At 67.9% G+C, this 55463-nt stretch carries 54 protein-coding genes, 1 tRNA gene and 2 other RNA genes (2 of these 57 only partly in view); 40 read left to right on the top strand and 17 right to left on the bottom strand.

Annotated features, from left to right (window positions below; translation table 11 throughout):
* From C8J24_RS11375 to C8J24_RS11390, 4 genes are all read left to right on the top strand, one after another.
* Nucleotides 1-340, top strand: the 3' portion of a protein-coding gene (locus tag C8J24_RS11375) for an Lrp/AsnC family transcriptional regulator (protein ID WP_107932395.1). It extends 101 nt beyond the left edge of the window; 340 of the gene's 441 nt are visible here — the last part of the coding sequence; the start codon falls outside the window, past its left edge; its stop codon occupies nucleotides 338-340.
* 302 nt (nucleotides 341-642) lie between these two features.
* Nucleotides 643-2490, top strand: a complete 1848-nt coding sequence (locus tag C8J24_RS11380) for a potassium transporter Kup (protein ID WP_107932838.1) — start codon at nucleotides 643-645, stop codon at nucleotides 2488-2490.
* A gap of 156 nt (nucleotides 2491-2646) precedes the next feature.
* Nucleotides 2647-3174, top strand: coding sequence for a 2'-5' RNA ligase family protein (locus tag C8J24_RS11385; RefSeq protein ID WP_167396746.1), 528 nt, complete (start codon nucleotides 2647-2649; stop codon nucleotides 3172-3174).
* A 65-nt stretch (nucleotides 3175-3239) separates the two neighbouring features.
* Nucleotides 3240-3316 (top strand) — tRNA-Met (locus C8J24_RS11390).
* Here C8J24_RS11390 and fdhD read toward each other — a convergent pair.
* From fdhD to C8J24_RS11405, 3 genes are read right to left on the bottom strand one after another with little or no spacing between them, the layout of a single operon-like run.
* Nucleotides 3295-4107 (bottom strand): formate dehydrogenase accessory sulfurtransferase FdhD, encoded by an 813-nt coding sequence (gene fdhD, locus C8J24_RS11395; RefSeq protein ID WP_107932397.1) that lies wholly within the window; start codon nucleotides 4105-4107, stop codon nucleotides 3295-3297. The genes C8J24_RS11390 and fdhD overlap by 22 nt on opposite strands.
* Nucleotides 4104-4709 (bottom strand): molybdenum cofactor guanylyltransferase, encoded by a 606-nt coding sequence (gene mobA / locus C8J24_RS11400; protein ID WP_244180634.1) that lies wholly within the window; start codon nucleotides 4707-4709, stop codon nucleotides 4104-4106. The genes fdhD and mobA overlap by 4 nt, the downstream gene beginning before the upstream one ends.
* Nucleotides 4616-6904, bottom strand: a complete 2289-nt coding sequence (locus C8J24_RS11405; RefSeq protein ID WP_107932399.1) for an FdhF/YdeP family oxidoreductase — start codon at nucleotides 6902-6904, stop codon at nucleotides 4616-4618. Before C8J24_RS11405 ends, mobA begins: the two co-directional genes overlap by 94 nt.
* 125 nt (nucleotides 6905-7029) lie before the next feature.
* Here C8J24_RS11405 and trxB point away from each other — a divergent pair, with 125 nt between their 5' ends.
* A complete protein-coding gene (trxB, locus tag C8J24_RS11410; RefSeq protein WP_107932402.1) occupies nucleotides 7030-7998 on the top strand; it encodes a thioredoxin-disulfide reductase in 969 nt (322 codons plus the stop codon).
* A 279-nt stretch (nucleotides 7999-8277) separates the two neighbouring features.
* Here trxB and C8J24_RS11415 read toward each other — a convergent pair whose 3' ends face one another.
* The 3 genes from C8J24_RS11415 to C8J24_RS11425 are packed head-to-tail and all read right to left on the bottom strand — an operon-like array spanning nucleotide 8278 to nucleotide 10033.
* Entirely contained in the window at nucleotides 8278-9093 is an 816-nt protein-coding gene (locus C8J24_RS11415) for a hydrolase 1, exosortase A system-associated (RefSeq protein WP_107932404.1), read from the bottom strand.
* Entirely contained in the window at nucleotides 9081-9743 is a 663-nt protein-coding gene (locus C8J24_RS11420; RefSeq protein WP_107932405.1) for an alpha/beta hydrolase family protein, read from the bottom strand. Before C8J24_RS11420 ends, C8J24_RS11415 begins: the two co-directional genes overlap by 13 nt.
* Nucleotides 9744-9754: 11 nt before the next feature.
* Nucleotides 9755-10033, bottom strand: coding sequence for an acyl carrier protein (locus tag C8J24_RS11425; protein WP_167396747.1), 279 nt, complete (start codon nucleotides 10031-10033; stop codon nucleotides 9755-9757).
* Nucleotides 10034-10110: 77 nt separating this feature from the next.
* On the opposite strand from C8J24_RS11425, the gene C8J24_RS11430 reads away from it, so the two are divergent.
* From C8J24_RS11430 to C8J24_RS11490, 12 genes are all read left to right on the top strand, one after another.
* Entirely contained in the window at nucleotides 10111-11637 is a 1527-nt protein-coding gene (locus C8J24_RS11430; protein WP_107932407.1) for an acyl-CoA ligase (AMP-forming), exosortase A system-associated, read from the top strand.
* Nucleotides 11637-12878 carry a pyridoxal-dependent decarboxylase, exosortase A system-associated gene (locus C8J24_RS11435; RefSeq protein WP_107932844.1) on the top strand — a complete coding sequence of 414 codons (1242 nt, stop codon included), beginning with the start codon at nucleotides 11637-11639 and terminating at the stop codon, nucleotides 12876-12878. The genes C8J24_RS11430 and C8J24_RS11435 overlap by 1 nt, the downstream gene beginning before the upstream one ends.
* A 127-nt stretch (nucleotides 12879-13005) precedes the next feature.
* Nucleotides 13006-13650, top strand: a complete 645-nt coding sequence (locus C8J24_RS11440; protein ID WP_107932409.1) for an XrtA/PEP-CTERM system exopolysaccharide export protein — start codon at nucleotides 13006-13008, stop codon at nucleotides 13648-13650.
* Between the two features lie 11 nt (nucleotides 13651-13661).
* Nucleotides 13662-15185 (top strand): XrtA system polysaccharide chain length determinant, encoded by a 1524-nt coding sequence (locus tag C8J24_RS11445; protein ID WP_107932411.1) that lies wholly within the window; start codon nucleotides 13662-13664, stop codon nucleotides 15183-15185.
* A gap of 10 nt (nucleotides 15186-15195) precedes the next feature.
* Nucleotides 15196-16227, top strand: a complete 1032-nt coding sequence (locus C8J24_RS11450) for an AAA family ATPase (protein ID WP_107932847.1) — start codon at nucleotides 15196-15198, stop codon at nucleotides 16225-16227.
* Nucleotides 16224-17876, top strand: a complete 1653-nt coding sequence (locus tag C8J24_RS11455) for a hypothetical protein (RefSeq protein WP_107932413.1) — start codon at nucleotides 16224-16226, stop codon at nucleotides 17874-17876. Before C8J24_RS11450 ends, C8J24_RS11455 begins: the two co-directional genes overlap by 4 nt.
* 12 nt (nucleotides 17877-17888) lie before the next feature.
* Nucleotides 17889-18962: an ExeA family protein gene (locus C8J24_RS11460; RefSeq protein ID WP_107932415.1), complete on the top strand. Its 1074-nt coding sequence runs from the start codon at nucleotides 17889-17891 to the stop codon at nucleotides 18960-18962.
* A 43-nt stretch (nucleotides 18963-19005) separates the two neighbouring features.
* The gene (locus tag C8J24_RS11465) at nucleotides 19006-19833 is read left to right on the top strand and encodes an XrtA system polysaccharide deacetylase (RefSeq protein WP_107932849.1); all 828 of its coding nucleotides are present in this window, start codon (nucleotides 19006-19008) and stop codon (nucleotides 19831-19833) included.
* Complete coding sequence (locus C8J24_RS11470; RefSeq protein ID WP_107932418.1) at nucleotides 19830-20861, top strand: FemAB family XrtA/PEP-CTERM system-associated protein; 1032 nt, start codon at nucleotides 19830-19832, stop codon at nucleotides 20859-20861. Before C8J24_RS11465 ends, C8J24_RS11470 begins: the two co-directional genes overlap by 4 nt.
* Nucleotides 20858-22435, top strand: coding sequence for a glycosyltransferase (locus tag C8J24_RS17880; protein ID WP_244180636.1), 1578 nt, complete (start codon nucleotides 20858-20860; stop codon nucleotides 22433-22435). The genes C8J24_RS11470 and C8J24_RS17880 overlap by 4 nt, the downstream gene beginning before the upstream one ends.
* The gene (gene xrtA / locus C8J24_RS11485) at nucleotides 22432-23937 is read left to right on the top strand and encodes an exosortase A (RefSeq protein WP_107932420.1); all 1506 of its coding nucleotides are present in this window, start codon (nucleotides 22432-22434) and stop codon (nucleotides 23935-23937) included. Before C8J24_RS17880 ends, xrtA begins: the two co-directional genes overlap by 4 nt.
* The gene (locus C8J24_RS11490) at nucleotides 23938-25824 is read left to right on the top strand and encodes an XrtA/PEP-CTERM system amidotransferase (protein ID WP_107932422.1); all 1887 of its coding nucleotides are present in this window, start codon (nucleotides 23938-23940) and stop codon (nucleotides 25822-25824) included.
* A gap of 22 nt (nucleotides 25825-25846) precedes the next feature.
* On the opposite strand, the gene C8J24_RS11495 is transcribed toward C8J24_RS11490, so the two are convergent.
* The 4 genes from C8J24_RS11495 to C8J24_RS11510 all read right to left on the bottom strand — a co-directional run bounded on the left by C8J24_RS11495 (nucleotide 25847) and on the right by C8J24_RS11510 (nucleotide 29926).
* Complete coding sequence (locus C8J24_RS11495; RefSeq protein ID WP_107932424.1) at nucleotides 25847-26881, bottom strand: alpha/beta hydrolase; 1035 nt, start codon at nucleotides 26879-26881, stop codon at nucleotides 25847-25849.
* Between the two features lie 72 nt (nucleotides 26882-26953).
* On the bottom strand, nucleotides 26954-27379 hold the full coding sequence (locus tag C8J24_RS11500; protein ID WP_031396468.1) for an MAPEG family protein: 426 nt from the start codon (nucleotides 27377-27379) through the stop codon (nucleotides 26954-26956).
* A 116-nt stretch (nucleotides 27380-27495) separates the two neighbouring features.
* Complete coding sequence (locus C8J24_RS11505) at nucleotides 27496-28557, bottom strand: 1,9-bis(guanidino)-5-aza-nonane synthase (protein WP_031396469.1); 1062 nt, start codon at nucleotides 28555-28557, stop codon at nucleotides 27496-27498.
* 133 nt (nucleotides 28558-28690) lie between these two features.
* On the bottom strand, nucleotides 28691-29926 hold the full coding sequence (locus C8J24_RS11510) for a type III PLP-dependent enzyme (RefSeq protein ID WP_031440749.1): 1236 nt from the start codon (nucleotides 29924-29926) through the stop codon (nucleotides 28691-28693).
* A 137-nt stretch (nucleotides 29927-30063) separates the two neighbouring features.
* Between C8J24_RS11510 and C8J24_RS11515 the strand changes: the two genes are divergently transcribed.
* A complete protein-coding gene (locus C8J24_RS11515; RefSeq protein ID WP_107932426.1) occupies nucleotides 30064-31026 on the top strand; it encodes a threonine ammonia-lyase in 963 nt (320 codons plus the stop codon).
* Nucleotides 31023-31202, top strand: a complete 180-nt coding sequence (locus C8J24_RS11520; RefSeq protein WP_056405521.1) for a hypothetical protein — start codon at nucleotides 31023-31025, stop codon at nucleotides 31200-31202. The genes C8J24_RS11515 and C8J24_RS11520 overlap by 4 nt, the downstream gene beginning before the upstream one ends.
* 102 nt (nucleotides 31203-31304) lie before the next feature.
* Here C8J24_RS11520 and C8J24_RS11525 read toward each other — a convergent pair whose 3' ends face one another.
* Complete coding sequence (locus C8J24_RS11525; RefSeq protein WP_031395613.1) at nucleotides 31305-31961, bottom strand: alpha/beta hydrolase; 657 nt, start codon at nucleotides 31959-31961, stop codon at nucleotides 31305-31307.
* A gap of 144 nt (nucleotides 31962-32105) precedes the next feature.
* On the opposite strand from C8J24_RS11525, the gene C8J24_RS11530 reads away from it, so the two are divergent.
* The 8 genes from C8J24_RS11530 (at nucleotide 32106) to C8J24_RS11565 (ending at nucleotide 37832) form a co-directional block, all read left to right on the top strand.
* Complete coding sequence (locus C8J24_RS11530) at nucleotides 32106-33071, top strand: cysteine desulfurase family protein (RefSeq protein WP_244180640.1); 966 nt, start codon at nucleotides 32106-32108, stop codon at nucleotides 33069-33071.
* Nucleotides 33068-34135, top strand: a complete 1068-nt coding sequence (locus tag C8J24_RS11535; RefSeq protein WP_107932430.1) for a cysteine desulfurase family protein — start codon at nucleotides 33068-33070, stop codon at nucleotides 34133-34135. Before C8J24_RS11530 ends, C8J24_RS11535 begins: the two co-directional genes overlap by 4 nt.
* A gap of 13 nt (nucleotides 34136-34148) precedes the next feature.
* Complete coding sequence (locus C8J24_RS11540) at nucleotides 34149-34454, top strand: 2Fe-2S iron-sulfur cluster-binding protein (protein ID WP_031441521.1); 306 nt, start codon at nucleotides 34149-34151, stop codon at nucleotides 34452-34454.
* Between the two features lie 139 nt (nucleotides 34455-34593).
* The gene (locus C8J24_RS17715; RefSeq protein ID WP_052380984.1) at nucleotides 34594-34944 is read left to right on the top strand and encodes a hypothetical protein; all 351 of its coding nucleotides are present in this window, start codon (nucleotides 34594-34596) and stop codon (nucleotides 34942-34944) included.
* An 83-nt stretch (nucleotides 34945-35027) separates the two neighbouring features.
* Nucleotides 35028-35264 carry a hypothetical protein gene (locus tag C8J24_RS11550; RefSeq protein ID WP_031441523.1) on the top strand — a complete coding sequence of 79 codons (237 nt, stop codon included), beginning with the start codon at nucleotides 35028-35030 and terminating at the stop codon, nucleotides 35262-35264.
* A 70-nt stretch (nucleotides 35265-35334) separates the two neighbouring features.
* Nucleotides 35335-35428, top strand: an RNA gene (ffs, locus tag C8J24_RS11555) — signal recognition particle sRNA small type.
* A 380-nt stretch (nucleotides 35429-35808) separates the two neighbouring features.
* The gene (locus C8J24_RS11560; protein ID WP_107932855.1) at nucleotides 35809-37512 is read left to right on the top strand and encodes a DNA polymerase III subunit gamma/tau; all 1704 of its coding nucleotides are present in this window, start codon (nucleotides 35809-35811) and stop codon (nucleotides 37510-37512) included.
* Complete coding sequence (locus C8J24_RS11565) at nucleotides 37509-37832, top strand: YbaB/EbfC family nucleoid-associated protein (RefSeq protein WP_031395321.1); 324 nt, start codon at nucleotides 37509-37511, stop codon at nucleotides 37830-37832. Before C8J24_RS11560 ends, C8J24_RS11565 begins: the two co-directional genes overlap by 4 nt.
* Before the next feature lie 27 nt (nucleotides 37833-37859).
* On the opposite strand, the gene mtgA is transcribed toward C8J24_RS11565, so the two are convergent.
* The 4 genes from mtgA to C8J24_RS11585 are packed head-to-tail and all read right to left on the bottom strand — an operon-like array spanning nucleotide 37860 to nucleotide 41716.
* Entirely contained in the window at nucleotides 37860-38531 is a 672-nt protein-coding gene (mtgA, locus tag C8J24_RS11570; RefSeq protein WP_107045134.1) for a monofunctional biosynthetic peptidoglycan transglycosylase, read from the bottom strand.
* 9 nt (nucleotides 38532-38540) lie between these two features.
* Complete coding sequence (locus C8J24_RS11575) at nucleotides 38541-39809, bottom strand: flavin monoamine oxidase family protein (protein WP_107932433.1); 1269 nt, start codon at nucleotides 39807-39809, stop codon at nucleotides 38541-38543.
* Nucleotides 39810-39813: 4 nt separating this feature from the next.
* Complete coding sequence (rpoH, locus tag C8J24_RS11580) at nucleotides 39814-40716, bottom strand: RNA polymerase sigma factor RpoH (RefSeq protein WP_031396358.1); 903 nt, start codon at nucleotides 40714-40716, stop codon at nucleotides 39814-39816.
* 52 nt (nucleotides 40717-40768) lie between these two features.
* Nucleotides 40769-41716 carry an RluA family pseudouridine synthase gene (locus tag C8J24_RS11585; protein WP_107932435.1) on the bottom strand — a complete coding sequence of 316 codons (948 nt, stop codon included), beginning with the start codon at nucleotides 41714-41716 and terminating at the stop codon, nucleotides 40769-40771.
* 17 nt (nucleotides 41717-41733) lie between these two features.
* Between C8J24_RS11585 and C8J24_RS11590 the strand changes: the two genes are divergently transcribed.
* From C8J24_RS11590 to C8J24_RS11640, 11 genes are all read left to right on the top strand, one after another.
* Nucleotides 41734-42126 (top strand): M67 family metallopeptidase, encoded by a 393-nt coding sequence (locus tag C8J24_RS11590; RefSeq protein ID WP_107932437.1) that lies wholly within the window; start codon nucleotides 41734-41736, stop codon nucleotides 42124-42126.
* 104 nt (nucleotides 42127-42230) lie between these two features.
* Nucleotides 42231-42875, top strand: a complete 645-nt coding sequence (locus C8J24_RS11595) for a histidine phosphotransferase family protein (RefSeq protein ID WP_031396355.1) — start codon at nucleotides 42231-42233, stop codon at nucleotides 42873-42875.
* A 100-nt stretch (nucleotides 42876-42975) separates the two neighbouring features.
* Entirely contained in the window at nucleotides 42976-45330 is a 2355-nt protein-coding gene (locus tag C8J24_RS11600) for a chemotaxis protein CheA (protein WP_107932439.1), read from the top strand.
* A complete protein-coding gene (locus C8J24_RS11605; RefSeq protein ID WP_056680424.1) occupies nucleotides 45330-45761 on the top strand; it encodes a chemotaxis protein CheW in 432 nt (143 codons plus the stop codon). The genes C8J24_RS11600 and C8J24_RS11605 overlap by 1 nt, the downstream gene beginning before the upstream one ends.
* An 85-nt stretch (nucleotides 45762-45846) precedes the next feature.
* Nucleotides 45847-46212, top strand: coding sequence for a response regulator (locus C8J24_RS11610; protein WP_031396352.1), 366 nt, complete (start codon nucleotides 45847-45849; stop codon nucleotides 46210-46212).
* Between the two features lie 59 nt (nucleotides 46213-46271).
* Entirely contained in the window at nucleotides 46272-47369 is a 1098-nt protein-coding gene (gene cheB, locus C8J24_RS11615) for a chemotaxis-specific protein-glutamate methyltransferase CheB (RefSeq protein ID WP_277352408.1), read from the top strand.
* 29 nt (nucleotides 47370-47398) lie between these two features.
* Nucleotides 47399-48277, top strand: a complete 879-nt coding sequence (locus C8J24_RS11620; protein ID WP_244180642.1) for a CheR family methyltransferase — start codon at nucleotides 47399-47401, stop codon at nucleotides 48275-48277.
* 60 nt (nucleotides 48278-48337) lie between these two features.
* Nucleotides 48338-49252 carry a DMT family transporter gene (locus tag C8J24_RS11625; RefSeq protein ID WP_031439674.1) on the top strand — a complete coding sequence of 305 codons (915 nt, stop codon included), beginning with the start codon at nucleotides 48338-48340 and terminating at the stop codon, nucleotides 49250-49252.
* Nucleotides 49253-49305: 53 nt separating this feature from the next.
* Nucleotides 49306-49938 (top strand): N-acetylmuramoyl-L-alanine amidase, encoded by a 633-nt coding sequence (locus C8J24_RS11630; RefSeq protein WP_081874152.1) that lies wholly within the window; start codon nucleotides 49306-49308, stop codon nucleotides 49936-49938.
* A gap of 11 nt (nucleotides 49939-49949) precedes the next feature.
* Nucleotides 49950-50338, top strand: an RNA gene (gene rnpB, locus C8J24_RS11635) — RNase P RNA component class A.
* A gap of 45 nt (nucleotides 50339-50383) precedes the next feature.
* Nucleotides 50384-52351, top strand: a complete 1968-nt coding sequence (locus C8J24_RS11640; protein WP_107932443.1) for an energy transducer TonB — start codon at nucleotides 50384-50386, stop codon at nucleotides 52349-52351.
* Between the two features lie 32 nt (nucleotides 52352-52383).
* Here the strand turns inward: C8J24_RS11640 and C8J24_RS11645 are convergent, their stop codons facing one another.
* Entirely contained in the window at nucleotides 52384-53022 is a 639-nt protein-coding gene (locus tag C8J24_RS11645; protein WP_107932445.1) for a carbonic anhydrase, read from the bottom strand.
* Nucleotides 53019-54599, bottom strand: coding sequence for a SulP family inorganic anion transporter (locus C8J24_RS11650; RefSeq protein WP_051916675.1), 1581 nt, complete (start codon nucleotides 54597-54599; stop codon nucleotides 53019-53021). The genes C8J24_RS11645 and C8J24_RS11650 overlap by 4 nt, the downstream gene beginning before the upstream one ends.
* A 216-nt stretch (nucleotides 54600-54815) precedes the next feature.
* On the opposite strand from C8J24_RS11650, the gene C8J24_RS11655 reads away from it, so the two are divergent.
* Nucleotides 54816-55355: a J domain-containing protein gene (locus C8J24_RS11655; protein ID WP_031439670.1), complete on the top strand. Its 540-nt coding sequence runs from the start codon at nucleotides 54816-54818 to the stop codon at nucleotides 55353-55355.
* A protein-coding gene (locus tag C8J24_RS11660; RefSeq protein ID WP_244180644.1) for a (2Fe-2S) ferredoxin domain-containing protein crosses the window boundary here: on the top strand, nucleotides 55352-55463 show its start. The gene runs 239 nt beyond the window's last position; the window shows 112 of its 351 coding nt (coding positions 1-112); its start codon is at nucleotides 55352-55354; its stop codon lies beyond the right edge, outside the window. The genes C8J24_RS11655 and C8J24_RS11660 overlap by 4 nt, the downstream gene beginning before the upstream one ends.

A 55463-nucleotide genomic window follows, 5' to 3' on the forward strand; every position in this document is an offset into this window, starting at 1 on the left:
GGCGCATCGCCGCGTCGCGCAGCTGCGTGAGAGTGGCGCGATCACCGGCTATCGCGCGATCCTGTCGCGCGCGGCGCGCGGCGATCCGAGCATCGTCCTGGTCAACGTCACGCTCCGCGACCAGCGCAAAGAGACGATGGCGGCGTTCGAGGCGGAGATCGTCAGCTGTCCGCAGGTCGTGCAATGTTTCCTGATGAGCGGCGAGGCGGATTACATGCTGCACGTCGAGCTCCGCCGCGGCGAGACGTTCGAACGCATCCACCGCGAGACGCTGTCGCAACTGCCCGGCGTCACGCGGCTGGCCTCGCATTTCGTGATTCGCGAAGTCGTCACGCGCTGACGTTTTCTCGCGCACGTTGGCCAAGCACGGCAATGCCCGTTACTGATAGCCTCCTGCCGCAAACAGGCGAGGCGGCATGATCAGCCCCGGTTAATCCACGTTGCCGGCGGTCCCGTTGCCGCTCTCCAACCCCCATGCTAAATGCGCCAGCTTGGGGCACAGGGTGAAATCGGAATTTCGATGATGATTGCTGCACTTCCGGGTCGATTCACCGTCCAGTGAGCGTCGATCCCACAGCCGCGGCCTCGACCGTGCCCCCCGCCGGACTTGATCCGGATACCGGCCACCATCATGCGGACGGCATGCTGAAACTCGCCTTTGGCGCGATCGGCATCGTCTTCGGCGATATCGGCACGAGCCCGCTCTACGCATTCCGCGAGACATTCGCCGGGCACCACAAGCTCGCGCTCGATTCGGCGCACATCATGGGCGTCATCAGCCTGATGTTCTGGTCGATGATGATCGTCGTGACGGTGAAATACGTCATCATCATCATGCGCGCGGACAACAAGGGCGAGGGCGGCAGTCTCGCGCTGCTCGCGCTCGTCTCGGGCAAGACCAAGACGCGGCGCTGGAGCAAGGGGATCATCCTGCTCGGCGTCTTCGCGACCGCGCTGTTCTACGGCGACAGCATGATCACCCCCGCGGTGTCGGTGCTGTCCGCGGTCGAGGGGCTCGCGGTCGCCGCGCCGAGCTTCGCCGGGCTCGTCCTGCCGATCGTGATCGCGATCCTGATCGCGCTGTTCTGGGTCCAGAAGAGCGGCACCGCGCGAATCGGCATGGTGTTCGGGCCGATCATGCTGGTGTATTTCAGCGTCATCGCGGTGCTCGGCATCCTCAGCATCATCCAGACGCCGGGCGTGCTCTGGGCCTTTTCGCCGCATTATGCGGTCGAGTTCTTCCTGATCGACCCGACCCGCGCCTTCCTCGCGCTCGGCTCGGTCGTGCTCGCGGTGACCGGCGCGGAGGCGCTCTATGCGGACATGGGGCATTTCGGTCGCCGGCCGATCGGCATCTCCTGGTTGTTCTTCGTGCTGCCCGCGCTGATCCTCAATTACATGGGGCAGGGCGCGCTGCTGTTCCGCGACGGGCAGGCGGCGCTCGTCAGCCCGTTCTACAATCTCGCCCCCGAAAGCCTCCAGCTGCCGCTCGTCCTCCTCGCGACGATGGCCGCGGTGATCGCGTCGCAGGCGGTGATCTCGGGCGCGTTCTCGGTCACGCAACAGGCGATCCAGCTCGGCTTCATCCCGCGGCTGCGGATCGAGCATACCAGTGCCGCGACCGCGGGTCAGATCTACATCCCGCTGGTCAACGGCGCGCTGATGGTGATGGTGATCCTGCTGGTGCTGTTCTTCCGCACATCGTCGAACCTGACCAGCGCTTACGGCATCGCGGTGACGGGGGCGATGCTCATCGACACCTGCCTGCTCGGCGTCGTGCTGTTCCGCCTGTGGAACTGGCCGAAGATCGCGGCGATCCCGTTGCTCGCGATCTTCTTCCTGGTCGACGGCGCCTATCTGGCGGCGAACCTGACCAAGGTGCCCGATGGCGGCTGGTTCCCGCTGCTGATCGGCCTCATCATCTTCACCTTCCTGACGACCTGGTCGAAGGGGCGGCAGCTGATGATCGACCGGATGCGCGAGGCGGCGATGCCGATCAAGGTGTTCATCGGCTCGGCGGCGAACTCCGCGTCGCGCGTGCCGGGGACCGCGGTCTTCATGACCTCGACCTCCGACGGCGTGCCGCATGCGCTGCTCCACAACCTCAAGCACAACAAGGTGCTGCACGAGCGCGTGATCCTGCTGACCGTCAAGATCGTGGGCCAGCCCTATTGGCCCGCGCACGACCGTGCGGTGCGCGACGAGCTGGGCGACGGCTTCCACCGTCTGATCCTGCGCTACGGCTTCATGGAGGATGCCGACGTCCCCGCCGCGCTCCGCCAGGTGCACAGCTGCGGCGCGGACTTCAAGATGATGGACACCAGCTTCTTCCTCTCGCGCCAGACGCTGCTCGCTTCGGACAAGCCGGGAATGATGCTGTGGCGCGAGAAGCTGTTCGCGTGGATGCTGCGCAACGCCGAAAGCGCGATGGAATTCTTCCGCCTGCCGACCAACCGCGTCGTCGAGCTCGGCAGCCAGATCGAGATTTGATCGGATTGTTGTAACGCCACCGCTCGCTGCCGAACACTTGCACCTCCCCGGCGGAGGCCGGGGTCCAGGTGGAAAGGTCGCAGTGACGGAGCGCGGCCTACGTCAGCAACGTTTCCCAACTGGACCCCGGCCTCCGCCGGGGAGGGATTGAATATAATGGGAAATACCACGCAAGTGACCGAAGTCGCCCCGATCATCGTCACCGCGCTGTTCGGCCGCCAGGACACCGCGTTCTTCGACGCGATGCGGCGCGAGCATTTCCCGCCCGAGCGCAACCAGCTCGATTCGCACCTGACGCTGTTCCATCACCTGCCGCCCTCGGGGCTCGACGAGCTCAAGCACCGGCTGAATCAGGAGACGCGCGGGCTGCCGGCGCCGCGGGCGCGGATCGGCGGGCTGATGTCGCTGGGGCGTGGTGTCGCCTACCGGATCGAATCGCCCGAACTGGTCGGGATCCGCGCGCGGCTGGCCGATGCGTTTACGGGGATGCTGACGCCGCAGGACGCGGGCGGCTGGCGTCCGCACGTCACGATCCAGAACAAGGTCAACCCGTCGGTCGCCAAGCTGCTGCTCGGCAATCTGCAGCGCGACTTCGTGGCGCGGGACGTCGAAATCGCCGGGCTCGGCGCCTGGTGGTATCGCGGCGGGCCCTGGGAAGCGATTTCGCGTCACATGTTTGCTTGACCGCCTCGGATCCGCTTCCTATAGGCCGCGCCTCGCAGGGAAGAATGCTTCCCCGCAGACGGTACGGCGAAGTAGCTCAGTTGGTTAGAGCACGGGAATCATAATCCTGGGGTCGGGGGTTCAAGTCCCTCCTTCGCTACCATTTTCAAACACACCGAACGGGTCGTTGACGACCAGGATCGCGTCGCTGCGGGCGAGCGCGAGCAGCGTCAGGCCGTGCGTGCGCGCGTGATCGATCGCGAGACTGGTCGGCGCGGAAATCCCGACCAGCATCGCCACGCCTGCGACCAGCGCCTTGTCGACCATCTCGAAGCTGATCCGCGAGGTGACGAGGATGAAGGCGGGGGGCTCGCTCGACCGGATCGCCAGCCCGCCGACGAGCTTGTCGAGCGCATTGTGGCGGCCGACATCCTCATAGGCGGCCAGTACGGCTCCCGACCGGTCGGAGGCGGCGGCAGCATGGATAGCCCCCGTCGCGGCATTGAGCGGCTGGTGCGCGCGCAGCCCGGCCAGCGCGGCGAAGATCGCGGTGACGGGCACGTCGGGGCGGGGCGGGGTACCCGCCACCGGCTTGCGCAACTGTTCGAGCCCGGAAATGCCGCACAGCCCGCAGGACGTGTCGCTGGTCCGGTGGCGGACGCGGTCGTGGATCCGCCCCCTGCACCGCTCCGACAGGCCGACCCGGACGATCCAGCCCGCCTCCGCCTCGAAGACGTCGATATCGCGCACGTCGTCGGCGCTGTCGGCGAGCCGCTCGGTCAGCAGGAAGCCGGTGGTGAAGGCGGGCAGGTCGGCGGGCGTCATCATCATCACCGCATAGCCAAGCCCGTCGACCTCGATCGCGACGGGCACCTCGATCGCGATCGCGCGCGTGCCCGCCGCGACGGCGTCGGGGCGCAAGATGGTGATCGCTTCGGTACGGGCAGTCGTCACAGCGCGGCCATGTCCTCGGGGGTGTTGATGTTGGGGATGATCCCATGCGCGGGGATCGGCAAGGCGCCGATCGCCTCCGCCCAGCCGCGCACCGACCGGCGCGACGACGATTCGATATGCGCGAGCAGCGCGGCAGCGGACGCGGTCTCCCAATGGCCCAGCACGGGCGCATCGGGGCAGAAGGCAGGCGCGCGGCGGGCGAGCGCCGCCAGCAGCCCGTCGGGCAGCGCTGGCACGTCGCAGGCGATCGTGAGGACCGAGGTGTAGCCCAGCCCCGCCGCATGGTGCAGCGCGCCCGCTATGCCCCCCAGCGGCCCCAGATCGGGCCCCGGCAGGTCGCGGATCAGGCCATCCCGGTCCGCGACCACCGCGTCATCGACATGCGGCCGGAGCAGCGCACGGGCGTGATCCGCAAGGCGACGACCGGCGAGCAGCGCCTGCGCCTTGTCCGACCCGAACCGCGACGATCGCCCGCCCGCCAGGACGACGCCGAGGATCCGGGGCGGGCTCAGCGCGTCTTCTCGATCCGCACCGGCACCGACTTGGCGGCCGGGACATGGCTTTCGCGCGCATGGTGCGCGACCGGCATCAGCAGGTTGCACTCGGGGTAATAGGCCCCGACGCACCCTTCCGGAATCGAATATTCGACGACGCGCAGCTTGTTGAAGCGGCGGTCGGCATTGTCGCCCGCATCGCCGACCAGATCGACGTCGTCACCATCGGTCAGCCCCATGCGCAGCATGTCGCTGCGGTTCATGAAGACGATGTCGCGCGTGCCCTTCACGCCGCGGAACCGGTCGTGATAGCCATAGACCGTCGTGTTGAACTGATCGTTCGACCGCAGCGTCATCAGTCGGAACCGGCCCTCGCTCTCCTCGAACCCGGTGACGTTGAGCGAGTGGGGGACGTTGATCTCCGCCTTGCCGCTCTCGGTCAGCCATTCGCGGTGCGCCGCCGGCACGCCCTTCCAGAAGCCGCCGGGGGTAAACATCTTGGCGTTGAAGTCGGAGAACATGTCCGGATAGGTCTCGGCGATCGCATCGCGGATCCGCGCATAGTCGCGCACCCACGCATCCCAGTCGAGCTTCGGATTGGGCGCCAGCGTCGCCTTGGCGATACCCGCGAGGATCGCCGGCTCGGACAGCAACGTCTCCGCGGCCGGCGTCGCCTTGCCCTTCGAGCCATAGATCTGGCTGAACGAATCCTCGACCGAGACGCTCTGCGGCCCGGTACCCTGCATGTCCGTCTCGATCCGGCCGAGACAGGGGAGCAGATAGCAGGTCTTGCCGGGCAGCAGGTGCGAACGGTTGAGCTTGGTCGCGATGTGCACCGTCAGGTCGATCCCGCGCCACGCCGGCTCCATCCGCGCATGATCAGGGATCGCGCGGACGAAATTACCGCCGAGCCCGATGAACGCCTGCGCCTCGCCCTCGAGCACCGCCTCGCACGACGCGATTGTGTCCCAGCCGAGCTCGCGCGGCGGCTCGAAGCCATATTGCTCGGCGAGCTTGTCGAGCGGGGCGAGCTCGGGCTTTTCGGTGATGCCGACGGTGCGCTGACCCTGGACGTTCGAATGGCCACGGACGGGGCCCATGCCCGCGCCGGGCTTGCCGATATTGCCGCGCAACAGCATCAGGTTGACGAGCATATGCACGTTGTCGATCCCGCCGACATGCTGGGTCAGGCCCATGCCGTACACCGCGATGACCGCCTTCGACTTGGCATAGACCTTGGCGGCCGATTCGATCTCGACGCGCGACAGCCCGCTCTCATGCTCGATCGTCGCCCAGTCGGTGCCGCGCGCGACATCCGCGAACTTCTCGAACCCGGTGGTGTGCTCGGCGAGGAAGGCGTGGTCGAGGATCCTCAGCGTGTTGAGTTCGCGCGCGCGATCATCCGCCTCGATCAGATATTTGCACATCCCCATCAGCGCGCCGACGTCGCCGCCGGTCTTCACCTGATGATATTGCGAGGCGATCGGCGTGGACTTGCCGGTGACCATCTCCAGCGGATTCTGCGGATCCTGGAATTTCTCCAGACCGCGCTCCTTCAGCGGATTGAACACGACGATCTCGACGCCGCGCTTGGCGCAGTCGCGGAGCGGATGAAGGAACCGCGGGCTGTTCACGCCCGGATTCTGCCCGAAATAGAAGATCGCATCGCACTTCTCGTAATCCGAGAGGTGGATCGTCCCGACCGCGGACCCGATCGCCGACTTCAGCCCGACCGAGGTCGTCTCGTGGCACATGTTCGAACTGTCGGGCAGGTTCTGGCTGCCGTACATCCGCGCCATGAGGCTGTACATGTACGAGGTCTCGAGGCTCGCGCGACCCGAGGCGTAGAAGATGACCTTGGTCGGGTCATAGGTCTTGAGCTTCGCGCCGATCCCGGCGAACGCCTCGTCCCAGCTGCACGCGGCATATTTGTCGGTCGCGGCGTCATATTTCAGCGGATGCGTCAGGCGGCCGGCCTGTTCGAGATCGAAATCCTTCCAGCCGAGCAGCTCGGTGACCGTATGCTCCTGGAAGAAGGCCGGCGTCACGCGGTAGGATGTCAGCTCCCACGCGGTCGCCTTAGCGCCATTCTCGCAGAATTCGGCGGCATGCGGGTGCGCGGGCTTGCCCCAGGCGCAGCTGACGCACGCAAAGCCCTCGGGCTTGTTCTGTCGCGTGAGTTCGCGCAGCGCCTCAGGGCCGATCTTCTCGCGCGCGGATATCTCCACGAGCGATTTCATCGACCCCCAGCCGCCGGCAGGTGCGGTATAGTCTTCGATCTCGATCGTCCGGTCGTCGCTCATACGTCTCTCCGCTTTTGCCTTCCAACGAAGCGGGGCGGCAAACGATGCACGCCGATTGCGGTGGCGATGGTTCAAATCGCACGCGCCATCGCCTAGATGGGATCCGAAACTCCAAGGATATCACGATGACGACGCACACGACCCGCATGCTCATTCTCGGTTCCGGGCCTGCCGGGCTGTCGGCCGCGATCTATGGCGCGCGCGCCGGGATGGCGCCGATCGTCGTCCAGGGGATCCAGCCCGGCGGCCAGCTGACCACCACGACCGATGTCGAGAATTATCCCGGCTTTAAGGACGTCATCCAGGGCCCGTGGCTGATGGAGCAGATGCAGGCGCAGGCCGAGCATGTCGGCACGCGGATGATGTGGGACACGATCGTCAAGGTTGACGTCAGCAGCCGCCCGTTCCGCCTGACCGGCGACAGCGGCGACGTCTATGAAGGCGAGACTTTGGTCATCGCGACCGGTGCGCAGGCCAAGTGGCTCGGCATCGACAGCGAGGAGCCGATGAAGGGCAAGGGCGTCAGCGCGTGCGCGACCTGTGACGGCTTCTTCTACCGCGGCAAGAAGGTCGCGGTGATCGGCGGCGGCAACACCGCGGTCGAGGAGGCGCTGTACCTCACCAACCATTCGCCCGACGTGACGCTGATCCATCGCCGCGATTCGCTGCGTTCTGAGAAGATCCTCCAGGAGCGGCTGTTCGCGCACAAGGGCGTGACCGTGCTTTGGAACAAGGAAGTCCGCGAATTCGTCGACGGCGGCGGTAATGCCGGGCTGGTGGCGCTCGAGCTCGAGGACACGGTGACGGGCGAACGCTCGCGCCTCGCGGTCGATGGCGGCTTCGTCGCGATCGGCCACCACCCCGCGACCGAGCTGTTCCGCGGGCATATCGATCTCGATGCGGACGGCTATATCTCGGTCGAGACCGGCTCCACGCGCACCAGCGTCGAGGGCGTGTTCGCGTGCGGCGACGTCGCGGACAAGGTCTACCGCCAGGCGGTGACCGCAGCGGGCACAGGCTGCATGGCCGCGCTCGACGCCGAGCGGTTCCTGGCGGCGGCGGAGTTCGCAGAACTGGCCGAAGCCGCGGAGTAAACGCCGGGGGGCGTGCGTCCTTCCGATCCGCGCCCTTCACACCCTCCGTCATCCTGACGAAAGTCAGGATCCAGAGTCAAAGACGGCACCGCTGGTAACCCTGGATCCTGACTTTCGTCAGGATGACGAGAGGAGAGGTGCCGGTATTCCCCTCACACCTTTCGCCATTATGACGGACGGGGGAGTGCCAGCGTCCCATCCCAACCTCCGTCATCCTGACGAAAGTCAGGATCCAGAGCCAGGAACGGCACTGCCCGTAACCCTGGGTCCTGACTTTCGTCAGGATGACGAGTGGGGGGAACTGGCGGCGTCCGCATCGTCCGTGCGGTCGATCACGGCCCTGAGCGCCGCCTCCAGCGCAGCGGCATTCGCGGAACCAGCAAAACTGTGCGAACCCGTAGCCAGCCGCACGATCCGCGCCGCGCCGCGGTAGCGCGCCGCAAACACCTGCGCGGTCGCATCGCCGGTCGCGAGCAGGATGACGACGCGATCCGCCCAGCCGTCGATCGCGCCGCAGACCCGGCTGGCGAGGTCGCCCTCGACCTCCCCCGACCCGCGCCACAGCCTCACCAGACCCCGGACCAGCTTGCGCAGATCGATCCCGCCGCGGAGCAGGCTGAGCCACGCGGCCGGATCACGCAGCCGCGCGGCATAGCGCGCACGGATCGCGGCGGCGGGGGGCAGGTCGTCGGTCGGCGCGATCACCCAGGGGTTGGCGAGGAGCAGCCGGTCGACCCCCGCCGCCCCCCCGAACAGCGCGAGCGCGCTCGCGGCGTCGCAATTGCCGAATCCGACCAGCCGCGTGACCTGCGGCGCAGCGGCGCGGAACGCGGCGGCGGCGGCGACCAGATCGGCCTGCGCCGACAGAAAGCCGCGATTCTCGCCGCTCGAATCGCCGATGCCGCGGCGGTCGTAGCGGAACACCGGCGTACCCCCGGCCGCCAGCCGCCGCGCGAGCATCGCCATGCCGCGGTGCGCGCCGCTGCGGATCTCGTTGCCGCCCGACACGATCAGCACCCCGGTCGCGCCCGCCGCCTCGTCGAGCGTCGCGACCAGCGTCTCGCCCTCGCAGGGGACCGTGATCAGCCGCCGCATGTCGCGATCCACCCGGCCACATCGGCGGCGAGCACCTCGGCGAGTGCCGCGTCGCTGCCCGGTTCCGACCGTCGCCACAGCGGCGCGCCGGGATAGCGCGCATCCGCCGGACGCGGATCGCTCTCGAGTTTAACCGTTCGCGATGCGGCGTACGGTACGGCATCCTGCAGATCGGCAAGCAGCGTGGCGGACAGGCTGTTGCCCGCAAACCCATCCTCGTCGGGCATCGTCGACGCGGCACGGATCCGGTTCAGGTCGCGCAGAAGGTCACCGCCCGACTGCGGCGCGAGCCGCCATCGCCCGGCAAGACTGGCGTCGCAATCAACAAGCGCACCGCTCCGAATCGCGACCGCGTGAACCGGCACGCCGAGCGTCCCGACAAGCGCAGCAAAGGCTTGGCGCAGATCGGGCAACCGCAGGTCGCGCGTCTCGACCACGCTCTCGCCGGTACCAGGCAGGTCGGGTAAGATGCTGCCGATCCCGCGCCCGGCCAGCGCGCGCAGCATCGCGACGAGGAACGCGCGCGTCCGGTTCGCCTCCTCGAACAGCGGCAGCACCGCGACGACCCGCGGTCCGGCATCGGGGCCGAAGCGCAGCATCGCCTCGCGCCCGCCGGCCCAGTCATAGCGATCGAAGCGGGGGCCGGTCATCCCGGCCGAGGCTAGACCAGCGCCTTGCGCGCCGCAAACTGGACGAGCGCGCCGAACGTCTCGAGCATCTCGCCGTCGATCTCGTCATCCTCGATCAGGATGCCGAGCCGGTCCTCGAGCTCAGTCAGCACGCTCGCCACCGCCATCGAATCGAGTTCGGGGAGCGCGCCGAACAACGGCGTGTCGTCGGTGAATGCCGCGACTCGCTCGGCGCCGAGGCCAAGGATGTCGGCAAGGACGGCGCGGACCGTCGTTTCAACCTGGGAAGTACCTTCGAAGATCACGAGCATCGCCTGAACCGTTGCGAACCGGGTCCCGCTAGCCTGTGGGGGTGAATTCGGCAACGGCTTGGCGCTATGGAGGATCCATGACCTCGCCCGACCCCGTCCCGTTTCCGATCGACCACCTGACGTCGCGGGGCGCCCCCGACGACGTTGCGCTGATCGACCGCGCAGGAACGATGACGTTCCGCGACCTCGAAACCGCGGTCGCCGCGCTCGCGGGTTGGCTGGCGGGGCAGGGGTTGGCGAAGGGTGAGCGCGTCGCGACCTGGCTGCCCAAGACGCGGGTCGCCTGCGTGATGCCGCTCGCAGCGGCGCGCGCGGGGCTGCTCCATGTGCCGGTCAACCCGCTGCTGCGGCGCGCACAGGTGGCGCATATCCTCGCCGACAGCGGTGCTGCGCTGCTGGTGACGCAGGGCGCGCGCGCGGCGACGCTCGAGCCGGGCGACGTGCCCGCGGATTGCGCAATCGTCGACGAGGCAGTTCTCGACCTGCAGCGCGAGGGCGGCCCGGGCCCGTCCGATGCGGATCCGGCCACGCTCGCCGCGATCCTCTACACCTCGGGCTCGACCGGGCGGCCCAAGGGGGTGATGCTGAGCCACGCCAATCTGTCGCTCGGCGCGGTGTCGGTCGCGCACTATCTGAAGCTCACGCGCGACGACCGGGTGCTGGGCGTGCTGCCGCTGTCGTTCGATTACGGCCAGAACCAGCTCTTCTCAACCTGGGCGGCGGGCGCCGCGGTCGCGCCGATCGACTATATGGTCGCGCGCGACGTCGTGAAGGCGGTCGAGCGGGTCGGCGCGACGACGCTGGCGGGGGTGCCGCCGCTCTGGGTGCAGCTGCTCGAGGCGGACTGGCCGGCGGAGACCGCGGCGCGGCTGCGGCGGCTGACCAATTCGGGCGGCGCGCTGACCCCGCGGCTCGTCACAGGGCTGCGTGCGCGGTTCGCCGGCGCGGATATCTACGCGATGTACGGGCTGACCGAGGCGTTCCGCTCGACCTATCTCGACCCCGCGCTGATCGACGCGCACCCCGATGCGATGGGCCGCGCGATCCCGTTCGCGCAGGTGTCGGTGATCCGGCCCGACGGCACCCGCGCCGCGCCGGGCGAGCCGGGCGAGCTGGTCCATGCCGGCCCGCTGGTTGCGCAGGGCTATTGGCGCGATGCCGAGCGCACCGCGCAGCGCTTCCGCCCCGCGCCCGACGGTAACGGCATGGCGGTCTGGTCGGGCGACACGGTGGTCGAGGGCGCGGACGGGCTGCTCCGCTTCGTTGGCCGCGACGACGAGATGATTAAGAGCGCGGGCAACCGGATCAGCCCGCTCGAGGTCGAGGAGGCGGTACTCGCCGGCAACGAAGCCCGCGAGGCGGTCGCGGTCGGCGTGGCCGATCCGCGGCTGGGGCAGGCGATCGTCGTGATGCTCGCGGGCGACGCGGCGGATGAGCCCGCGCTCAGGACCCGGTTGCGCACCGCGCTGCCGAGCTTCATGCAGCCCGCGGGCTATCTGTGGCGCGACGCGCTGCCGCGCAACGCCAACGCCAAGCTCGACCGGTCCGCGATCGCGGCCGAGGTCCGGGCATGGTCGACCGCCAACGAACAGGGACGGGCATGATGAAGCCGATGGGGGCGTTGCCGCCCGAATATGCGCACCAGTCGGGCGCACTGACGATCGGCGGGCAGTCCGCGGCGGCCTGGGTCGCACAGGCCGGCGACACGCCGCTGTTCGTCTATGACAGCGCCATCGTCGCGGCGCGGATCGCGCGGTTCCGCGCGGCGATGCCCGCGATCGACCTGCATTATGCGATCAAGGCGAACCCGCACCCGGCCCTGCTCGCGGCGGTCGCACCGCTGGTCGACGGGCTCGACGTCGCGTCGGCGGGCGAGCTCGGCATGGCGCTGGCGGTCAAGCCGGCGCATGCGATCAGCTTCGCCGGCCCCGGCAAGCGCGACGACGAACTCGCCGCGGCGATCCGCGCCGGCGCGACCTTGAACGTCGAATCGGAGGGCGAGGCCGCGCGCGGGTTCGCGATCGGCGCGCGGCTCGGCATCGCGCCGCGGATGGCGGTGCGCGTGAACCCCGATATCGAACTGCGCGGATCGGGGATGCGGATGGGCGGCCGCGCCTCGCCCTTCGGCGTCGATGCGGAGCGTGCGGCGGCGCTGGTGCGCGAGATCGTCGCGGCGGGCGCGGACTGGCGCGGGTTCCACATCTATGCGGGCAGCCAGGCGCTCGACGCGGGCGCGATCATCGAGACGCAGGCGGCCACGCTCGACCTCGCCGCGCGACTCGCCGATGCGGCGGGCGTCGCGCCGCCGCTGGTCAATCTGGGCGGCGGGTTCGGCGTGCCCTATTTCGCCAACGACGTCGTGCTCGACGTCGAGCGGGTCGGCGCGGCGCTGCACGCGGCACTGGAAACCCGCGCGGTCGTGCTGCGCGACACCCGGTTCGCGATCGAGCTCGGGCGGTGGCTGGTCGCCGAGGCCGGCGTGTACCTGACCCGCGTCATCGACGTGAAGCACAGCCAGGGCGAAGTCTTCGTCGTGGTCGATGGCGGGCTCAACCATCAGCTCGCGGCGAGCGGCAATTTCGGCACCGTGGTCCGGCGCAACTATCCGATCGCGGTCGCCGCACGAATGGGGGAGGCGGCCGCCGCGGAAGCGGTGTCGGTCGTGGGACCGCTGTGCACCCCGCTCGACCGGCTCGGCGACCGCGTCGCGCTGCCGCCGGTCGTGCCCGGCGACCTGATCGCGATCTTCATGGCGGGCGCATACGGCGCCAGCGCGAGCCCGGCGGCGTTTCTCGGGCATCCACCCGCGCTCGAGATCGTTACTTCAGTCCAACCCCAGCCATGAGTGTGGCGGCGGGCGGGGTTGCGGGGCGCTCCTAAACGCTATCTTCACCTGTTTCCCTGCATAGCCCGTGCGAGTTTAACCGGCCATCGGACACCCGTTGCGGGATGGCGCCAGGAGATCAGTGCCCATGCGTTCCGGACCCGTTTCCCGTTCCCTGTTCACGCTGGGGCTCGCCGCGTCGTCGCTGGCCGCCTGCAGCAGCACCGGCGGTCCGCCCGAACTGCCGCCCGCGGCCTATGTCGCGAACAAGGAACTGCCGGGCGAGGAATATGTGATCGGCCCGCTCGATCAGCTCAACATCTTCGTCTGGCGCAATCCCGAACTGTCGTCGAAGGTCCAGGTCCGTCCCGACGGCCGGATCACGACGCCCTTGGTCGACGACATGTCCGCGGTCGGCAAGACGCCCGCCCAGCTCGCCGACGACATGAAGAAGGCGCTCGGCGAATATGTCAAAAACCCGATTGTCTCGGTCATCGTCGAAAATTTCAGCGGGACCTACAGCCAGCAGGTCCGCATCGTCGGCGCGACCGAAAAGCCCGCCTCGATCCCCTATCGCGCCAACATGACCCTGCTCGACGCGATGATCGCGGTCGGCGGGCTCAGCCAGTATGCGGCGGGCAACAAGGCGCGGCTGGTGCGCTACGACCGGGCGAGCGGCAAGCAGAGCGAGTTCTCGCTGCAAATCTCGAACCTGTTGAAAAAGGGCGATTCGTCCGCCAATGTCAGGCTTGAGCCCGGTGACGTCATCATCATCCCCGAATCGATGTTCTGAGGCGTGGCGGTATGAACGGCATCTATGACGAGGCGCGGGTCGCGCTGCACGCGATCTGGACGCGGCGGTGGCTCGCGCTCGCGCTCGCGTGGGGCGTGTGCGTCCTCGGCTGGCTGTTCGTGTCGCAGATCCCGAGCCGCTATGAATCGCGCGCGCGCGTGTTCGTCCAGATGCAGAACCTGCTGCCCGCGAGCATTGACCAGCCGTCGGCCTCGAGCCGCACCGACATCGACACCATCCGCCAGACGCTGACCTCCGCGGTCAATCTGGAGAAGGTCGTGCGCGGCACCGACCTCGCTAACACGGTGGCCAGCGACCGCGACGTCGCCGACCGCGTCGCCAGCCTCGCCCAGTCGATCAAGGTGACGTCGGCGCAGGACAATCTGTTCGAGATCGCGACGACCGCGGCGAGTCCGAAGCTGGCGCGGACGATCACGCAGAAGCTGATCGACATCTTCGTCGAGGGCAATCTGGCAGGCGACCGGACGAGCACCAGCCAGAGCCTCAGCTTCCTCGACAAGCAGCTGGCGCAGCGGCAGAAGCAGCTCCAGGACGCGGAGGCCAAGCGCGCCGACTTCCAGAATCGCTATCTCGGCGCGCTGCCCGGCACCGGGTCGGTCGCCGACCGGATCGGTGCCGCGCGGTCGCAGATGGCGCAGGTCGATGGCGATCTCGCCGCGGCGCAATCGGGACTCGCCGCGGTGCAGGGACAGATGGCCGGCGTCGCGCGGACCGTCGCGGGCAGCGGCGGCGTCGCCGGTGCAGCCGGACCCGCACGCGCCCGGCTGGCGGCGATCCAAGGGCAGCTCGCCGACGCCCGCGCGCGCGGCTATACCGAAAGCCATCCCGACGTGGTCGCATTGCGCGCGCAGCTCGCGCAGGCGACCGCGGCGGCGCGCGGCGAACCGCTGTCGGGCGGCAGCGGCGCGGGCTCGTCGCCCAACCCGCTCTATGTCTCGCTGCAGGCGATGATGGCGGACAAGCAGGCGGCGGTCGCGTCGCTCAGGATCCGCCGCGCGCAGCTGCAGGGCGATCTCGACCAGCTCAACGCCAAGCTGTCCGAGGATCCGACCGTCGCCGCCGAACAGGGCGCGATCGACCGCGATTATCAGGTGCTGAAGGACCAGTATGACCAGCTGTTGACCCAGCGCGAACAGATCGCGCTCCGCGGCCAGGCGCAGTCGCAGACCGATCGCGTCAAGTTCAGCGTGATCGACCCGCCGACCACGCCGCAAAAGCCGAGCGCACCGAACCGGATGCTGCTGCTGACCGGCGTACTGATCGCCGGGCTCGGCGCCGGGATCGGCGGCGCGTTCCTGCTCGGCCAGCTCCGTGGCACGTTCGCGACGAGCACCCGGCTCGAACGCGTCGCGGGGATGCCGGTGATCGGGTCGATCGGCGAAGTCGTGACGCGCACTCAGTCCGAGTTGCGCGCCAAGCAGTTCCGGATGTTCCTCGGCGGCACGGCAGCGCTCGGCGCCGCCTATGTACTGCTGCTGGGCGTCGAGATTCTGCAGCGTGGCCTGGCGGCCTGAGGACGTGACCATGCGTAGCAAGATCCCCGAATCGCACGAAGCCAGCGGCGAGCCGCCACGCGCGCCGTCGCTGCTCGAACGCGCCGCCACGGTCTATGACTTCAACCAGCACGTGCGGGCCCGGCCGCCGGTGCCGCCGGTCGAACCGGCACGCGCGCCTGAGCCTGCCGCCGAGCCCGTTGCCGCGTTCGAAGCCGACGCGCCGGACTCCGACGATGCGACCTTCCTCGCGATCCCGGCCGAGCTTCGCGCACCGATCGGACAGGAATTGCCCGACGAGTTTCATCTGCCGTTCGTCGCCAGCGACACGGCGATGATCGATCGCGGCATGCTGGCGGCGAACGGCATGATGGTGCCCGGCGCGCCGGTCGGTCCGCTGGCGGAGGAGTTCCGCCTCATCAAGCGGCAGCTGCTGATCACGCGCGCGCAGATCGAGGCCAGCGCGGTGCCCGACAAGGCGCGCACGATTCTCGTCTGCTCGGCGCGGCCGAACGACGGCAAGACCTTCTGTGCGATCAACCTCGCACTCTCGATCGCCGCGGAGCGCGATACCGAGGTGCTGCTGGTCGATGCCGATGTCGCCAAGCCCGACGTGCTGCGGCAGCTCGGGCTCGACGATGGTCCCGGCCTGCTCGATGCGCTGGCCGATACGAGCATCGACGTCGAGACGCTGGTGATCCGCACCGACGTGCCGCATCTCTCGATCCTGCCCGCAGGCGACCGGACCACGATGGATACCGAACTGCTCGCCAGCGCGCGGACCCGCGCGGTGCTCGCGCGGCTGCTCGCGGCGGATCCGCGGCGGATCGTGATCTTCGATTCGCCCCCCGCGCTCGCCGCGTCGCCTGCGGGCGTGCTCGCGATGCTGGTCGGGCAGGTCATGCTCGTCGTCCGCGCCGATCACACGCCCGAAAGCGAGGTCCGCGCCGCGGTCAACCGGCTCGACAGCTGCGAGCATATCCAGCTGGTGCTCAACGCGGTGTCGTTCGTCCCCGGCGGCGCGCGGTTCGGCAGCTATTACGAGCAAGGCGGCGCGCGGTGAGCGACGTCCGCCTGATCCTCGGCGGCGCAGCGGCGCTGTTCGTCGCAGGGCCCGCGCTCGCCCAGTCCGACTCCGCGTCTGGAAGCGGGCAGGGCGCGCGGCGCGTCGTCGTCCGGCCCTATATCGAGGCGACGCAGATCCTCACCGCGGATCTCGGCGGCGGCGACGTGCTCACCTACACCTCGCTCGCGGCGGGCGTCGATGCCGCGGTGTCGACCGCGCGGATCAACGGGCAGGTCAGCTATCGCTATGAACGCCGCTTCGCCTATGACGACGATATTGGCGACACCGACATCCATTCGGGCCTCGCGCGGGTCGAGGCGCAGCTGACGCGCAACCTCTCGCTCGAAGCGGGCGGGATCGCCACGCGCTCGCGGTCGGACATTCGCGGCGCCGCGCCCGGCGTGCTGGTCGGCAATGTCTCGAACATCGCGCAGGTCTATGCCGTCTATGGCGGGCCGAATTTCGCCGCGCAGGCGGGCGACGTCGCGCTCAACGCCAACTACCGGCTGGGCTATACCAAGGTCGAGACCCCGACCTTCGGCACCGCCGCGACCGGCGGGCAGCGGCTCGATTATTACGACGATTCGATCGGCCACACCGCGACGGCCAGCGCGGGCTTCCGGCCGGGCACGCTGCTGCCGGTCGGGCTGACCGCAAGCGCGGGGTTCGACCGCGAGACCGCCGGCCAGCTCAGCCAGCGCTACCAGGGCTATTTCGGCCGCGGCGACGCGGTGCTGCCGGTGTCGCCCTATGTCGCGCTGACCGCGGGCCTCGGCTATGAATGGATCGAGACGAGCCAGAAGGATGCGCTGGTCGATGCCGCGGGCGTCCCCGTGCTCGACCGCGACGGCCGGTTCCGGACCGCGCCGGGATCGCCGCGCCGCATCGCCTATCGCACCGACGGGCTCTATTACGACGCGGGCGTGATCTGGCGGCCGAACCGGCGGACCTCGGTCGAGGCGCGGATCGGCGAACGCTATGGCTCGCTCAGCTTTACCGGCACCGCGACCTACCAGGCGTCGAAGGACGTCGGCGTCGCGGTCAACGTCTATGACGGCGTGCAGACCTTCGGCCGCCAGCTGCGCACCGGCCTCGCCAATCTGCCGACCAGCTTCCTCGCGCCCAACCAGGGTTTCGCGCAGCAGTTCAACGGCTGCGTGTTCGGCGCGACCGGCGCGGCGCCGGGCGGCTGCCTCGACGACGTGTTCCAGTCGATCTCCACCTCGAGCTACCGTGCGCGCGGGATCGACGCGGTGCTCGTCGCGACGCGCGGGCGGACGACCTTTGGCGGCGGGATCGGCTATGCCAATCGCCGGCTGTTCGCGCCGCGTGGCGCGCCCGGCCTCGTCGTCACGGGCCTCGAGGACGAGAGCTATTACGGCCAGCTCTATTTCGCGCGGTCGCTGTCTTCGGTATCGGGGATCAATGCGACCGCGTTCGTGAACTATTTCGACAGCCAGCTCGGCGGCGGCTTCGTCACCGCAGGCGATGGCGGGGTCTGGTCCTATGGCGCGACCGGCACCTATTACCGCAATTTCGGACGGCTCGGCACGACCGCGTCGCTCGGGTTATACAGCTTCAAGGTCGGCGAGTTCGACAGCGACTGGTCCGCACAGGCGCTGCTCGGTGCACGGTATCAGTTCTAGGATATTTGGCAGATGTACGACGAACATTACGGACTGACGGGACGCCCGTTCCAGCTCACCCCGGACCCCAGATTCTGGTTCGAATCGGGGACGCATCGCAAGGCGATGGCGTATCTCGGCTATGGCCTGGCGCAGGGCGAGGGCTTCATCGTCATGACCGGCGATATCGGTGCGGGCAAGACCACGCTGGTCGGGCATCTGATGGATACGATCGACCATCAGAGCCTGAACGCGATCCGGCTGGTGTCGACCGCGATCGAGGCGAGCGACCTGCTGCGGATCGTCGCGACCGCGCTCGGTGTCGACCCGGCGGGGCTCGAAAAGGCGCAGCTGCTCACCGCGATCGAACGCGGGCTGCACGCCGTCGCGCGGACCGGCAAGCGCACGCTGCTGATCGTCGACGAGGCGCAGGCGCTGCCCGTGTCCGCGCTCGAGGAACTGCGGATGCTGTCCAATTTCCAGACCGCCGGGCACGCGCTGCTGCAGATCCTGCTGCTCGGCCAGCCCGAATTCCGCGACCGGCTCCACGGCTCCGACGGGCTCGAACAGCTGCGCCAGCGGGTGATCGCGATCCACCATCTCGATCCGATGGAGCCGCACGAGGTCGCCGATTATATCGCGCACCGCCTGTCGGTGGTCGGCTGGGAGGGCAATCCGGCGTTCACCGACGACGCGGTCGCCGCGCTGTTCGACGGGTCGGACGGCATCCCCCGCCGGCTCAACATGCTGGCGGGCCGCGTCATGCTCTATGCTGCGATCGAGGATCTCCGCGTCATCGACGGCGCCGTCGTCCGCGCCGTGCAGAGCGACCTGACCGCGGACCTGCCGACACGCGCGACGACGCCCACGCCCGAGCCTGCCCCCGAACCCGCCGCCGAACCCAAGGCACAGCCCCGCGCCACGCCCGACCCCGCCACCGACCCGGCGGTCCTCGACCGTCTCGCGATGCTCGAGGCGCGGGTCGAGCAGCAGGACCAGGCGCTGCGCCGTGTCCTGACGCTGCTCGTCGAGTGGGTCGAGGGCGACGAGCCCAGGCCCGATTACAAGCCGATCCGCGGCGCGTCGCACTGGCACGACGCGGCGTGATCCGGTGACGACGGCGGTAACGGCCGGGCCGATCCGCAACGGCATGTCGGTCGATGTCGAAGACTGGTTCCAGGTCGGCGCGTTCGAGACGGTGATCGACAAGGCGGACTGGGACAGCCTCCAGCCGCGCGTCGAGGCGAATACCGATGCGGTGCTCGCGTTGTTCGCCGAAAGCGGCGTGCACGCGACCTTCTTCACGCTCGGCTGGGTCGCGCACCGCTATCCCGCACTGATCCGCCGGATCGTCGATGCGGGGCACGAGATTGCGAGCCATGGCTGGGATCACCAGCGCGTCTTCACGATGGATGCAGGACTGTTCCGCACAGACCTCGCGCGTGCACGCGCGGCGATCGAGGATGCGGCGGGACAGCGTGTCACCGGCTACCGCGCGCCGAGCTTCTCGATCGACCAGCGCACGCCCTGGGCGCATGCCGTGCTGGCCGAAGAGGACTATGCCTATTCGTCGAGCGTCGCACCGCTCGCGCACGATCATTATGGCTGGCGCGACGCACCGCGCTTCGCCTTCCGCCCGCTGGCCGACAGCGCATTGCTCGAAGTGCCCGTCACCGTCGCGCAGTTCGGCACGCGCCGCGTCGCCACGGGGGGCGGTTTCTTCCGGCTGCTGCCCGCTGCGCTGATGGATTTCGCGGTCCGCCAGGTGAATGCCGCCGACCACCCGGCGATGTTCTATTTCCACCCCTGGGAAATCGATCCCGCCCAGCCGCGCGTCGCGGCGGCACCGTTGCGCTCGAAGATCCGGCATTATTCGCGGCTTGGTGCGATGGCGGGCAAGCTGCGCGGGCTGCTCGGCCGGCATGACTGGGGCCGCGTCGATGCCGCGGTCGCGGTCGAGGCGGGTCGGCTGCGGTGACGACGGCCATAGTGCGCGAGGCGGATCTCGCCGACGCGGACGAGCGCGCGCGGATCGCGGCGTTCGTCGATGCGACGGCGGCGGCGACGCCGTTCCACCTGCCCGCGTGGAGCATCGCGGTCGCGCGCGGTTGCGGCCAGCGCGCACGCTATCTGGTCGCGGAGCGGGGCGGGACGATCACCGGCGTGCTGCCGCTGACCGAGATGCGATCGCCGCTGTTCGGGCGTGCGCTCGTCTCGGCGGGGTTCGCGGTCGATGGCGGCGTGCTCGGCGACGCCGCGGTCGAGCCGCTCGCCGCGGCGGCCTGGGATCTGGCGCAGCGGCTCGGTTGCCCGTCGGTCGAGCTTCGCGGTGGTGCGGTGCCCGCTGGGTGGGACAGCGACGCGGACAGCTATCTGGGGTTCGCACGCGATCTGGCGGCGGATGACGATGCCGAACTGCTCGCCATCCCGCGCAAACAGCGTGCCGAGGTGCGGCGCGCGCTCGGCTTCGACCTCGAGATCGCGACCGGCCGCGACCGCGCAATGCTCGCCGAGCATTACCGCGTCTATGCCGAATCGGTGCGCAATCTGGGGACGCCGGTCTTTCCCGCGCGGCTGTTCCGCTCGGTCATCGAGACGATGGACGCGGACGTACTGACCGTCCGCCACCGCGGACGCGCGGTCGCGAGCGTGCTCAGCCTCTATCACCGTGGGACGGTCTATCCCTATTGGGGCGGCGGGACCGATGCGGCGCGCGGCCTGCGCGCCAACGACCGGATGTATTTCGCGCTGATGGCGCATGCCCGTGCGCGCGGCTGCACGCGGTTCGATTTCGGACGGTCGAAGACCGGCACCGGCGCGGCCGCGTTCAAGAAGAACTGGGGGTTTACGCCCGTGCCGCGGCTTTATGCCAAGCGCAGCGACGGGCCCGCGCGCGAGGTCAATCCGCTCAACCCCAAATATGCGCTGATGGTGCGCAGCTGGAAGAAGATGCCGCTCTGGGCGGCCAATCTCGCCGGACCGTGGATTTCCCGGGGTCTGGGGTGAGCGACCTGCTGTTTCTCGCGCACCGCGTGCCGTTTCCGCCCGATCGCGGCGACAAGATCCGCAGCTTTCATGTCCTCCGCTATCTCGGCGCACGCATGCGCGTCCATCTCGTCGCGTTTGCCGACGACGCGGCGGACCGCGATCCGCCTGTGGCCTTCACGGACATGCTGGCGAGCTGCACGATCCTGCCACGCGGCAAGTCGCAGGCGCGCGCCGGACTCGAGGCGCTGGCCACCGGCAAGCCCGTATCGCTGACGGCGTTCGCTTCTCCCGCCATGCAGGCCGCGGTCGACCGCGTCCTGCCACGGGTCGACGGCATCTACTGTTTCTCGGGCCAGATGGCGCAGTACCTCCCCGATGAGGGGCCCCGCGTCGTCATGGACTTCGTCGACATGGACTCCGCCAAGTTCGCAGGCTTCGCGGACGACTCCCGCGGCCCGATGCGCTGGATGATGCGCCGCGAGGCACGGCTGCTCGGGGCGTTCGAGCAGGAGATCGCGGCGAGGGTCTCGGCCAGCCTGTTCGTCAGCGAAGCCGAAGCCACCCTGTTCCGCACCGGCGGCGCGACCGGACGCATCCTCGCGGTCGAGAACGGCATAGACTCGGCGACGTTCGACCCGGCGGGGCAGGCTGGGAACGCTGGGAAGGCTGGGCGGGCTGGGCAGGCGGCACCCCCATCCCACCACCCCGGCGAAGGCCGGGGCCCAGTTGGAAAGGTCGCAGTAACAACGGACAGTCCGTCGTTATCAACGTCCCCCAACTGGACCCCGGCCTCCGCCGGGGAGGTAAAGGGCAGGGCGAATGGCGCGACCGGACACGTCCTCGCGGTAGAGAACGGCATCGATTCGACAACGTTCGACCCGGCTGCGTATACTGGGCAGGCCGCAACCCCATTCCACCACCCCGGCGAAGGCCGGGGCCCAGTTGGAAAGGCCGCAGTAACACCGGACAGTCCGTCGCCATCAACGTCCCCCAACTGGACCCCGGCCTCCGTCGGGGAGGTGAAGAGTAAGGCGGTACTAAGCGAGGCCCACGCAGACCCACTGATCGTCTTCACCGGCCAGATGGACTACCGCCCGAATATCGACGCCGTGACCTGGTTCGCCCGCGACATCCTCCCCACGATCCTGACGCGCCACCCGACAGCGCGGTTCGCGATCGTCGGCCGCGCCCCTACTCCGGCGGTTCAGGCGCTGGCAGGCGACGCGGTGATCGTCACCGGCGCGGTCGACGACGTGCGCGGATGGCTCGCCGCAGCCGATGTCTGCGTCGCCCCGCTGAAGCTCGCCCGCGGCATCCAGAACAAGGTGCTGGAGGCGATGGCGATGGCGCGGCCGGTCGTCGCCTCGGCGGCGGCGGCGGAGGGCATCGACCACGCCGGCACGATCCGCGTCGCGGCGGACGCGAGCGAATTCGCCGCACAGCTCCTCGCGCTGTTCGACGCACCCACCGACGCGGCAGAGCTCGGCCGGGCGGCGCGCGCGCAGGTGCTGCGACGCTATGGCTGGGACGCGCGGCTCGCACCGCTCGATGCACTGTTCGGGGTCGAGGGCAGCGGCCGGACCCCATCGTGACCGAACGCCCCGCGACGTCCTGGTCCCGGCATCTGCTCGCGCTAGGCATCGCCGCGACCCTGCTGCTCGCGCTGTTCCGCCGCGACGTTGCCGATCTGACGACGATCTGGTGGACCAGCACGACCTTCGGGCATTGTCTGTTCATCGCTCCGGTAATCGCCTGGCTGGTCTGGCAGCGGCGTGGCGAGCTCGCGCAGCTGACGCCGGTCGGCTGGTGGCCGGGGCTGGCGCTGGTCGCGGTCGGCGGGGCAGGGTGGCTGATGGGCGATGCCGCCTCGGTCAATCTCGCGCGGCAACTGGGGCTGGTACTGATGCTGCAGGGCGCGGTCGTCGCGATCCTAGGCCCCAATGTCGCGCGCGGATTGCTGTTTCCGCTCGGCTATGCGCTGTTCCTCGTGCCCTTCGGTGAGGGGATCGAGCCGCCCTTGCAGGTGGTGACCGTCGCGATCGTCATGCCGCTGCTGCATCTGGTCGGCGTGCCCGCGGTCGTCGACGGCGTGCTGATCCATGCCGGCCGCTATTATTTCGAGGTGGCGGAGGCGTGCTCGGGCGCCAAGTTCGTGATCGCGATGGTCGCGTTCGGGGTGCTCGTCGCCAATGTCTGTTTCGTGTCGTGGCGGCGGCGCGCGGTGTTCCTCGCCGTGTCGGTGGTCGTGCCGGTCGTCGCCAACGGGTTTCGTGCGTTCGGGACGATCTGTGCCGCCGAGCTGACCTCGGTCGAGGCGGCGACGGGGATCGACCACATCGTCTATGGCTGGCTGTTCTTCGCGCTCGTAATGGCGGCGGTGCTGGCGATCGGCTGGCGCTGGTTCGACCGCGCGCCCGACGATCCCGCCTTCGATCCCGCGCAGCTGCAGGCGGTCCCGCGCTATCGGGGCGATCTCGCCACCGTCACGCTGCTCGTGCTGGCGGTCGCATCGGCGTTTCCCGCGTGGAGCACGGCCATCGCCGGGCGGCGGCAGGCGCTGCCAGCGCAGATCACGCTGCCCGACGTGCCCGGCTGGCACCGCGTCGATGTCAGCGTCCGCGCGCCGTGGATGCCCTGGTATCCTGGCGCGGACCATTATCTGTTCGGGCGCTATGCCGATGCGTCGGGCGCGACCGTCGACATGGCGCTCGCGGTGTTCGGGCGGCAGGGCGACGGGCACGAACTGATCGCGTTCGGCACGGGTGTGCTGCGCGAGGAGGATCGCTGGGTCCGCGTCGCGGATCTTCCCCCGGTCGCGGATGCCGCGGGCGCGCGCGGTTCGGCGATGCGGATTACCGCGCCGGGACCCGTGGAGCGCATCGTCGCGACGTGGTACCGGGTCGGCGATGCTACCACCGATGACGGGATGATCGTGAAGATCGAGACGATGAAGGCGCGGCTGCTCGGCGGACCGCAGCGCGCGGTTGCGGTGCACCTGTCGGTCGAGGGCGGCGATCCGCGACCGATGGCGCGCTTCCTCGCCGCGCTCGGACCGGTCGGCACGGTCGCCGATCACGCCGCGGGCCTGCGCTGAATGTGCGGGATTGCCGGGATCTTCCACCCGGGCACGCCAAAGCCGGTCGATCCGAACCGCATCCAGGCGATGATCGCCGCGCTCGCACACCGCGGTCCCGATGGCGACGGCATCTGGACCGCGCCGGGCGTCGGGCTGGGGCATCGCCGGCTGTCGATCATCGACCTCGAAGGCTCGCCGCAGCCGATGTCCGACGGCGACCTGACGATCAGCTACAATGGCGAGATCTACAATTTCGCCGAGCTGCGCGCCGATCTGATCGCGGCCGGCGCCCGGTTCCGGACCGCGGGCGATACCGAGGTGCTGCTCCACGGCTGGCGCGCCTGGGGGCCGTCGATGCTCGACCGGCTGAACGGCATGTTCGCCTTCGCGATCCACGACGCGGGCGCCCGCGCGCTGTTCCTCGCGCGCGACCGGCTGGGGGTGAAGCCGCTTCATTATGTCGAGCTGGCGGACGGGTCGGTGGCGTTCGCCTCCGAGCTGAAGGGCCTGCTCGCCAACCCGCTCGTCCGGCGCGCGCCTGATCTGTCCGCGGTCGAGGATTACATGGCGCTCGGCTACGTCCCCGACGACGCCTGCCTCGTCGCGGGCGTGAAGAAGCTCGCGGCCGGCCATTTCCTGCTGATCGAGCGCGGGCGCAACATGCCCGCGCCGCGCCGCTGGTGGGACGTCGACTTCTCCAACCGCGCGACCGGCTCCACCAGGGCGCTGGGCGAGGAACTGGTCGAGCGGATGCGCGCGGGCGTGCGGTCGCGGATGGTCGCCGACGTGCCCTTGGGCGCGTTCCTGTCGGGTGGGGTCGACAGCTCGGCGGTGGTCGCGCTGATGGCGGAGGCGAGTCCGCGCGCGGTCCGCACCTGCACGATCGGTTTCGACGAGGCGGGGCATGACGAGCGCGGCCATGCGACGACGATCGCACGCCGCTTCGCGACCGATCATGCCGAGCGGGTCGTCGACCCCGACGATTTCGCGCTGATCGACACGCTCGTCGCCGCGTTCGACGAGCCGTTCGCCGACGGATCCGCGCTCGCCACCTATCAGGTCTGCGCGCTGGCCCGCGAGCGGGTGACGGTCGCGCTGTCGGGCGACGGCGCGGACGAGGCGCTGGCAGGCTACAGGCGCTACCGCTTCCAGGCCGCGGAGGAACGCGTGCGCGGCCTGCTCCCCGCGCATCTCAGGACGCAGATATTCGGCGCGCTCGGCCGGTATTACCCCAAGGCCGACTGGGCACCGCGACCGTTCCGCGCCAAATCGACCCTGCTCGCGCTCGCGGCAGGCGGGGGCGAGGCCTATGCCCGCTCGGTCGGCGTCACGACGCCAGAGGTCCGCGCGCGGCTGTTCTCGAACGCCGCGCAGGCCGCGCTGGGCGGCTACCGCGCGGAGGAGCGCTATGTCGCGACGATGGCCGCCGCGCCCGCGCGCGACGCGATCGACCGCGCGCAATATGCCGATCTCAAGCACTGGCTGCCCGGCGACATCCTGACCAAGGTCGACCGCACCAGCATGGCGGTCGGGCTCGAGGCGCGCGAGCCGCTGCTCGACCACCGGCTGGTCGAGTTCTGCGCGACCTTGCCCGTCGGCATGCGGCTGCGTCACGGCGAGGGCAAATGGCTGATGAAGAAGGCGATGGAGCCCTATCTGCCGAAGGAGATCCTCTACCGCCCGAAAATGGGCTTCGTGACGCCGATCAGCGCGTGGTTCCGCGGCGCGCTGGCGGGCGAGGCGAGCGCGCTCGGATCGTCGCGGATGCTCGCCGAGACGGGGTGGTTCGACATGGCCGCGATCACCGCGCTCGCCGAGGCGCATCGCGGCGGGCGCGTTGAGCATGGCCGCACGCTGTGGCAGCTGATGATGCTCGAACGGTCGCTGAAGCGGGTGTTCGGCTAACCCCGGGCACACACACCCGCCGTCAGAGCGGCGCTTCGGGCCCGATCGCCTCGCGCATCCAGCGGTCGAACAGCTGCGGCCAGAGCGAGCCCGGCGAACTCGCGGGCAGCCGCGTGCCGAAGCCGTGGCGCCCACGCCGCAGGATATGCGCCTCGACCGGAATGTCGACGCGGCGCGCGGCGGCGAGCATGTCGAGGCTGTTGGCGACCGGCACCGTGTCGTCATCCTCGGCATGGACCAGGAACAGCGGCGCGTCGCCGCTGCGCAGATTGCGGTCGATCGCATAGCGCGCCTGCATCGCCGGATCGGGATTGGGGCCGAGCAGCTGCGCGCGCGACCCGCCATGGCTGCGCCCCGGATCCATGTTCGACACCGCGTACATCAGCCCCGCAAAGGCCGGCCGCGCCGACAGCCGGTCCGCGGCATCGACCGGGCGATAGACTTCGAGGCCATGATGGATCTCGAGCGACCCGGCGAGATGCCCGCCCGCCGAAAAGCCGAGCACGCCGAGCGTCTCGGGGTTGATCGCATAGCGCCGCGCATTGGCGCGGATCAGCCGCATCGCGCGCTGCACGTCGGACAGTGGCACGTTGGCGCGGTCCGCCCAGCCTTCGCCAGGCAGCCGGTAGCTGAGCACGAACACCGTGATACCGAAGCCGTTCAGCACCCGCGCGACGTCGATCCCCTCGTTGCGCAGCGAGGTGATCGAATAGCCGCCACCGGGGCAGACCAGCACTGCACGGCCATCGGGGCGGGCGGCGCGGAACACGCCGACCTCGGGCTGGACGACACCGCGCATCTGCACGTCGCGGTAGCCGCCCGGGCGTCCGGTGATCATCGGGCGCGGGCGCGGCAGCGGGGTCGGCGCGCCGGCGGGAATGCCGGGCCACAGCGCGAACCGCTCGGCGGGCGGCCAGACCGGATCGCCGGCGAGCCGCGCGCCTCGACTGACGCTCCCGTTCGTCGCGGACTGGCCGGCGGCGTCGGAGAGCAGGGCGGCGGGGGCGATCCCGGCCGCGAGCGGCAGGGCGAGCAAGGTTCGGCGATCGAAGGTCATGGCGCGGTAGCTAGCCGATCCCGATCGCGCAGGGGAAGGGGCGATCGACACGCATCGCCGGCAATGGTCTCGTCAGAATACCGCCATCGCCGCGTGCAGCGTGAGCGCGATCAGCGCGAGGCTCGACAGCAGGAACAGGATGAACCGCGTCTGCACCCGGTTGGTCGTCGCCTGCGCGATGCTGTGCGCGACCCGCAAGCCGACATAGGCCCAGGCGATCCACGCGTTGACCCCGTCGCCGGTATGGCTGAGCGCGAGCACCGCACACACCGCATAGAACAGTGTCGGCTGCTCCATCAGATGGTTGTAGTTATGCGCCTTCCACTGCGCACTGGCGGGCAGCGAGCGATCCGCATCGGCGGCGCGGGTGCCGACGAGCTGGCTGAGGTCGACCCCCGCCGCCTTCATCGCGGGCAGGCGGGTCGCCAGCATCCAGAGCAGCATCACCAGCGTCCAGGCGATCAGCGCGACCATCGGCCGCAGGATTTCGCTGTGGATCAGGTCGTCATGCATGAAAAAGCCTCCCCCGGTTCCCCGGAGGAGGCTGCATCAATCGCGCACCGGGAGCAATCGCAGAATCCTCCCCCTTGCAGGGTAGGATCAGCGCGCCCGCCTCAGGCCTTGTCGAAGCTCGCGCCCCACTTGCGGACCGGACGGTCCTTCCACAGGCCGCGGTGATAGGCGTCCGATGCGAGCAGCGGCATGACCGAACCCGCTTCGGCGAACACCATCTGCTCGATGCCGGTGTTGACCTTGCCCCACGACGCCGCCTCCTGCAGCGTCGACGACGAGCACGCACCGTCGCGCACGTCGGCGACCGTGATCTGCACCGCATATTTGTGGACCTGGACGTCGTCGTGACCGAGGATCTCGGCGCAGACGACGGTGTCCTGGATGAAGTTCTTCGGCACGCCGCCACCGATCATCAGCAGGCCGGTGGTGCCCGCCTTGATCTTGATCTCGGTGAGCTCGCGGAAATCCGCGATCGCGTCGAGGACCATGTAGGGCTTGCCCGCCTTCGCGGCATCGACCTGATGCTTGACCAGACCGAAGCCTGCCGAGCTGTCGACGAACGCCGGGCAGAAGATCGGCACGTCATGCTCATAGGCGAGCTTGACGAGGCTGTTCTCCTTCTTGCCGTGCTCGACCAGATACTTGCCCATCTCGCGGATGAACTCGCGGCTCGAATAGGGGCGGGGTTCCAGCGTCTCGGCGATCTCGAAGATCGTGTGGTCGACGTGCTGGAGCTCTTCCTCGTCGATATAGGTGTCGTAGATCCGGTCGATCATCAGCGAGCGCAGCACGTCGTCGTGCGGCACTTCGAGCGCCTGGTAATGCTTGTGGCCGAGGCCCTCGAAGAAATCCATGTCGACGATCGTCGCGCCGGTCGCGACGATGCCGTCGATCATGTTGTTGCGCAGCAGCTCGGCATAGAGGTCCATGCAACCGCCGGCGCTCGTCGAGCCCGCGATCACGAGGAAGATCGTGCAGTCCTTGTCGGCGAGCATCTGGTTGTAGATGTCGGTCGCACGGCCAAGGTCGCGGCTGGTGAACGACATCTTCTTCATCGCGTCGACGATCGGCCGCGCGTCGAAGCTTGTGATGTCGATATGCTCGACGGTGGTGGACAGGAGCTCAGCCTTGCGCTGCGCGTCGATGCGGGTGTCTTCGGTCATGGTCATCATCCTCAAACGTCGTCATCCCCGCGCAGGCGGGGATCCATAAACTCGGGGGCTAGGTGGAGCCGCGCCGATAGCGTTTATGGATTCCCGCCTGCGCGGGAATGACGGTAGAAATAGTAGGTCGTGGTTACAGCGTGACGACGTTGGACGCGAGGTCCTGGTACCGTTCGTCGTACAGCGAGACCATCGGTTCGTCGGTGACGATCACCGTCTCGTCCGATCCGAACCCGTTGAACGCGGTCCGCATCGCCGAGCCATAGGCGCCGAGCATGCCGATCTCGATATAGTCACCGGCCTGGATGTCGGCGGGCAGCAGGAACGGGCCGGCCATGTGATCCATGTCGTCGCACGTCGGACCATAGAAGCTGAACTCCATGTCCTTGGCACGGCTGTCCGGCTCGCGGAGCAGCTCGACCGGGAAGCGCCAGCCGATATGCGCCGCATCGAACAGCGCACCATACGCGCCGTCGTTGATGTACAGCTCGGTCCCGCGGCGCTTTTCAACGCGCACGATGATCGACGAATATTCCGCGCACAGCGCCCGGCCGGGCTCGCACCACAGCTCGGACGAATAGCTGACGGGCAGCGATTCGAACGCACGGTGGATCGTCTCGAAGAAGCGCTCGAGCGGAGGAGGCTCCATCCCCGGATAGGAGGACGGGAAGCCGCCGCCGACGTCGATCACGTCGACCGTGACCGCTGCCTCGACGATCGCAGCGCGGACACGCTCCATCGCGTTAGAATAGGCTTCGGGCGTCATCGCTTGCGAACCGACATGGAAGCAGATGCCCAGTGCGTCCGCCGCCTGGCGGGCCGCGAACAGCAGCTCCTTGGCTTCATGCGGTGCGGCACCGAACTTCGACGCGAGGCTCAGCTTCGAATGCTCGGACGACACGCGCAGCCGGACGCACAGCGTCAGATCGGTGGCTTCGCGGGTGGCGCGCACGACCTTGTCCAGCTCTTCCAGGCTGTCGAGGCTGAAGGTGCGGACACCGTGCGTGAAATACGCCTCGGCGATCGCTTCCTCGGCTTTGACCGGGTGCATGAAGCACAGGGTCGCCTCAGGCAGCGTCCGCGCGACCAGGCGCACTTCGGCGATCGACGCCACGTCGTAATGCGTGATGCCATTGTCCCACAGGATCTGCAGGAGTTCGGGAGATGGATTCGCCTTCACCGCATACATCGAGCGGCCCGGGAACTTCTCGACGAAGAACCGAGCGGCGCGCGCAGCAGCGTGCGGACGAACGAGCGTGACCGGATTGACCGGGCGCCCCTTAGCGATGTCGATGCCGCCCCCGATGAGGGGAGTGTCGGCGGTCGAATGGGCTTTCGCTAACCCCAGCGCGATATGATGCTTGACCAATTCAAGGGACCTCCAATGTCCTGAGACAAATTACGAAAACACTGCCTTGCGGTTGGAAGTCCCATGGGGCAGCGGAAGCGCGATTTAGGGGCGCACGCCCCCCATGTAAATAGCATCTGCACCACAGGAGACGACGTGTGACGATTTTGCGACAGCCGACACGGGCCGGGGTCCGTGACGCGGCAGAGAAGATCGCGCGCATCCTGCCGCCGACGCCGCTGTTCGTGGCTGAAATCAGGGGAATAGCGGTCGCGTTCAAGGCGGAATCGCTGCAACCGGTCGGCGCGTTCAAGATTCGCGGCGCCTGGCATCGGCTGACCGCGATTCCCGAGGCCACCCGCTCGCGCGGCGTCGTCGCCTTCTCGTCGGGCAATCACGCGCAGGGCGTGGCGTGGGCGGCGCGGCGACTCGGCATCGCCGCGACGATCGTCATGCCGTCGGACGCCCCGCGTACGAAGCGCGACGCGACTTTGGCGCTCGGCGCGGAAGTCGTCGCCTATGACCGCGCGACCGAAAGCCGCGAGGCGATCGCCGCACGCCTCGCCAAGGCGCGCGGCGCGACTTTGGTGCCGAGCTTCGACGATCCGTGGATCATCGAGGGGCAGGGCAGCGCGGGGATCGAGGCGCACGCCCAGATGGCGGCGCTGGGTCTGGGTTCGCCGTCCCGCATCGTCGTCCCGTGTGGTGGCGGCGGGCTTGCGGCGGGGGTCGCGCTCGCGGTCAAGGACGCGGCGATCACGGTGGTCGAACCCGAGGGGTGGGACGACATGCGGCGGTCGCTCGAAGCGTCGTGGATCGAGCCGGTCGGGCCGAACCCGCCGCCGACCGCGTGCGATTCGCTCCAGACGCAGCGCGTGTCGCCGCTGACCTTCGACGTGCTGTCGCGGCGCGATGCGACCGGCGCCGCGGTCAGCGAGGCGGAGACCGCGGCGGCGCAGCGCTGGGCGGCGGAGCGGCTGCGGCTGGTGATCGAACCCGGCGGCGCGGTCGCGCTCGCGGCGCTGCTGGCGGGCAAGGTGCATCCCGAACCCGGGCTGCTCGTCATCCTGTCAGGCGGCAATGTCGACCGCGCCGCCTATGCCGCGGTGCTGGCAGCATGACCGCCGCATTGACCGCCATCGCCGCCGCCGCGCCCGCCATCGCCATGCTCGGCATGTTCGCCTGCCTGATCGGCGGCATCACGCTGATCGTGAAGAACCACGACCGCCGCAAGGGCATACTCATGCTGGTGATGGCCGCAGTCCTGCTGGCCAACGTAGCAATCTGGACCCTGTAAACCCTCTCCCCCCGGGGGAGAGGGAGGGGCCCGCCGCGCAGCGGTGGGAGGGTGAGGGCACGCCGGGGAGAGCAACGCTCGCCCCAGGCACCCCCTCATCCGTCACCGGATCGGCGAATTCGGATCCAGCCGCATGTCGAGATACTTGTCCACCGACCCCATCAGCTCGGGCATCTCATGCTCGAAGAAGTGGTTCGCCTTCGGGATCGTGTCGTGATGGATCGTGATGTGCTTCTGCGTGCGCAGCTTGTCGACCAGCTTCTGCGTCGCCCCCGGCGTCGCGACCTCGTCGCCCTCGCCCTGGATGATGATCCCGCTCGACGGGCAGGGGGCCAGGAACGTGAAGTCGTAGAGGTTCGCCGGCGGCGCGATCGAGATGAAGCCGCGGATTTCGGGTCGGCGCATCAGCAGCTGCATGCCGATCCACGCACCGAAGCTGACGCCCGCGATCCAGGTCGTCTGCGCCTCGGGATGGAAGCTCTGCACCCAGTCGAGCGCGCTCGCCGCATCGGAAAGCTCGCCGACGCCGTTGTCGAACACGCCCTGGCTCTTGCCGACCCCGCGGAAGTTGAACCGCAGCGTCGCAAAGCCGCGCCGCTGGAAGGTCTTGTAGAGCTGCTGCACGATCGCGTTGTTCATCGTGCCGCCCGCAGACGGGTGCGGGTGGAGGATCATCGCAACGGGCGCGCGCGGGCGCGGACCCGGCGCAAAACGACCTTCGAGACGGCCTTCGGGACCGGGAAAAATGACTTCTGGCATGGGCACTCGCGAGCTGGGATACGCACTCGGGTGGAGTGCCGGACGATGCGCGCTATATAGGTAATGCACCCCTTTTCGCAATTGGAACCGACCCTGTCCCGTAACGAACCCCGCATCTACCTTGATCACGCCGCCACGACGCCGATGCGTCCGGAGGCGGTCGCGGCGGTGATGGAGGGCATGGCGCGCTGGGCGAACCCGTCCTCGCCGCATGCCGAGGGGCGCGCGGCACGGGCGGCGCTGGAGGATGCGCGGCGCCGGATCGCGCAGGCGCTCGACTGGCCGCACCACGTGATCCTGACCAGCGGTGCGAGCGAATCCGCAAGCCTCGCGCTGCGCGGCCGGCCGGGCATCGGCGTGGCGGCGGTCGAGCATGACGCGGTCCTTCGCGCCGCGGACCGCCCGGTCATGCTGGATGTCGATGCGGGCGGCATCGTCAGGACCGAAGGGCGGGACTGGACCGCGCTCCAGTCCGCCAACAGCGAAACCGGCGTCCTCCAGCCCGCGACCGCCACCCCGCGCATCGCCGACTGCGCGCAGACCGCCGGCAAGCTCCCGCTCCCGCCCGCGGACATGATCATCGTCTCCGCGCACAAGCTCGGTGGCCCGCCCGGGATCGGCGCGCTGCTCGTCCGCGACCTCGGCCTGCTCGATCCGACCGGTGGGCAGGAGCGCGGCTATCGCGGCGGGACCGAGAATCTCCCCGGCGCGCTCGGCTTCGCCGCCGCACTCGAGGCCCCGCGCGACTGGTTCGCGCCGCTCGCCGACTTGCGCGCCGAACTCGACGCCGCGATCCTCGCACATGGCGGCGAGATCGTCGCGCAGGCCAGCCCCCGCATCCCGACCATCGCCTCCTACCGCATGCCCGGCGTCGGCGCGGCGGCGCAGCTTATCCGCCTCGACATGGCCGGGTTCGCGGTCTCGGCGGGCAGCGCCTGTTCGTCGGGCAGCATGCGGCCGAGCCATGTCCTCGCCGCGATGGGCTATCCCGCCGACGCCGCCGCGCAGGTCGTCCGCGTCAGCTTCGGCTGGACCACCACCGCCGACGACGTCGCGCGCTTCGCCGAGGCCTGGACGCGCATCGCCCGCGACATCAGGGCGGCGGCATGAGCTATCTCGACTATCAGGCGACCACACCGCTCGCGCCCGAGGCGCTGGCCGCGATGCTCCCCTGGCTCGAATCGCAGCACGCCAACCCGCATTCGCCCCACCGCGAAGGCCGCCGCGCGAAAGCCGCGGTCGAACTGGCGCGCGATCAGGTCGCGGCGCTGCTTCCCCCCGGCGGTGGCGTCGCCTTCACCAGCGGCGCGACCGAGGCGCTCAACTGGGCGATCAAGGGCACGACCGGCCCGATCACGACGCTCGCCACCGAACACGCCGCCGTCCTCGACACCGCCGCGGCGGAAGCGGCGCGCGGCCGCGACGTCACGATCCTCCCCGCCGGCGCAGACGGGATCGTCGACAGCGTCCCCTCCCGCGCAGGCCTCGTCGCCGCGATGCTCGTCAACAACGAGATCGGCGTGATCCAGCCGATCGCCGCGCTCGCCGACGCCGCCCACGCCGCCGGCGCGCTGCTGCTCTGCGACGCGGTGCAAGGCTATGGCCGGGTCGCGATCCCCGACACCGTCGACCTGATCGCGATCTCCGCGCATAAGATTCACGGCCCCAAGGGCATCGGCGCACTGTGGATCCGCGACGGCGTCACGCTCGCCCCGCTGCTGCACGGCGGCGGGCAGGAGGCACCCGGCCGTTCGGGCACGCTGTCGCCCGCACTATGCGCCGGCTTCGGCGTCGCCGCGCAGCTAATGGCCGACCGCAAGGATCAGGACGCCGCGCATGTCGAGCGCCTCTGGGCGCTCGCCCGCGACCGGCTCGGCCCCGGCTGGACGATCAACGGCGCCACCGATCCGCGCTATCACGGCAATCTCAACATTCGCCGCGAGGGGCTCGATGTGAACCGGCTGATGTCCGACCTGCGCGACATCGCCTTTTCCGCGGGCTCCGCCTGTGCGAGCGGGTCGGGGCGGTCGAGCCATGTGCTCCGCGCGATCGGGCTGAGCGAGACCCAGGCGCGGTCGAGCATCCGCCTCGGCTTCGGCCGCTACACCACCGAAACAGAGCTCGCCGACGCGATCGACCCGATCGCGGCCGCGGCGGAAGGGCAATGGCCATGATCGTCCGCTTCCCATGATCGTCCACTTCATCGCCCGCGACGGCAGCATGCGCAGCGTCGCCGCCACCCCCGGCGACCGGCTGCTCGACGCCGCGCAGGCGGACGGCCAGCCGCTCGAGGGCACGTGCGAGGGCCAGCTTGCCTGCGCGACCTGCCATGTCATCGTCGACGCCGCCGATGTCGCCCGGTTGCCGCCGGCGAGCGCGGACGAGGAGGACATGCTCGATCTCGCCCCCGGCGCGACCCGGACCAGCCGGCTCGCCTGCCAGATCCGCCTGACCGAGGCGCTCGACGGACTGACGGTGCGCATCCCCGGCTGACCGACCAAGCGAACCTTACAGAATGACAACGGCCGGTTCAGCGTCGAGCCACGGCGGTTCGGCGATCAAGCCTCCACCGCCCCAGTATACGGGGCATTGATACAGCCCCGCTGCCCGGGGCTCGAGTGGAGTAGCTCTCATGAGGATCATCGCTTTCTTCGCCGCTGGCGCCCTGGCCGCCGGTACCCTGGTCGCAGCGGCCCCCGCGGACGCACAGCGTTACGGCTGGGACGGGCCGCGCGGCGGCGGGCATCATGACCGCGGCTGGCATGGCCCGCGCCATCGCTATGACGGCTATCGGGATGGCGGTTACCGGGGCGGCTACCGGGGCGGGTACCGGGATGGATATCGCGGCGGCTATCGCGGGCACCACGGCGGCTATCGCGCGCATTACGGCTATGGCGGGCCGCGTGGCTATGGCCGCTCGCGCGTCGTGTGCCGGATCCAGCGCGGCTATTACGGCCCGGTTCGCCGCTGTTTCCGTCGTTGATACGGAACCGTAATGAGGCGGAGCGAGTTTGCTAACATAGGTTATGGGATTCACGCGAATCCAGACCGCTCAGGAGACTTTCCATGAAGTTGTTTACCCTCGCCGCCGCCGGTCTCGTTGCGCTCACCGGCCTCGCGCCCGTCGGCTTTGCCGCCGAGGCATCCGCACAGCGCACCGTCGTCCATGAGCGGACCGTCGTCCGTCACAACGACAACCGCCCTGGCGTCCGTCATCGTACGCGCACGCGTCAGGTCTGCCGCAACGTGGTCCGCAACCATCATCGCCAGCGCGTCTGCCGCACGGTTCGCGTCAACCGCTAAGAACGGGCCTTCCCCCGGGTCAGGCCGTAAAGCGGCTTGATCATCCCGTCCGACCCCGCCATATGCGCAGCGGGAGTCGGGCGGACGGGGTCGTCGCCAACTTGGTCAGATCCGGAAGGAAGCAGCCACAACGATTTCGCCCCGGGTCGTCCCGGCTCCCACCGCGAACATTTGTAAGCAAATGTGAGCGCGGCCAGCGGCGCACAGCGCCGACTGACGACACGGCGTCGCCGTGGCGCCTCTACCTCGCTACCAAACCCCTGATCCCAAACAGCTTTCACAAAGACGTTCCCGAAACGTTCCATTTCGCTGTAAATCTGCCCGCGTTTGTGGTACGCCGCACCATGGCCCAGATCGCTCCCAGTTCCGGCCCACGATACGCCATCCCGAACGGCCGCACCCCGACCTCGGGCTGCACCGCAACGACGCTTAGTGTCGACCCGACGCCCAATGTTGAATCGCGCTATCGTCTCAACATTCGCAACATTCGCGGTCCCGGCCATGCCCTTCGACACCGGACCCGACAGCCGCTATGACGACCGCAATGTCAGATTCCTTCGACCTGGGCGAACCGCCGCAGCCGGCTGCTAAGGCGGATGTCGCGTACCGTGTGCTCGCGCGCAAATATCGTCCGCAGACCTTTTCCGAGCTCATCGGGCAGGACGCGATGGTCCAGACGCTCGGCAACGCGATCAAGCGCGACCGGCTGGCGCATGCCTTTTTGATGACCGGAGTGCGCGGGGTCGGCAAGACGTCGACCGCGCGCCTGATCGCCAAGGCGCTCAACTGTATCGGTCCGGACGGGCAGGGCGGTCCGACGATCGACCCGTGCGGCGTCTGCGAACCCTGCCGCGCGATCGCCGAGGGCCGCCATATCGACGTGATCGAGATGGACGCCGCCAGCCATACCGGCGTCGACGACGTCCGCGAGATCATTGACGCGTCGCGCTATTCGGCGGTTACCGCGCGCTTCAAGATCTACATCATCGACGAAGTCCACATGCTGTCGAAGAACGCGTTCAACGCGCTTCTGAAGACGCTGGAGGAACCGCCCGCGCATGTGAAGTTCCTGTTCGCGACGACCGAAGTGAACAAGGTGCCGGTGACGGTCCTGTCGCGCTGCCAGCGCTTCGACCTGCGCCGCATCTCGGCGGAACAGCTCGCCAAGCACTTTGCCTGGGTGTCGACCGAGGAAGGCGTCGTCGCCGAGCCCGAGGCGCTGATGCTGATCGCGCGTGCCGCGGAAGGGTCCGCGCGCGACGGCCTGTCGATCCTCGACCAGGCGATCGCGCATGCCGGGCTCGAAGGTGGCGGCGTCACCGCGGACGCGGTGCGGCAGATGCTGGGCCTGTCCGACCGCGGCGCGGTGCGCGACCTGCTCGGACTGATCCTGGCGGGTGACGGGGCAGGGGCGCTCGCCTCGCTGCGGCGGCAATATGACTATGGCGTCGATCCGCTGTCGGTGCTCCGGTCACTGCTCGAAACCGTCCACGGCATCACGCTGACCAAGGTCGGGACGCCGGCCGACGCCGCACAGCCCGCGGAGGAGCGCGCCGCGCGCGAGGAGTGGGCAGCCAACCTGTCCTACCCCGCGCTGCATCGCCTCTGGCAGCTGTTCCTCAAGGGCCATGACGAGGTCGCCAAGGCGGTCCTGCCGATCGAGGCGGCGGAAATGGCGCTGCTGCGGACGATCTACGCCTCGACGCTGCCCGATCCGGGCGAACTCGCGCGGCAGCTCGCCGGCAGTCCGGCACCCGCTGCGCCCGCCGCCGCGTCGACACAGGCGCCCGCGCCGGCTCCGGCGTCCTCTGGCGAGGCGCCGCCCTGGGCCGGTGCGGGGGCGTCCGCTCCGCCGGCACCCGTCGACACCGGTCCGATCCTGCCGCCGACCTTCGCGGCTCTGGTCGATCTGCTCGACGATTCGGGCGGATTGGCGATCGCCGCGCGGCTGCGTCACGGCGCGCGGATCGTTTCCTATGCGCCGCCCGAATTCGCGCTCAGCGGCAGCCGGCCGGTCTCGGCCGACACGCTGGCCGAGCTCGGCACGCTGCTGAAGTCGGTCACGCGGACTGCCTGGAAGGTGTCGATCGTCGACGCGCCGGGCGAACCGACGCTGCGCGAGGCGCAGGACGCCGCCGACGAGGCGGTGAAGCAGGCCATTCTCGAATCCCCCATCATGAAGGCCGCGGTGGCAGCGTTTCCCGACGCCAAGCTCGAATCGTGGCCGGGTCAAAGGAGCAACGCATGAAGAATATCGACGAAATCCTCGCCATGGCGCAGAACGTCCAGACCGAGCTCGAAAAGGCGCAGGCCAATCTCGACACGATCGAGGTCGAGGGCGCGTCGGGCGGCGGGCTGGTCAAGGTCAAGGCGTCCGCCAAGGGCCGGATCATCGGCATCGCGATCGACGATTCGCTGATGCAGGTCGGCGAGAAGCAGATGCTCGAGGATCTGCTGACCGCCGCGTTCAACGATGCCCGTGCCAAGGCGGATGCGGTGTCGGGTACCGAAATGTCCAAGATGACCAGCGGCCTGCAGCTCCCGCCGGGCTTCAAGCTGCCGTTCTGATCTGCCGGGTGCGGCGGCTGCCGGCTCCTAGCGGAGGCAGCCGTCGAGCCCCTGGGTGCGGACCGTCGAGACGCGGCGCGACAGCGTGTTGCCGTGGCGGCGGACGAAGCCGCGCGGCGCGATCGCCGCCCGCTTCTTCGGCAGCGGCAATACCGCCGCGATCCGCCCCGCCTCGGTCGCCGACAGCCGCGACGCATCATGGTTGAAATACCGGATCGCCCCGGCATTGGCGCCATAGGTGCCGATCCCGGTCTCGGCGATGTTGAGATACACCTCCATGATCCGCCGCTTCGGCCAGAGCGTCTCGATCAGAACGGTGAAATACGCCTCGAACGCCTTGCGGACATAGCCGCCGCCCTGGAACAGGAACGCGTTCTTCGCGGTCTGCTGGCTGATCGTCGACCCACCACGGATCCGCCCGCCCTGCGCATTGCGCGCCGCCGCCCCGGCGATCGCCTTGAAGTCGAAGCCGCTGTGCGAACAGAACCCCGAATCCTCGCCCGCAATCGCGGCGCGCGCCATGTCGGGATCCATCTCCGACAACGGCATCCAGTCCTTCGTCACCGTATGCCCGGACAGCAGGTCGCCCATCATCGTGAAGGTGAAGGGCGGCGGGACGAACCGGTACAGGCCGACCCAGGCGACCGTCACGACGACGAAGACGAACGCGAATTTGGCGAGGATGCGGATAAGGCCCATCGCCGCTCCTTATGCGATCACCGCGTCCCCGCCAATGATCGCCCGCGCCGCCGCCACGCCGGTTTCATATGCGCCGTGCGCCGTAGAGAAATCCTCGCGGTGGCAGGCCTCGCCGGCAAAGAAGATCCGGCCGTCGACCGGCTCGGCGAGCACCGCACGCTGGCCCACGCACCCGATCCGCGCATGACTGTAGCTGCCACCGATCCACGGTACGTGGCGCCAGCGGGTCGCGGCAAACGGCGTGAAGCGGCGGCGCCAGTCGCTGCCGAGCAGGGCGACCAACTCATCGATCGCGAACGCCGCGGCGTCGCCATCCTCCAGCATCTCCGCGCAATCGCCGCCGAAGAAACTCTCGATGATCGGCCAACCGAACGGCGACAGGCGGTGGCTGGCGGTGCAGGCGGCATAGGGGTTGCCGACGAGATGCGCATTTGCCGGCCATTCCGGGCGATCGACATGCAGGAACACCTTGTCCGCCAGACCGAGTGGGAGGTCGGCGGCGGCGGCATGCTTGTTGGGCAAGGGCGGGTCGAACCTGATCTGCGATCGGGCAAGCACGGTGGTGGGCACGCAGACGATGACATGATCCGCGTCGATCGTCCCGGACGGCGTGTCGAGCCTGATCCGCCGACCGCCATGGTCGATACGGGTGACCGGCGTGGAGAGGCGGATCGGAAGACCGGCGGCATGACTGGTGACCAGCGTGCCATAGCCTTGCCTCACGGTCCAATTATCGTCCGATGCCGCATTTTCATACGCGGCCCAGTCATGGAGGGACACCTGCGACAGGTTCGCGCCATTCGCATAGCCGGAGATCGCGTCAATCCTCGGCCGCCACGGATCATTCGCACCGACAAACTCGGACAGGGCGCGGTCGGGACCGTCGACTGCCGCCAATGCGCGGGCGTTCCACTCCTGATAGGCAGTGGACGAAGACGCCTCCTCTTCGGGTGAAAAACTGAGGTTACGCCATTGCGTGCGCCAGTTCGCGTCCGACCGGTCGACGCTGAAACCCGAAAGCTCCGCAATCGCGGTCCATGGGTTGCGCTGCGCAGAGTGGAGCCACCCGCAACCGGCATCGACATTAGGCCCCGCAGGGAAAGGATTCGCCTCTGCCTTACTGCCCTCGCGGCTCAGTAACGCGTCTATCGATAGACTATGCGCCCGACCACCAAGACGGTCACTCGCCTCGACCAGCAACACATCATGCGCGGCGTCATGGAGCGTCCGCGCCGCCGCAATACCGGCCGCACCGCCGCCGATGACGACGGTGCGCACGGCGTCAGGCGGCGAGCAGGCGCTTTTCGCCGGCGATGCGCATCATCGCCTTTTGTAGCTTCTCGAACGCGCGTACCTCGATCTGGCGGACGCGTTCGCGCGATACGCCGTAGACCTGCGACAATTCCTCGAGCGTCTTGGGATCGTCGGTCAGGCGGCGTTCGGTGAGGATATGCTGCTCGCGATCATTCAGGTCGTCCATCGCGGAAACCAGCATCGAGTGGCGGACGTCGGCCTCCTGTGCGTCGGCAACGATCTTGTCCTGGAGCGGTGCGTCGTCCTGCAGCCAATCCTGCCACTGGCCTTCGCCGTCCTCGCGCATCGGCACGTTGAGCGAGGTGTCACCGCCCATCGCCATGCGGCGGTTCATGCTAACGACGTCTGTCTCGGCGACACCGAGATCGGTGGCGATCTTCGTCACGTGCTCTGGGCGCAGATCACCATCCTCGAACGCATCGAGACGGCTCTTCATCCGTCGCAGATTGAAGAACAGCTTCTTCTGCGCTGCGGTGGTGCCCATCTTCACGAGCGACCAGCTGCGCAGGATATATTCCTGGATCGACGCGCGGATCCACCACATCGCATAAGTCGCGAGGCGGAAGCCGCGCTCCGGCTCGAATTTCTTCACGCCCTGCATCAGGCCGATATTGCCTTCCGAAATCAGCTCGGAGGTGGGCAGGCCGTAACCACGATAGCCCATGGCGATCTTGGCCACGAGACGGAGATGCGACGTCACCAGCTGCGCCGCAGCATCGGTGTCGCCATGCTCCTGGAACCGCTTGGCGAGCATATATTCCTGCTCAGGTTGCAGGATAGGGAATTTCTTGATCTCAGCGAGATAGCGATTGAGACCCGCCTCGCTGCCGAGCGCAGGTATCGTCGCTGGAACGTTGGAGCGGGCTGCCATGGTAGTCTTCCCTTTCTGCGAAACCATACCGCACTGCGGCAGGGTTCGATATCTATACGTGAAGCTCGCTGAACAGTTCCTGCATGTCCGCAGGCATCCTGCTTTCGAACGCCAAAGCGTTACTATTTATAGGATGGATGAACCCAAGATACGCGGCGTGCAAGGCCTGACGGCGGAAACCAAGCGTTTCGAGCAGCGTCTTCTGACCGGGCCGGTTTCTACCGTAGACCGGGTCGCCGAGCAAGGCGTGCCCGATCGAGGCCATGTGGACGCGCACCTGATGCGTGCGACCCGTTTCGAGCCGGCACTCGACCAGCGCGGCATCGCGAAGCGGTTGCAGCGTCGTGAAGTGCGTGACGGCGCGTTTGCCGCCCTGAACGATCGCGATCTTCTTCCGGTTTTGCGGACTGCGCGCCAGCGGGGCATCGACGGTTCCTGAGGAAGGGCGCGGGATCCCGCCGACGATCGCGCGGTAGCGGCGATCGATGCTGTGATCGTGGAACTGCTTGGCCAGTCCCTCATGCGCGCGGTCGCTCTTCGCGGCGATCATCAACCCGGAGGTATCCTTGTCGATCCGGTGGACGATGCCCGGACGCGCGACCCCACCGATCCCCGACAGATTGCCTGCGCAATGGTGAAGCAGCGCGTTGACGAGCGTGCCGTCGAAATTGCCTGCTGCAGGATGCACGACCAGACCCGCCTGCTTGTCAACGACGATCAGATGCTCGTCTTCATAGGCGATGACGAGCGGGATGTCCTGCGCCTCGTTATGCAGCGGCGTCGGCGGGGGGACGGCGATCGCGAAGGTCTGACCGGCTGACGCCTTTTTCGACGAATCACGCCAGGGCTGACCTGCCTGCGATACCGCGCCAGCGGCGATCAACGTCTTCAGACGTTCGCGCGACATCGTCGGGACGGCATCCGCGAGCGCCCGGTCGAGACGCCATCCATCGGCCGCCGCGGCGATTCTCGCTTCAATCGTGGCACCCCCCCGGTCCATGCGGTAGCGATGTGGCGATGAGCGTTACGATTTCAAGCAGCGTCCTCGATAGGATTATCGCTCTGGCGGCGGCATCGCAGGACGGGGAGATTTGCGGACTGCTGTTCGGCGCGCCGGATGCGATCGCAACGGCAGAGCCTTGCGCGAACGTCGCGGAACATCCCGCCCGCAGCTTCGAAATCGATCCTGCAGCGCTGCTGGCCGCGCATCGTCGCGCGCGCCACGGCGGCCCAGCGGTCATCGGTCATTACCACTCGCATCCCACGGGCAACCCCGTGCCGTCGCCGCGCGACGCCGCGCAGGCGATGGGCGACGGAGCGATCTGGCTGATCATCGGCGGCAGGCAAGCCCGCGCTTGGCGGTCTCACGCCCCCGGTGCATTTGCCGAGGTTGCCATTGTGCTGATTTGACGTGATCCGCCGAGCATAGAGCGCGAAGCGCCAACGATGCGCCTTGCCGCTTGCCAGCCAATCGTGGCGAGGTCAGAACGGCACATGTTTTCGAGAGGATATTCATGACTGTCAGCCCGGTCGATTTTGCCAGCCTGTTGTGTTCGCGTTTGTGTCACGACCTGCTGTCGCCGGTCGGCGCGCTCAACAACGGGCTCGAACTGCTGGCAGACGAAGCCGATCCGGCAATGCGTGCGCGGTGCATGGAGCTGCTGGCGGACAGCGCACGCGCATCGGCGAGCAAGCTGAAATTCTTTCGCCTGGCCTTCGGTGCTGCGGGAGGATTTGGCGAGGAGGTCGCAACCCGCGAGGCCAAGTCCGCGATTGAAGGGCTGATCGCCGAGAACAAGCGGATCGAGCTCGCCTGGCTCGTGGACGAGGAAACGATGCCCAAGGCGGCGATCAAGGTCCTGCTCAATTTGGTGCTGATCGGCAGCGAATCGCTGGTGCGTGGCGGCCGGATGGAGATTGGCGGCGAGGACAATGCCGGCCATCTCGAGGTGGTCGTGAAGGTCGAGGGGCCGCGGCTCGTCCTGGACCCCGAAATTCGTCGGACGCTGGTCGACGGTCCTGGCGATACTGCGGTAACGCCGCGCGCGGCCGCCGCTTATATGGTGCACACGCTCGTCGCCGAGAGCGGGGGCAGCATGCAGATCTTTGAACCGTCCGACGGCGTCATGATCTTCGGTGCGGTGTTCAACGCGCGATAACTTGGCTGGATACGGTGGTGCGGTGGGGGAGGAGCGATCCTAACGCGGCCTTAACCCCTGTTCGTCATGACGGGCCCGACGCACGCGTTCCGGGGCCCGCATGGACGATCTTCTACAGGAATTCATAGCCGAGACGCGCGAGACGCTGGAGGCGCTGTCGGGCGAGATTGTCGCCTGGGAGGCGGCGCCGACGGATCGCGCGCGGCTCGACGCAATCTTCCGCTTCGTTCACACGGTGAAGGGCAGCTGCGGGTTTCTCGACATCCCCCGGCTGGCCCGGCTGAGCCATGCCGCTGAAGACGTGCTTGCGGCGGTTCGGGACAACAAGCGCGTGCCCGACACCGCGCTGGTGAATGCCGTGCTCGCGATCGTCGACCGGATCGGCGAGATCGTCGAGGCGATCGATGCCGGCGCGGCGCTGGATGATGCAAGCGAGGAACTGCTGATCACGGCGCTGGCGGAGGACGCCACGCCGGCGGCCGTGCCCGTGCATGTCGCAACCGTGCGGGCCAGCAGCCGCAGTGTCCGTCTGAACGTCGATCTGCTCGACCGGATGATGAGCGGCATGTCCGACATGGTGCTCGCGCGCAACGAACTGGCGCGGCGATTGCGAGATAACGTCAGCGATCCGCATGTTGATGCTGCGCTCGAACGGCTCTCGCTGACCGTCGCCGACATGCGAGACACGGTGACGCGGACCCGGATGCAGAAGATCGATGCGCTGTTCTCGGCGCTGCCGCGCATGGTCCGCGATACCAGCGCGGAACTGGGCAAGGCGGTCAACCTGGTGATCGAGGGCTCTGACGTCGAGCTCGACCGCGAGCTGATCGAGCTGATTCGCGATCCGCTGGCACATATCATCCGCAACGCCGTCGATCACGGGATCGAGTCGCCGGCCGACCGTCTGGCCGCGGGCAAGCCCGCGACGGGGCGACTCGTCGTGTCCGCACGCCAGTCGGGCAACCAGATCCTCATCGAGATCAGCGACGACGGACGTGGCATCGACGTTGCGCGGATCGTCAGCAAGGCCAAGGACCAGGCCCTGCGTACCGAAGCGCAGATCGGCGCGATGGATGAGGACGCAAAACTCGATCTCGTGTTCGAAGCGGGACTGTCGAGCCGCGACACGGTCACGACAGTCTCTGGACGCGGCGTCGGTATGGATGTCGTGCGCGCCAATATCGAGCATATCGGCGGGCGCATCGCGCTGTGCAACATGCCCGGCCGCGGGCTTCGGATCGTCATTCACGTGCCGCTGACGCTGTCGATCCTGTCGACGATCATCGTCAGCGTGGGGACGCAGCGTTTTGCGCTGGCGCGGCAGTCGATCGAGGAGATCGTCAGGGTCCGTGGAACGCAGGTGCGGATCGACACGATCGGAGATGCATCGGCCGTCGCGGTCAGGGGACGGCGGATGCCGCTGGTCCCGCTGGCCGCGCTGTTCGGGCTGGGCGACCATGACCCTGGCACGCTCGTGATCGTGTCGACCCGCGAAGGCGATTATGCGCTCGGCGTCGACGATGTGCTCGACGCGGAGGAACTGGTCGTCAAACCCGCCTCGCCGCACGTGATGGCGACCGGCGTCTACGCCGGCCAGACGCTGCCCGACAGCGGCCTGCCGATGCTGCTGCTCGACGGAGCGGGGATCGCGCATGTCGCGGGGCTGCGGTTTTCCGCCCTCGCGGTCGCGCACGACGAGGCGGCGGCGGACAGCGTTGCCGGCGTACAGGCGCTGCTGTTCGACGATCTGGACGGCAAGCGCCGCGTGATCGCGCTGGCGGTGATCGACCGGGTCGAACCGGTGGCGACGTCGGCGATCAGCTTTACGGCGGGCGCGCTGCGTCTCGCCATCGGCGGGGCGATCGTGCCGTTGCATTCGGTCGGCACGATCGGCGACCGGGAAGAGGTCGCCGTACTCCGTCTGACCGATGGCGACAGCGAGATGGCCTATGCGATCGCGGAGGCGATCGAGATCGTCGAATTGCCGCCCGAAATGGCGCCGGCTAATGGCGGCGGGCCGATCGCGGGCGTCGTGATCATCGGCGGTGAGCAGGTCGAGCTGATCGATCCACACGCGTTGTTCGCGGGCGAGCCGGTCCGGCGTGCCTCGCGCCCGGTCTGCCTGTTGCAGAGCGACAGCAGCGGGTGGATGGAGACGTTCCTCAAACCCGCGCTCGAGGCGTCGGGCTATCGGTGTGTGACACGCCTCGCCGCGGGCGAGACGCCTGCGGTCGCGCTGGCGATGGAGGATGGGCCGGTCGAGGCGGTCGCCGCCCCGATCGTCACGCTGCGCCGTAATCGGGAGGGTACAGGTGCGCAGGACCACAGCATCTATCGCTATGACCGTCCGGCGCTGATCGAGGAACTCGCGCGGCGGGTCGCGGCGCAGGCCGGCGCGCAACAAGAGGATTCAGCACCGTATATTCGCGCCGTGACGAGTGGGGGAGCGCGCTGATGGAATTGTTTCTGATCGCGCATATCGCCGGGCGCGGCGTCGCGATTCCGGCAGAGCAGGTCGGCTCGGTCGTCGATATCGGTGATGTCGTCGCGGTGCCGCAGGCGGAGGCGGCGATCCGTGGGCTGACCGCGCTTCGCAGCCGGGTCGTGACGGTGATCGACACCGGCACCGCGCTGGGGCTCGCGCCGACGCCCGAAACTGCCAGGCGGGCAGTCATCACGCAGGTCGACGGGCATGACTATGCGATCCTGGTCGACTCGCTTGAGGATGTCGCGCCGTTCGAGCGGCTGCCGCTGTCGTCGGGACTGGCGCTCAACCACGGCTGGGCGGCGGCGGCGTCGGGGCTGGTCGATCGCGATGGCGAGCCGATGCTGGTGCTAGACCTGACCGCAGTCGTGCCGTCGTCCTTGCCCGCGCTCGTCGCCTGAACAGCGGCCAACTCGCGCGCGCTTAACCCGGTGCTTACGCTTTGCCGGCTAAAGCGGGCGCCATGATCACCCCGGAAGGCTTTCCATGAAGACCTGTCTTGTCGTTGATGATTCGAAGGTGATCCGCAAGGTCGCGCGTCACATCCTCGAAACGCTTGATTTTACCGTTCGCGAGGCATGTGACGGCCAGGAGGCGCTCCAGTGCTGTCTGGAGTCGGTTCCGGACGTCATCCTGCTCGACTGGAACATGCCCGTCATGAGCGGCATGGATTTCCTGCGAGCGCTGCGCGACAGCGATATCACGCAGCGTCCCAAGGTCGTCTTCTGCACGACCGAGAACGGGATGGCCTATATCCGCGCGGCGATCGAGGCGGGCGCCGACGAATATGTCATGAAGCCGTTCGACCGCGAAACCCTCGCATCGAAATTGCAAATCGTCGGCATGGCCTGAGCGGGTCTTACGACGCCGTGGCCGCCTCGCTGCCCCTTCCACCGCTGCCGCGGTCGCCATTGTCCGCCGTCGCGCGTGTCCTGATCGTCGATGATTCGGTGGTCGCCCGCGCGGTGATGGCGCGGCTGATCGACGCGAGCGCGCAGTTTACCGTCGTCGGTGCGGTCGCCAATGCGGGAGCCGCACTCGAGTTCCTGCGCTCTGCCGAGGTCGATTTCATCCTGCTCGATATCGAAATGCCGGGGGTCGATGGGCTGACCGCGCTGCCGGACCTGATTGCCGCGGGACAGGGTGCCAAGATCCTGATCGTCTCCTCCTCAGCCGATGAGGGCGGTGCGGCCGCGGTCCAGGCGCTCGCGCTCGGGGCGGCGGAAACGTTGGTGAAGCCGGGCGCCAGCGGCATGTCTGGCCGCTTTGCAACCGCGCTGGTCGAAAAGCTCGAACGCCTGTGCGAAGCCCCGACCGCGATTGTGCCTACCCGCGCGTCGGGACTGAGAAGCGCGCGCAACGTCACGGCCGCGCTTGAGCCGCTGTGCAGCCGGGGTGCTGCGGATCAGGGCCGTTCCGTCGCGGCCGGCGACGCCTATGACATCGTCGCGATCGGTGCATCGACCGGCGGGATCCACGCGCTGAGCCAGTTGCTGCGTGAGTTGCCCTCCACGTTCCAGCTGCCGATCCTGATCACGCAACATTTGCCCGCGTCGTTCATGCCGTATTTCGCGGCACAACTCACGGTCCTGTCCGGCCGGCCGTGCGACGTCGCGACCGATCGCCTGCGAATCCGCCCCGGCCGCCTGTTCATCGCCCCCGGCGACGCCCACATGACCTGCGTGCGGCTGAGCGATGGCGGTGCCGCGATCCGCCTCAGGCAGGGCGTCGTCGGCAGCGGTTGCCTGCCCTCGGTCGATCCGATGCTGGGATCGGTCGCCCAGGTCTTTGGCGCGCGCGCGCTGGCTATCATGCTGAGCGGCATGGGGCGCGACGGTGCGGAGGGGGCCCGACAGGTCCACGACGCCGGCGGCAGCGTGGTCGCTCAGGATCAGACGACGTCAGTCGTCTGGGGCATGCCGGGCGCAGTCGTGTCGTCGGGTGTCGCTGCGGCGATACTGCCCCCCGAGGCGATCGGGCGGCTCATCGCGTCGCAGCGCCGTCCATGATGGGCGCGTCAGCGTTGCGCGGGCGGAGCATGCCGACCACGGCCCCGTCATCCTCACCGGCCCCGGCGGCCTCCCAGGCGACGATCGACGTGCTGACCGCGCTGCTGGAAGCGCGGACGGGACAGCAGATCGCGGCCTATCGCTCCTGGCGCCTCGATACAGCGCTGAAGCCGCTGTTGCGTGAACGCCAGCTCGGCAGCCTTGATGAGCTGGTTGCGCAGTTGCTGGCCGGAAAGGATCGGGAGATCGGCGAGCATATCGTCGATGCGCTGCTGAACCAGGAAACGTCGTTCTACCGGGACGCGCAGGTCTTCGAGCACCTCGTCGCGGCGATCGCGGATGCCGAGACCGCCGGTCATCGCATCCGGATCTGGTGCGCGGGATGTTCGACCGGGCAGGAGCCGCTGTCACTGGCGATGTTGTTCGCCGAGCGGCACGAGACGACCGGTGCGCCGGTTCCGGATATCGTCGCAACCGACGTTTCGGGTGCCGCAATCGCCCGCGCACGGTCGGGGCGTTTCACGCAGTTCGAAATTCAGCGCGGGTTACCGATCCGTCGGATGATGCGGTGGTTCGACGGTGTCGGCGCGGACTGGGTCGCCAAGCCAGAGCTGGTAAAGCTTGTCACGTTCCGGCGCGTGAATCTCGTGTCCGATGCGGCGCCCGCAGGACGTTTCGACCTGGTCCTGTGCCGCAATGTCCTGTTGTACCTGACGGCGGAGACGAAATTGCGGGTGTTCTCGACGATCGCACGGGCGTTGCGGCCCGGCGGCCTGTTCGTCATGGGCGCGGGGGAGACGGTGAGCGGGCAGACCCCGTTGTTCGAGCCCAGCCAGCGCTATCGCGGCTTCTACGAAACGCCGTCGTCAAGCACTGGCGATCCGCGGCTTCGCGCGCCCGGGTCCTGATCCCGCGATAGAGTGCTGCGGCAGTTTACATCGCGGTGCGATCCCGGCAAGCGTTGGGGGATGACGATCCAAGCCGCACCTCCAGCGACGCATCGGTTCGGCCTGCGCGACTTTGCGATCGTCGTCGTGATGAACGTGCTGTGGGGGCTCAACATCATCGCCGTGAAGATGGCGGTGACGGAGATCGCGCCGATGACGGCCGGGTTCCTGCGTCAGGTCATCGTGTTCGCAGTCTGCGCGAGCTGGTTCCGGCTGGTGCCGGGACGGACCGCGACGCTGGCACTGCTCGGACTGTTGTCGGGCGGCATCTTCTATCTGGTGATCAATCTGTCGCTGTCGGTCGCGACGAATATCGGCGCCTTGGCGATCGCCGGCCAGCTTGGCGTCCCGTTCGCGCTGCTGCTCGCGATCGTCGTTTTTCGCGAACGGATCCACTGGCCCCGGATGCTGGGGATAGGCCTGTCGATCCTGGGAGTGGTGCTGCTGGTCTTCGATCCGTCGGCAGCGCGCGAGGGCGCCGGTCTTGCGCTGACCGCGCTGGCAAGCCTGATCTGGGCGATCACCTCGCTGATCCAGCGGCGGCTCGTCGGCGTGCCGGTCCTGACGATCTATGCCTGGGTCGGGCTGATGGGGAGCCTGGTAATGGCGGTCGTGGCGATGATCACCGAGCCCGTAGCGATGCGCGCGATCCCCGACCTGCCGCTTCGCACGGTCGGCTGGGTGGCGTTTTCCGCGATCGGATCGACGGTGATCGGCCAGGGCTCGATGTCGTGGCTGTTGCAGCGTCATTCGGTTAGCGTTGTCACGCCGATGACGCTCGCCGCACCAATTATCTCTGTGTTCGCCGCGGCCTATTACTTCGGCAACCCGTTGACGCTATTGATGCTTGCAGGCGGAGGCGTTGCGATGCTCGGCGTCGCGATCGTCACGATCCGGACCGCACGCGCGGACCGGCTGGAGGGGAAGCTGGCTTGACGATCATCGAGACGCCGTCACCGAATTTCGACGACCGAACGCTGCCTGTCAGCATGATCGTATTGCACTATACCGGCATGCAGGACGGCCCGTCCGCGATCGCCCGCCTGCGCGATCCGGACGCGAAGGTGTCGGCACATTATCTGATCGAGGAGGACGGGACCGTCCTGCGGATGGTCGCCGAGGATAAGCGGGCCTGGCACGCGGGACGGTCACACTGGCGCGGGATCGAGGACGTCAATTCGGCAAGCATCGGCATCGAGATCGTCAATCCTGGGCATGAGTTCGGCTATCGCCCGTTCCCGCCCGAACAGATCGCCGCGCTGCTGCCGTTGGTGGCGCAGATCAAGGACCGCCACGAGATCACGCGGGGTAACATCGTCGGTCATTCCGACATCGCGCCGACGCGCAAGCGCGATCCCGGCGAGTTGTTTCCGTGGCACGAACTGGCGCGACGCCGGCTTGCGCTGCCGCGGCCGACCAAGAATCTGATGGATCCCGGCTGGACGGAGGGCGGCTTCTGCCTCGCGCTCGAACGGTTCGGCTATGACGTGGAGAACCGGATGGCGGCGATCATGGCGTTCCAGCGCCGGTTCCGCCCCGAGTTGGTGGACGGCGAGATCGATGCGGAATGCCGGTGCATCCTGCTCGCTTTGCTGCTTCCCAAACCGATGGGTGACGACTAGGGATCGGCGCGCCAGAGGGTCGGGCGGCCGCGGGGGTGTTGTAATGGCATCCGCGAGGAAAGTCCGGGCTCCGCGGAACGACGGTGCCGGGTAACGCCCGGCGGGGGTGACCCCAGGGACAGTGCCACAGAGAGCAGACGGCCAACCCTCGGCGCAAGCCGGGGCGGTCAGAGTGAAAGGGTGCGGTAAGAGCGCACCGCGCGCCTGGTAACAGGGGCGGCACGGCAAACCCCACCGGGAGCAAGATCGAATAGGGGTGGCACATGGGCTTCGTTCCGGCTCGTCACCCGGGTTGATTGCTTGAGGCGGCGGGCAACCGTCGTCCTAGAGGAATGGTCGCCCAACTTTCGACCGAAGGGTCGGAAATGGACAGAACCCGGCTTACAGACCCTCTGGCATCCTCGCCTGATCGCATGCAGACTGCCCGAAAGACGTGGGGGATGTGATGCGTATCGACCGGGCAGGACTGATGGGTGCAGGCATCGTGATGGCGGCGATCGCTGCGCAGGTCGCGGCACAGGGGCCCGCAACCACGGTGCAGCAGGATTTCGAAGCGGCCGCGGCGCTGGATGCGAAGGGCGACAGTACCGCTGCGCTTGCGGCCTGGACGACGCTTGAGGCGCGAACCAAGCCGGGATCACGGAGCCGGGGCATTGCGCTGATCCGCAAGAGTGCGGCGCTGTTCAAGCTCGACCGGTCGGACGATGCGGTGACCGCGGCACGCGACGGCCTCGCCCTGTTGCCTGCAAGCGACGCTACGCTCGCCGAGGATCGGTGGCGGGCCTATTTTGATCTGGGCCTCATTGCGCAGAATGCGCTCGATTATGCGGGGGCGAGCGTTTCGTTTGCTAGCGCCGCCGCTGCGGCGGACGGAGCGTCGTTGAAGGTCGCGGCGCTGTTGTCCCTAGCTGACACGACGACGTTTACTGACCCCGCCGCCGCGGATGCAGCGCTTGCGAAGGTCGATGCGCTCGTCCGGACGGCGCCTGCCGATGCGGATGTAAAGGCTCTGATCGCGCGGCGGCGCGCGATCCTGGCGCTGAACCGGGGGCAGTATGAACAGGCGCGGACGCAAGCGGTTGAGGCGGTCAAATTTTATGGCGGGATGACGTCGCAGACCGATTCGCGCGACGTTTCCGCGCGGTCAGATGCGGCGATCGCGTCACTGTTGGCGGGCAAGAGCGAAGAGGCCCGCCGGTACATGGCGATGACCGGCGCGGGCCGGTTGAGCAAGGGGGAGTTTGATCCGGCGGTACAGATGGAGGTACCCGCCTGCGGTGGCGAGGCCGATCTGAGGCCTGCGGACATGGCGGTTGTTGAGTTCACGATCGACAATGACGGCGTGGTGCGCGGCGTCTCGCCCATCTATGCCGCAGGCGGTGGCGCGGTGGCGCTCGAATTTGCGCGTGCCGTCCGCGACTGGTCATGGACGCCCGAGCAGACCAAGTCCTTTCCCGCGTTCTTCCGCTACAATATCCGCGTCGAGATGCGCTGCTCGACCGCGTTCGAGCGGCCGTCGATCACCAAGTTTCTCGACGCGGACATGGCGGCCTGGCTCGAGTCCAAGGGGTTTGCGCTACCGGTACGCGAACGTGGCGCGGATGCCGCCGCCATCGTCGGGCAACGTGCCGCACTTGCGGCGGCGGAGGGCAAGTCGGGGCCGACATCGCTCGCCACGCTGCCACCCTTGTACCAGCTCGTCGGCAATGCGGTCGTGGGTCGTGAGGAGGCGCATGAGCTGGCGCAGCGGGCGTTCGCTATTGCTCAGGCAAACGGCGCCCCGCCGATCGCGCTGCTCCCGCTCGACATCCGTGTGCGTGAGACCGAAAGTGCCGATAGCTGGAAGCAGGGTGCCTATGCCCGCGCTATCACGCCGCTGCTGTCGAAGCCCGGTTATGCGCAGAATCCGCAAGCGCGATCGGCGCTGCAACTGCTCATAGCGGATTCGACCAAGAGCCGAAGCCGGCGTGTGGCGCCGTTACAGGCGGTCGCGGACGACAAGGGTTTGGCAGCGAACGACCCGATGCGTGTCGGTGCGCTGATCCGGCTGGCGTCGCTACAGCAGCAGGCGGGGGATCCGGTGGCGGCACGTGCCACGTTCGACCGGTCGGGGCTGGCGGCCAGCCAGTGCGCGATCCTCGATGCCCCGCCCCGATTCCTTTCGGCCGGCGGCACGTTCCCGGATGAGGCCCGCATCTGGGGATTTGAAGGCTGGACCCGGACACAGTTCGATGTGGGGGCGGACGGCAAGGTGCTGAACGAGCGCGCCGTGCTCAGCTATCCGCCGTTCGTTTTCACCAAGGCCGGCACACAGACCGTCGCGGGCGCCCGATATACGAAGACGTTTCGCCCCGATGGCGGTGTCGGCTGCGGCGGGCTGTCGCAGAATGTCCGGTTCAAGATGCCGGGATGATCCTGCCCTCCCCGTTTGGGGAGGGACTGACGTCAGACCAGCACCTTGTCAGGCCTACCGATGTCGTCGAGAACAGTATCGGCGGCGATCTCCATCAGCGGTTTGATGTGGCCGTCGCGCATGTCGTAGACCCAGCCGTGCAATGCCAGTTCCTGGCCCTTGGCGAACGCATCCTGCACCGTCTTGGTGCGCGCGAGGCGAACGAGCTGGTCGCGGACGTTGACCTCGACGAACCGGTTGACCTTCGCTTCCTGGGTCGGCTGCGCATCGATCTCGTCGCGGTGATCGCGCAGCACTTCGCGCGCCGTGTCGAGCCACTCGTCGACGGGACCGTCCAGGCCACCTTGCAGCGTACCCATGATGCCGCCGCAACCGTGATGGCCGCAGACGATGACATGCTTCACCTTCAGCACGTCGACCGCATATTGCAGCACCGACATGAGGTTCAGGTCGTGATCGTTGACGAGGTTGGCGATGTTGCGGTGGATGAACATCCCGCCCGGCTGAGTCATCGTCATCTGTTCGGGACTGACGCGACTGTCCGAGCAGCCGATCCACAAGAATTCCGGCTTCTGGCCGACCGTCTGGCGGCTGAAGAAGTCGGGATTCTCGTCGGTATGCTCTGCGACCCAGGCCTTGTTGGCGAGCAGCAGCTGTTTGTAGCGTCTCATGTGTACAGAACCTCGCTCGATGGCGCGTTGATCAACGCGGCACGCTTGCCGGCGATATCGCCGCGCAGGCTGACGGTGATTCCGCGATATTCCGCGCCTTTGATGAACGCGTTGATGATGTCGATATTGTCGAGGTCGACATAGCTGGTCGACGACAGATCGATCAGCACCTGGGTATTGTCGGGCACGCGGTTCAGCGACTTCTGCAATTCATATTTGTGGATGAAATACAGGTTGCGGCGCGCACGGACGAGGCAGTCGTCGCCATCGCAGGCAAAGGTGATCGCGGTACGGAAGTTGCGTGCAATGACGAATACGAAGCCGACAACTATGCCAATCACGATGCCCTCGAGCAAATCGGTGAACAGGATCGCGCCGACTGTGACGACGAAGGGGATGAACTGCGTCCAGCCCTGCTTGTAGCGTTCCAGAAACAACTTCGGCTTGGTCAGCTTGTAACCGGTCGCGATCAGCACCGCGGCAAGCGCGGAGAGCGGGATCAGGTTAAGTAGCGACGGGATCAGTGCAACGCTGATCAGCAGCCAGAAGCCGTGGAGCATGGTCGAAAGCTTGCTCTCCGCCTTGGCGTCGACATTGGCCGACGATCGGACGATCACCGACGTGACGGGAAGCCCGCCGATCATGCCCGACAGGATGTTACCCCCGCCCTGCGCGAGCAACTCCCAGTTCTTGTCGGTGGAGCGACGGCGCGGATCGATCTCGTCGACCGCTTTCACGCTGAGCAGCGACTCCAAGCTCGCGACGATTGCGAGCGTGACCGCAGTTGTCCAGACGATGCCCATGCTGATGCCGGAAAAGTCCGGGAGCGTGAACAGCGTGGGAAATTCGGAAAGCTTCTGCGTGACGGGTACCTGGACGAGATGTGTCGCCTGGAGCTGCCAATCAGGCTTGACCGCGCCCAGCAGCGCGTTGCCGAGCACGCCGATCAGAACGACGACGAGCGGGCCGGGGACAAACCGGAGCGGGCCATTCTTCGGTTTCGCGCCGTCCCACCAGAACAGGAATGCCAGGCTGATCCCGGCAATCAGGATCGCACCGGGGGTCACGCTCGCGCTCAGGCTGTCGATGATTCGCGAGAAGGTGTTGACGCCGTTGGCGGTGGAGAATTCGAAGATCCCCTCGGCCTCGCGGTCGAAGCCGACCGCGTGCGGAATCTGCTTGAGGATAAGGATCAGGCCGATCGCGGCCAGCATCCCGGTGATCACCGAGGAGGGCACGAATTCGCTGAGGATACCCGCGCGCGTCAGCGAAAAGCCGATTTGAAGCACGCCCGCCAGCACGACGGCCATCAGGAACATCTGGTAGCTCGGCATGCTTTCGATCGCCGCGAGGACGATCACGGTCAAGCCTGCAGCCGGTCCGCTGACCGACAAGGGAGATTTTGAGAAGAGCCCGACGGCGATGCCGCCGACGATCCCGGCGATGACACCCGCGAACAGTGGCGCACCTGACGCTAGCGCAACGCCCAGGCACAGGGGCAGGGCGACAAGGGCGACTACGATCGACGCGGGAAGATCGGCCCGCCACGTGCTTAGCTTCGGAATGAGAGTTTGCACCAGGGCTCCTGTCGCCGCGACGTCGGCCGGGATGCGCCCGGAGCAGACGCTTTACCCTATGCCAGATGACAATTTATTCATGTTCATTAGGCGATGAACGCCTCCTGACTCAAGGCGCAATGTCGGTCCCGGCCGCACGTGCGGCCGCGTGGCTTGATCGTTTGGCGGTGCGGTACGCGGTTGCGTTGTCGGTGGGGACGCCTATCTCGAACGGCTATGGCGCGAAGCACGACACGTACACCCGATTGGGGATTTCCGCGGTGGCGCGGCTATGGCTCGAGCAGCGAGGCGGTGACGGTTCGATTGTGCGACCGGCACGGCTGCAACGAACCCGGCAATTGCCCGGCGCCGAAATCGCCCAACAGCCCGGACCGCTGGTATTTCTGCATGACGCATGCGGGCGAGTATAATCGCGGCTGGAATTATTTCGAAGGTCTGAGCGCCGAGGAAGCCGCCGAGCGCGAGGCGGCGGAGACGCGTACCGCGGACGGCTATGCGGATCCGAAGCATTATGCCTGGGCGGGGTCGGGCGACGGCAGCCGGTCGCGCGACGAGATGCGCGCGCTTGAAGTGCTGCAGCTCGAACCTGATGCGACGTTCGAGGATGTCCGTGCCGCGTGGCGGCGAATGGCCAAGGCCAATCACCCCGATGTGCGTCCGGGCGACAAGGATGCAGCAACGCGGTTCCAGGGTGTCCAGGCCGCTTACGAGGTCTTGCGCGCCGCAGAGGATGCACGGACGTGGAAGCCGGCGTGATCCGCGTGCTGGCAAGCCGCTGGCAGGGCAGCGTGCTGGTCTGCGGCAAATGTTCGAAAAAGCTCTCAGGTGGGTTCGGCGACAAGCGCCGCACGCCGCTCGCCAAGC

The sequence above is a fragment of the Sphingomonas aerolata genome, from assembly GCF_003046295.1.
GTDB lineage: Bacteria > Pseudomonadota > Alphaproteobacteria > Sphingomonadales > Sphingomonadaceae > Sphingomonas > Sphingomonas aerolata.

What these genes read in the sequence shown, in the direction of transcription:
- C8J24_RS11440 (WP_107932409.1), top strand. Translation starts at nt 13,006, where the DNA reads ATGCGTTCCGGACCCGTTTCCCGTTCCCTGTTCACGCTGGGGCTCGCC.
- C8J24_RS11540 (WP_031441521.1), top strand. Translation starts at nt 34,149, where the DNA reads ATGATCGTCCACTTCATCGCCCGCGACGGCAGCATGCGCAGCGTCGCC.
- C8J24_RS11655 (WP_031439670.1), top strand. Translation starts at nt 54,816, where the DNA reads ATGGCGCGAAGCACGACACGTACACCCGATTGGGGATTTCCGCGGTGG.
- C8J24_RS11405 (WP_107932399.1), bottom strand. Translation starts at nt 6,904, where the DNA reads ATGAGCGACGACCGGACGATCGAGATCGAAGACTATACCGCACCTGCC.
- C8J24_RS11560 (WP_107932855.1), top strand. Translation starts at nt 35,809, where the DNA reads ATGTCAGATTCCTTCGACCTGGGCGAACCGCCGCAGCCGGCTGCTAAG.
- C8J24_RS11535 (WP_107932430.1), top strand. Translation starts at nt 33,068, where the DNA reads ATGAGCTATCTCGACTATCAGGCGACCACACCGCTCGCGCCCGAGGCG.
- C8J24_RS11505 (WP_031396469.1), bottom strand. Translation starts at nt 28,557, where the DNA reads ATGACCGAAGACACCCGCATCGACGCGCAGCGCAAGGCTGAGCTCCTG.
- C8J24_RS11530 (WP_244180640.1), top strand. Translation starts at nt 32,106, where the DNA reads ATGCGTCCGGAGGCGGTCGCGGCGGTGATGGAGGGCATGGCGCGCTGG.
- C8J24_RS11600 (WP_107932439.1), top strand. Translation starts at nt 42,976, where the DNA reads ATGGACGATCTTCTACAGGAATTCATAGCCGAGACGCGCGAGACGCTG.
- C8J24_RS11430 (WP_107932407.1), top strand. Translation starts at nt 10,111, where the DNA reads ATGACCTCGCCCGACCCCGTCCCGTTTCCGATCGACCACCTGACGTCG.
- C8J24_RS11520 (WP_056405521.1), top strand. Translation starts at nt 31,023, where the DNA reads ATGACCGCCGCATTGACCGCCATCGCCGCCGCCGCGCCCGCCATCGCC.
- C8J24_RS11465 (WP_107932849.1), top strand. Translation starts at nt 19,006, where the DNA reads ATGTCGGTCGATGTCGAAGACTGGTTCCAGGTCGGCGCGTTCGAGACG.
- C8J24_RS11610 (WP_031396352.1), top strand. Translation starts at nt 45,847, where the DNA reads ATGAAGACCTGTCTTGTCGTTGATGATTCGAAGGTGATCCGCAAGGTC.
- C8J24_RS11525 (WP_031395613.1), bottom strand. Translation starts at nt 31,961, where the DNA reads ATGCCAGAAGTCATTTTTCCCGGTCCCGAAGGCCGTCTCGAAGGTCGT.
- trxB (WP_107932402.1), top strand. Translation starts at nt 7,030, where the DNA reads ATGACGACGCACACGACCCGCATGCTCATTCTCGGTTCCGGGCCTGCC.
- C8J24_RS11385 (WP_167396746.1), top strand. Translation starts at nt 2,647, where the DNA reads ATGGGAAATACCACGCAAGTGACCGAAGTCGCCCCGATCATCGTCACC.
- C8J24_RS11590 (WP_107932437.1), top strand. Translation starts at nt 41,734, where the DNA reads ATGAGCGTTACGATTTCAAGCAGCGTCCTCGATAGGATTATCGCTCTG.
- C8J24_RS11445 (WP_107932411.1), top strand. Translation starts at nt 13,662, where the DNA reads ATGAACGGCATCTATGACGAGGCGCGGGTCGCGCTGCACGCGATCTGG.
- C8J24_RS11425 (WP_167396747.1), bottom strand. Translation starts at nt 10,033, where the DNA reads ATGCTCGTGATCTTCGAAGGTACTTCCCAGGTTGAAACGACGGTCCGC.
- C8J24_RS11585 (WP_107932435.1), bottom strand. Translation starts at nt 41,716, where the DNA reads ATGGACCGGGGGGGTGCCACGATTGAAGCGAGAATCGCCGCGGCGGCC.
- C8J24_RS17715 (WP_052380984.1), top strand. Translation starts at nt 34,594, where the DNA reads ATGAGGATCATCGCTTTCTTCGCCGCTGGCGCCCTGGCCGCCGGTACC.
- C8J24_RS11460 (WP_107932415.1), top strand. Translation starts at nt 17,889, where the DNA reads ATGTACGACGAACATTACGGACTGACGGGACGCCCGTTCCAGCTCACC.
- C8J24_RS11605 (WP_056680424.1), top strand. Translation starts at nt 45,330, where the DNA reads ATGGAATTGTTTCTGATCGCGCATATCGCCGGGCGCGGCGTCGCGATT.
- C8J24_RS11565 (WP_031395321.1), top strand. Translation starts at nt 37,509, where the DNA reads ATGAAGAATATCGACGAAATCCTCGCCATGGCGCAGAACGTCCAGACC.
- C8J24_RS11490 (WP_107932422.1), top strand. Translation starts at nt 23,938, where the DNA reads ATGTGCGGGATTGCCGGGATCTTCCACCCGGGCACGCCAAAGCCGGTC.
- C8J24_RS11645 (WP_107932445.1), bottom strand. Translation starts at nt 53,022, where the DNA reads ATGAGACGCTACAAACAGCTGCTGCTCGCCAACAAGGCCTGGGTCGCA.
- C8J24_RS11620 (WP_244180642.1), top strand. Translation starts at nt 47,399, where the DNA reads ATGCCGACCACGGCCCCGTCATCCTCACCGGCCCCGGCGGCCTCCCAG.
- rpoH (WP_031396358.1), bottom strand. Translation starts at nt 40,716, where the DNA reads ATGGCAGCCCGCTCCAACGTTCCAGCGACGATACCTGCGCTCGGCAGC.
- C8J24_RS11640 (WP_107932443.1), top strand. Translation starts at nt 50,384, where the DNA reads ATGCGTATCGACCGGGCAGGACTGATGGGTGCAGGCATCGTGATGGCG.
- C8J24_RS11420 (WP_107932405.1), bottom strand. Translation starts at nt 9,743, where the DNA reads ATGACCGGCCCCCGCTTCGATCGCTATGACTGGGCCGGCGGGCGCGAG.
- C8J24_RS11415 (WP_107932404.1), bottom strand. Translation starts at nt 9,093, where the DNA reads ATGCGGCGGCTGATCACGGTCCCCTGCGAGGGCGAGACGCTGGTCGCG.
- C8J24_RS11450 (WP_107932847.1), top strand. Translation starts at nt 15,196, where the DNA reads ATGCGTAGCAAGATCCCCGAATCGCACGAAGCCAGCGGCGAGCCGCCA.
- C8J24_RS11495 (WP_107932424.1), bottom strand. Translation starts at nt 26,881, where the DNA reads ATGACCTTCGATCGCCGAACCTTGCTCGCCCTGCCGCTCGCGGCCGGG.
- C8J24_RS11380 (WP_107932838.1), top strand. Translation starts at nt 643, where the DNA reads ATGCTGAAACTCGCCTTTGGCGCGATCGGCATCGTCTTCGGCGATATC.
- mtgA (WP_107045134.1), bottom strand. Translation starts at nt 38,531, where the DNA reads ATGGGCCTTATCCGCATCCTCGCCAAATTCGCGTTCGTCTTCGTCGTC.
- C8J24_RS11595 (WP_031396355.1), top strand. Translation starts at nt 42,231, where the DNA reads ATGACTGTCAGCCCGGTCGATTTTGCCAGCCTGTTGTGTTCGCGTTTG.
- C8J24_RS11435 (WP_107932844.1), top strand. Translation starts at nt 11,637, where the DNA reads ATGAAGCCGATGGGGGCGTTGCCGCCCGAATATGCGCACCAGTCGGGC.
- C8J24_RS11550 (WP_031441523.1), top strand. Translation starts at nt 35,028, where the DNA reads ATGAAGTTGTTTACCCTCGCCGCCGCCGGTCTCGTTGCGCTCACCGGC.
- C8J24_RS11630 (WP_081874152.1), top strand. Translation starts at nt 49,306, where the DNA reads ATGATCGTATTGCACTATACCGGCATGCAGGACGGCCCGTCCGCGATC.
- C8J24_RS11625 (WP_031439674.1), top strand. Translation starts at nt 48,338, where the DNA reads ATGACGATCCAAGCCGCACCTCCAGCGACGCATCGGTTCGGCCTGCGC.